Source organism: Pseudomonas agarici, assembly GCF_900109755.1.
Lineage (GTDB): Bacteria > Pseudomonadota > Gammaproteobacteria > Pseudomonadales > Pseudomonadaceae > Aquipseudomonas > Aquipseudomonas agarici.
Genome location: NZ_FOAR01000002.1, coordinates 57,672 through 115,342, shown reverse-complemented (window position 1 = coordinate 115,342; position 57,671 = coordinate 57,672). Strand labels below are relative to the sequence as shown.

At 53.8% G+C, this 57,671-nt stretch carries 50 protein-coding genes (1 of these 50 only partly in view); 19 read left to right on the top strand and 31 right to left on the bottom strand.

The genetic code is table 11. The features are described from left to right. The 7 genes from BMX68_RS02175 to BMX68_RS02145 form a co-directional block, all read right to left on the bottom strand. On the bottom strand, positions 1-163 hold the beginning of the coding sequence (locus tag BMX68_RS02175) for an enoyl-CoA hydratase/isomerase family protein (RefSeq protein ID WP_143063221.1). The gene continues 623 nt to the left of window position 1, outside the view; only the first 163 of its 786 coding nucleotides appear in the window; its start codon is at positions 161-163; its stop codon lies beyond the left edge, outside the window. Between the two features lie 3 nt (positions 164-166). Next, positions 167-664, bottom strand: coding sequence for an acyl-CoA thioesterase (locus BMX68_RS02170; RefSeq protein WP_017134272.1), 498 nt, complete (start codon positions 662-664; stop codon positions 167-169). 5 nt (positions 665-669) lie between these two features. After that, positions 670-1,446: a citryl-CoA lyase gene (locus tag BMX68_RS02165; protein WP_060783865.1), complete on the bottom strand. Its 777-nt coding sequence runs from the start codon at positions 1,444-1,446 to the stop codon at positions 670-672. Between the two features lie 31 nt (positions 1,447-1,477). After that, a complete protein-coding gene (locus BMX68_RS02160; RefSeq protein ID WP_143063220.1) occupies positions 1,478-3,091 on the bottom strand; it encodes an AMP-binding protein in 1,614 nt (537 codons plus the stop codon). Positions 3,092-3,110: 19 nt separating this feature from the next. Then, positions 3,111-4,247, bottom strand: a complete 1,137-nt coding sequence (locus BMX68_RS02155) for an acyl-CoA dehydrogenase family protein (RefSeq protein ID WP_017134274.1) — start codon at positions 4,245-4,247, stop codon at positions 3,111-3,113. 149 nt (positions 4,248-4,396) lie between these two features. Beyond that, complete coding sequence (locus BMX68_RS02150; protein ID WP_208599919.1) at positions 4,397-5,434, bottom strand: LacI family DNA-binding transcriptional regulator; 1,038 nt, start codon at positions 5,432-5,434, stop codon at positions 4,397-4,399. Between the two features lie 151 nt (positions 5,435-5,585). Then, positions 5,586-5,783, bottom strand: a complete 198-nt coding sequence (locus BMX68_RS02145) for a hypothetical protein (protein ID WP_017134276.1) — start codon at positions 5,781-5,783, stop codon at positions 5,586-5,588. A 92-nt stretch (positions 5,784-5,875) separates the two neighbouring features. On the opposite strand from BMX68_RS02145, the gene greB reads away from it, so the two are divergent. The 3 genes from greB to BMX68_RS02130 all read left to right on the top strand — a co-directional run bounded on the left by greB (position 5,876) and on the right by BMX68_RS02130 (position 9,329). Continuing rightward, positions 5,876-6,388, top strand: a complete 513-nt coding sequence (gene greB, locus BMX68_RS02140; protein ID WP_017134277.1) for a transcription elongation factor GreB — start codon at positions 5,876-5,878, stop codon at positions 6,386-6,388. 467 nt (positions 6,389-6,855) lie between these two features. Next, positions 6,856-8,313 carry an amidohydrolase family protein gene (locus BMX68_RS02135; RefSeq protein WP_026013448.1) on the top strand — a complete coding sequence of 486 codons (1,458 nt, stop codon included), beginning with the start codon at positions 6,856-6,858 and terminating at the stop codon, positions 8,311-8,313. Between the two features lie 128 nt (positions 8,314-8,441). Continuing rightward, positions 8,442-9,329 (top strand): LysR family transcriptional regulator, encoded by an 888-nt coding sequence (locus tag BMX68_RS02130; RefSeq protein ID WP_074861817.1) that lies wholly within the window; start codon positions 8,442-8,444, stop codon positions 9,327-9,329. A gap of 377 nt (positions 9,330-9,706) precedes the next feature. On the opposite strand, the gene BMX68_RS02125 is transcribed toward BMX68_RS02130, so the two are convergent. Beyond that, the gene (locus tag BMX68_RS02125) at positions 9,707-10,576 is read right to left on the bottom strand and encodes an intradiol ring-cleavage dioxygenase (protein WP_017134280.1); all 870 of its coding nucleotides are present in this window, start codon (positions 10,574-10,576) and stop codon (positions 9,707-9,709) included. 154 nt (positions 10,577-10,730) lie between these two features. On the opposite strand from BMX68_RS02125, the gene BMX68_RS02120 reads away from it, so the two are divergent. Beyond that, positions 10,731-11,645: a LysR family transcriptional regulator gene (locus tag BMX68_RS02120; protein WP_060783866.1), complete on the top strand. Its 915-nt coding sequence runs from the start codon at positions 10,731-10,733 to the stop codon at positions 11,643-11,645. Between the two features lie 310 nt (positions 11,646-11,955). Here the strand turns inward: BMX68_RS02120 and BMX68_RS02115 are convergent, their stop codons facing one another. The 4 genes from BMX68_RS02115 to BMX68_RS02100 all read right to left on the bottom strand — a co-directional run bounded on the left by BMX68_RS02115 (position 11,956) and on the right by BMX68_RS02100 (position 15,756). Then, on the bottom strand, positions 11,956-12,345 hold the full coding sequence (locus tag BMX68_RS02115) for a nuclear transport factor 2 family protein (protein ID WP_017134281.1): 390 nt from the start codon (positions 12,343-12,345) through the stop codon (positions 11,956-11,958). A 361-nt stretch (positions 12,346-12,706) separates the two neighbouring features. Next, the gene (locus BMX68_RS02110; protein ID WP_074861814.1) at positions 12,707-13,270 is read right to left on the bottom strand and encodes an NADPH-dependent FMN reductase; all 564 of its coding nucleotides are present in this window, start codon (positions 13,268-13,270) and stop codon (positions 12,707-12,709) included. Between the two features lie 75 nt (positions 13,271-13,345). Beyond that, on the bottom strand, positions 13,346-14,470 hold the full coding sequence (locus BMX68_RS02105) for a maleylacetate reductase (protein ID WP_428829787.1): 1,125 nt from the start codon (positions 14,468-14,470) through the stop codon (positions 13,346-13,348). Between the two features lie 89 nt (positions 14,471-14,559). Continuing rightward, entirely contained in the window at positions 14,560-15,756 is a 1,197-nt protein-coding gene (locus BMX68_RS02100; protein ID WP_017134283.1) for an MFS transporter, read from the bottom strand. 148 nt (positions 15,757-15,904) lie between these two features. Here BMX68_RS02100 and BMX68_RS02095 point away from each other — a divergent pair, with 148 nt between their 5' ends. Together BMX68_RS02095 and BMX68_RS02090 are read left to right on the top strand one after the other, a co-directional pair. Then, entirely contained in the window at positions 15,905-16,816 is a 912-nt protein-coding gene (locus BMX68_RS02095) for a LysR family transcriptional regulator (RefSeq protein ID WP_017134284.1), read from the top strand. Positions 16,817-17,052: 236 nt separating this feature from the next. Then, complete coding sequence (locus tag BMX68_RS02090) at positions 17,053-17,868, top strand: alpha/beta fold hydrolase (protein WP_017134285.1); 816 nt, start codon at positions 17,053-17,055, stop codon at positions 17,866-17,868. 21 nt (positions 17,869-17,889) lie between these two features. Here the strand turns inward: BMX68_RS02090 and BMX68_RS02085 are convergent, their stop codons facing one another. After that, positions 17,890-18,777 carry a LysR family transcriptional regulator gene (locus BMX68_RS02085; RefSeq protein ID WP_017134286.1) on the bottom strand — a complete coding sequence of 296 codons (888 nt, stop codon included), beginning with the start codon at positions 18,775-18,777 and terminating at the stop codon, positions 17,890-17,892. 128 nt (positions 18,778-18,905) lie between these two features. After that, positions 18,906-19,823 carry a LysR substrate-binding domain-containing protein gene (locus tag BMX68_RS02080; protein ID WP_017134287.1) on the bottom strand — a complete coding sequence of 306 codons (918 nt, stop codon included), beginning with the start codon at positions 19,821-19,823 and terminating at the stop codon, positions 18,906-18,908. Positions 19,824-20,473: 650 nt separating this feature from the next. Here BMX68_RS02080 and BMX68_RS02075 point away from each other — a divergent pair. The 6 genes from BMX68_RS02075 to BMX68_RS02050 all read left to right on the top strand — a co-directional run bounded on the left by BMX68_RS02075 (position 20,474) and on the right by BMX68_RS02050 (position 28,452). Then, positions 20,474-20,704 (top strand): hypothetical protein, encoded by a 231-nt coding sequence (locus BMX68_RS02075; protein ID WP_060783868.1) that lies wholly within the window; start codon positions 20,474-20,476, stop codon positions 20,702-20,704. 43 nt (positions 20,705-20,747) lie between these two features. Continuing rightward, a complete protein-coding gene (locus BMX68_RS02070) occupies positions 20,748-21,884 on the top strand; it encodes an efflux RND transporter periplasmic adaptor subunit (protein WP_256218753.1) in 1,137 nt (378 codons plus the stop codon). 24 nt (positions 21,885-21,908) lie between these two features. Further along, complete coding sequence (locus tag BMX68_RS02065) at positions 21,909-25,088, top strand: efflux RND transporter permease subunit (RefSeq protein WP_017134290.1); 3,180 nt, start codon at positions 21,909-21,911, stop codon at positions 25,086-25,088. Beyond that, positions 25,081-26,520 (top strand): efflux transporter outer membrane subunit, encoded by a 1,440-nt coding sequence (locus BMX68_RS02060; RefSeq protein ID WP_017134291.1) that lies wholly within the window; start codon positions 25,081-25,083, stop codon positions 26,518-26,520. Before BMX68_RS02065 ends, BMX68_RS02060 begins: the two co-directional genes overlap by 8 nt. Before the next feature lie 456 nt (positions 26,521-26,976). Next, a complete protein-coding gene (locus BMX68_RS02055) occupies positions 26,977-27,492 on the top strand; it encodes a YkgB family protein (RefSeq protein ID WP_074861810.1) in 516 nt (171 codons plus the stop codon). 444 nt (positions 27,493-27,936) lie between these two features. Beyond that, entirely contained in the window at positions 27,937-28,452 is a 516-nt protein-coding gene (locus BMX68_RS02050; RefSeq protein WP_060783870.1) for a YkgB family protein, read from the top strand. 81 nt (positions 28,453-28,533) lie between these two features. On the opposite strand, the gene BMX68_RS02045 is transcribed toward BMX68_RS02050, so the two are convergent. The 4 genes from BMX68_RS02045 to BMX68_RS02030 form a co-directional block, all read right to left on the bottom strand. Next, positions 28,534-29,373, bottom strand: a complete 840-nt coding sequence (locus BMX68_RS02045; protein WP_060783871.1) for an AraC family transcriptional regulator — start codon at positions 29,371-29,373, stop codon at positions 28,534-28,536. A 321-nt stretch (positions 29,374-29,694) separates the two neighbouring features. Further along, positions 29,695-30,828, bottom strand: a complete 1,134-nt coding sequence (locus BMX68_RS02040) for an NAD(P)-dependent alcohol dehydrogenase (protein ID WP_017134294.1) — start codon at positions 30,826-30,828, stop codon at positions 29,695-29,697. Positions 30,829-30,841: 13 nt separating this feature from the next. Beyond that, positions 30,842-32,308, bottom strand: a complete 1,467-nt coding sequence (locus tag BMX68_RS02035; RefSeq protein ID WP_026013451.1) for a benzaldehyde dehydrogenase — start codon at positions 32,306-32,308, stop codon at positions 30,842-30,844. Positions 32,309-32,669: 361 nt separating this feature from the next. Further along, entirely contained in the window at positions 32,670-33,200 is a 531-nt protein-coding gene (locus tag BMX68_RS02030) for a 4-hydroxylaminobenzoate lyase (RefSeq protein ID WP_017134296.1), read from the bottom strand. 182 nt (positions 33,201-33,382) lie between these two features. Between BMX68_RS02030 and BMX68_RS02025 the strand changes: the two genes are divergently transcribed. Further along, a complete protein-coding gene (locus tag BMX68_RS02025; protein ID WP_017134297.1) occupies positions 33,383-34,372 on the top strand; it encodes a LysR family transcriptional regulator in 990 nt (329 codons plus the stop codon). 145 nt (positions 34,373-34,517) lie between these two features. Here the strand turns inward: BMX68_RS02025 and BMX68_RS02020 are convergent, their stop codons facing one another. The 13 genes from BMX68_RS02020 to BMX68_RS01960 all read right to left on the bottom strand — a co-directional run bounded on the left by BMX68_RS02020 (position 34,518) and on the right by BMX68_RS01960 (position 50,810). After that, on the bottom strand, positions 34,518-34,871 hold the full coding sequence (locus BMX68_RS02020) for a copper-binding protein (protein ID WP_017134298.1): 354 nt from the start codon (positions 34,869-34,871) through the stop codon (positions 34,518-34,520). After that, entirely contained in the window at positions 34,868-38,026 is a 3,159-nt protein-coding gene (locus tag BMX68_RS02015) for an efflux RND transporter permease subunit (protein WP_017134299.1), read from the bottom strand. Before BMX68_RS02015 ends, BMX68_RS02020 begins: the two co-directional genes overlap by 4 nt. After that, positions 38,023-39,507: an efflux RND transporter periplasmic adaptor subunit gene (locus tag BMX68_RS02010; RefSeq protein WP_026013452.1), complete on the bottom strand. Its 1,485-nt coding sequence runs from the start codon at positions 39,505-39,507 to the stop codon at positions 38,023-38,025. Before BMX68_RS02010 ends, BMX68_RS02015 begins: the two co-directional genes overlap by 4 nt. Continuing rightward, the gene (locus tag BMX68_RS02005; protein WP_017134301.1) at positions 39,504-40,760 is read right to left on the bottom strand and encodes a TolC family protein; all 1,257 of its coding nucleotides are present in this window, start codon (positions 40,758-40,760) and stop codon (positions 39,504-39,506) included. Before BMX68_RS02005 ends, BMX68_RS02010 begins: the two co-directional genes overlap by 4 nt. Before the next feature lie 98 nt (positions 40,761-40,858). Then, positions 40,859-41,200 (bottom strand): hypothetical protein, encoded by a 342-nt coding sequence (locus BMX68_RS26205; RefSeq protein WP_026013453.1) that lies wholly within the window; start codon positions 41,198-41,200, stop codon positions 40,859-40,861. A 161-nt stretch (positions 41,201-41,361) separates the two neighbouring features. Next, positions 41,362-43,125, bottom strand: a complete 1,764-nt coding sequence (cptA, locus tag BMX68_RS01995; RefSeq protein ID WP_017134303.1) for a phosphoethanolamine transferase CptA — start codon at positions 43,123-43,125, stop codon at positions 41,362-41,364. Positions 43,126-43,238: 113 nt separating this feature from the next. Beyond that, positions 43,239-43,985, bottom strand: coding sequence for a nucleoside/nucleotide kinase family protein (locus BMX68_RS01990; RefSeq protein ID WP_017134304.1), 747 nt, complete (start codon positions 43,983-43,985; stop codon positions 43,239-43,241). Positions 43,986-43,991: 6 nt separating this feature from the next. Then, positions 43,992-44,798, bottom strand: a complete 807-nt coding sequence (locus BMX68_RS26200) for a nucleoside/nucleotide kinase family protein (protein WP_244159597.1) — start codon at positions 44,796-44,798, stop codon at positions 43,992-43,994. A gap of 39 nt (positions 44,799-44,837) precedes the next feature. Continuing rightward, on the bottom strand, positions 44,838-46,562 hold the full coding sequence (locus tag BMX68_RS01980) for an ABC transporter ATP-binding protein (protein WP_017134306.1): 1,725 nt from the start codon (positions 46,560-46,562) through the stop codon (positions 44,838-44,840). A gap of 109 nt (positions 46,563-46,671) precedes the next feature. Next, the gene (spt, locus tag BMX68_RS01975) at positions 46,672-47,865 is read right to left on the bottom strand and encodes a serine palmitoyltransferase (RefSeq protein WP_017134307.1); all 1,194 of its coding nucleotides are present in this window, start codon (positions 47,863-47,865) and stop codon (positions 46,672-46,674) included. Further along, entirely contained in the window at positions 47,852-48,112 is a 261-nt protein-coding gene (locus BMX68_RS01970; RefSeq protein WP_017134308.1) for an acyl carrier protein, read from the bottom strand. Before BMX68_RS01970 ends, spt begins: the two co-directional genes overlap by 14 nt. A 35-nt stretch (positions 48,113-48,147) precedes the next feature. Continuing rightward, complete coding sequence (locus BMX68_RS01965) at positions 48,148-49,059, bottom strand: NAD-dependent epimerase/dehydratase family protein (protein WP_026013455.1); 912 nt, start codon at positions 49,057-49,059, stop codon at positions 48,148-48,150. Then, positions 49,059-50,810 carry a fatty acyl-AMP ligase gene (locus tag BMX68_RS01960; protein ID WP_017134310.1) on the bottom strand — a complete coding sequence of 584 codons (1,752 nt, stop codon included), beginning with the start codon at positions 50,808-50,810 and terminating at the stop codon, positions 49,059-49,061. The genes BMX68_RS01965 and BMX68_RS01960 overlap by 1 nt, the downstream gene beginning before the upstream one ends. Positions 50,811-51,387: 577 nt before the next feature. Here BMX68_RS01960 and BMX68_RS01955 point away from each other — a divergent pair. From BMX68_RS01955 to BMX68_RS01930, 6 genes are all read left to right on the top strand, one after another. After that, positions 51,388-52,521 carry a hypothetical protein gene (locus BMX68_RS01955; protein WP_039792960.1) on the top strand — a complete coding sequence of 378 codons (1,134 nt, stop codon included), beginning with the start codon at positions 51,388-51,390 and terminating at the stop codon, positions 52,519-52,521. Beyond that, positions 52,505-53,317, top strand: a complete 813-nt coding sequence (locus BMX68_RS01950) for a nucleotidyltransferase family protein (protein WP_026013457.1) — start codon at positions 52,505-52,507, stop codon at positions 53,315-53,317. Before BMX68_RS01955 ends, BMX68_RS01950 begins: the two co-directional genes overlap by 17 nt. Before the next feature lie 127 nt (positions 53,318-53,444). Then, positions 53,445-54,518 (top strand): LPS export ABC transporter permease LptF, encoded by a 1,074-nt coding sequence (gene lptF, locus BMX68_RS01945; RefSeq protein WP_017134313.1) that lies wholly within the window; start codon positions 53,445-53,447, stop codon positions 54,516-54,518. Next, a complete protein-coding gene (gene lptG / locus BMX68_RS01940) occupies positions 54,515-55,597 on the top strand; it encodes an LPS export ABC transporter permease LptG (RefSeq protein WP_017134314.1) in 1,083 nt (360 codons plus the stop codon). The genes lptF and lptG overlap by 4 nt, the downstream gene beginning before the upstream one ends. Before the next feature lie 72 nt (positions 55,598-55,669). Continuing rightward, the gene (locus BMX68_RS01935; protein WP_017134315.1) at positions 55,670-56,659 is read left to right on the top strand and encodes a diacylglycerol/lipid kinase family protein; all 990 of its coding nucleotides are present in this window, start codon (positions 55,670-55,672) and stop codon (positions 56,657-56,659) included. Further along, positions 56,652-57,617, top strand: coding sequence for a hypothetical protein (locus tag BMX68_RS01930; protein WP_017134316.1), 966 nt, complete (start codon positions 56,652-56,654; stop codon positions 57,615-57,617). Before BMX68_RS01935 ends, BMX68_RS01930 begins: the two co-directional genes overlap by 8 nt. The last annotated feature ends 54 nt before the right edge of the window (positions 57,618-57,671 follow it).

Below are 57,671 nucleotides of genomic sequence, written 5' to 3'. Positions count from 1 at the left end.
TCACAATGGCACGCGCAGCCGCGGCGCCACTTAGCTCAAGCGCGTCGAACACTTCGCCGACAAGCTGGCGGGACAGTGCATTGCGCCGTTCCGGGTCGTTCAGGGTGATGACGGCAATGCCGTCGCGCATCTCGAATAGGATCTTTGTAAAATTTCCAGACATTTTTCACCTCGCCGGTGCAGTAGAGACTGACGCGGAGCTCACGCTCGCCGCCCTCTTAAGCAAATGAGTTCGAATCGCCTCCGAAATCGCTGTCGGCTCGCGACGCTCAACGTCGATGAGCACGCAGACCGCTCGTGCAGACGCGCAACACTGAGAGCCAACGAACAATCCTTGCGCCAGCTCAAATGACGTGCGCCCGACTCTGATGGTGCTAGAACCGATCTCGACAACTCCCGGAAAATAGACCTCGTTCAAAAAGTCAATCGACAGATGTGCTATCACCACGATCTTGCCAGCCATCGACGCTTTTAAGGCTTCGTCGGCTAGGATTTCCATTCGAGCCGCTTCGAATAGCGTCGATATCACCGCGTTGTTCACGTGGTGGAACTGATCGGTATCTGCGTTGCGCAGCTTCTCTTGCGTCCAGAAAGCACACTCTTCACGTGCCAGAGCAGGGTTGGGTCCAGCACGGTTCGATGTTGATACAGCGCCAGTTGACATGTCGCTTACCCCTCTTGCAGATGTACCGTCGCCTCATGCTCGGTGCGCAGATAGAGCGTCTCGGCCATGGGTTGGCGCATCTCCTCCAGCACATGCCCGACCAATCCAACGGCTCGTGCCGCGACCGCCAAACCACGACAGATTTTCCACGGGATACCCATCTCCGAGGCGACAGCCCCCATGGCTCCGGTCACATTCAAGGGAAGCGGACGACCGGCCTGATGTGTTGCTTGCTCGGCGATCGCACTCATCAGTGCAACGTAGGGCCCGTCATACCCGGTTTCTTTCGCAACCTGGAACAACGCGACACTGCGCGGGTCGATCGGCTTGTGAAATGGATGTCCGATACCCGGGATAATTTCCTTGCGCGAACGATAACCCGCAACGATCTCGGCGGCCTTTGCCTGCGGATCCGCTAGGGTGGTATTGGCGGGAATTGTTTCCTGCAACAATTTCGCGGCGTTGTCGAGCGAGCCGACAAACACTGACCCCAGCCCCAGCAGCCCAGCAGCCACCGCCGCCTGAACGGCCTCCGGCGCACCGCAATAGGTAAATCGCGTGGCCAAGGACGAAGGCGTGATTCCATGCTCGACCAGAATGACCATCATTGCGTTGAACATCCGCAACTCACGTTGTTCAGGCAGCCGGCCGAACAGTTGTAAGAAAGTCATCTGCCCAAAATCGATCTTCCCCACTATTTCCTCGCACAGATCAAGCCCGTGAATAACCACTTTTGACGGGGTTGCCCAGGCGATATCCGACCTCACTTGAGACTCTTTCATTATTTAGCTACCTATTGTTGTGATACCGCAATTAAACGGACAGTTCGCTGGCTGCCATCTCGCGTAATTTAGTCTTTAAAATCTTTACGCCATTCGGGCCAGGTTTCTCCGGAAACTCATCTACAAAAACAATACGTTTCGGCACTTTGTAGTTGGCGATCCCTGCCTTGCAGTAAGTAAGCAACTCTGTTTCAGACAACTGCGCGTCGATTGATCTGACGAAAGCCACGGCCACATCGCCCGTGCCTGGCTTTTTCACGGAAACCACCTGTGCACCGATAACACTCTCGTGCTGAATCAGAAACCGCTCGATTTCCGAAGGATCGACCAGATAGCCGCCGAGGCGCATGCCGTCATTGAGCCTTGCCAGGTAAATGAAACCATCGACCGTGCGTCGCACCAGGTCTCCGGTCTTGAACCAACCATCTGGGGTGAACGCGTCGGCAGTTGCGGTATCGTTATTCAAATAACCAGTCATAATGTTGTAACCGGTTATCTGCAATTCACCTTGGTTGCCTTCGGCAACTTCCAGACCACTGTCACTGTCCACAACACGTATGCGAATCTCTGTAGATACCGGTGAGCCGCCACCCAGTGCGCGAACTTGCGGATCGTCATGTGGATAACGTGTCGCCGCAATGGCGAGACACTCCGACATACCATATAGGCCGGTGAGCAACAGATTTAAGTCTTGTTCGGCTTTTTTGCAGATCTTTTGTCCAAGGCCTGCAAACTCGGTGAAACCGCCGCGCCGCCATGAACTGAGCGAATAGTCGGTGGTATCGAAAATTCGCTCAAACAGTCCATCTGAACCGAAACTGTGTGTGACGCCATACCGCTCGATCGCTTGTGCGGCCTCCTCGCCTTTGAACACCGGCATCAAGACACAGGCCGCACCTGCCGCGAGTGCCGCGAGTGCTTGCACAAACCCGAGGACACCATACAACGGCAACGCGCAAAGCATCACATCGCCGGGGCGAACTTCCAGCGCACGCGCGACGTTCAATGCGTGTTTCGCGATACCCATCTGCGTGTGCAGCGCCAGTTTCGGATGCCCAGTGGTTCCCGATGTGCTGAACGTAATCAGTGGTAACTGAGTCGACGCTATTGACTCGAAGGAATTCACTACTGCCTCATAGTTAATAAGGCCAGCATTTATATCAACGCTAAGAATATGCTCAAGGGTTGAGTTGTTCGACTTGAGCGAAGCCGCAGCACCTTGATAGTCATAGTCAAGAAACGCCGTGGCGATCACCAATCCTTTGGCGCGGCTCAGTTCAATTACGTGATTCGCTTCGGCAACCTTGTAACGGGTACTGATCGGTACAACGATCACACCCATTGAAGCCGCTGCGAAAAACAATTGTAACCACGCGGGGCTGTCCGGCAGCCAAACAGCAAGGACGTCACCTGCGGCAAAACCCAGAGATATAAGATAACTTGCCGAACTAGCTGCTCCAGCGCTGAGCTCGGCTCGGCTCAAGGACAACCCGCCGAAATGGCAGGCAGGTAGCCCGGGATGATGCGCCAACAGCTCTGTAAACGCCTGAATCGGCAAATCGGTAGTGGAGATAGTGTCGTGAGCGAACGGGCTCAAAGTTCTCGGCAAGACCGGCTCAATCACAGCAGAAGTCTTTTTCAACATGATGGCCTTCCACAGAGTCTTATACGCAAAGCGCATATCGCGCAATTTGCAGGCGTTGCATTTCCGAGGTTCCTTCGCCGATACGGAAAGCCCGTGCGTCACGATAAAAACGCTCGATCGGAAGCTCGCACATGTAGCCCATGCCACCGAATATCTGTAAGGCGCGGTCCGCGACACGGCAGCCCATTTCGCTCGCATACAACTTAGCCCGAGCGGTCGCGATCCTGGCCTGAGGCACATCGGCCTCCACCAGCTCCGCGGCCCGTTGAATAAGCAATCGTGCCGCTTCGATCTCGACATCGTTGTCCGCGATCATCAATTGGATCGCTTGATGATTGGCAATCGCGGTGCCGGAAGCCGTGCGTTCATTTGCATACTCGCAAGACATGGCGTGGGCGCGCGCCGCAAGGCTGGTCGAGCGGCATGCGGAAAGAATCCGGTCGTGGTTGATCGACTCCATCATGACCAAGAAGCCATCCCCCGGCTCGCCGAGCACATCGGCATCCGGCACAAAACAATCTTCCAACGAGAAGCCGTTGAGATGGTAACCACGCCAGCCCATTTTCTTGTATCGAGTCATGCCGACAACGCCTGGGTTGCGTCTCTCGACAATAAACGTCGTTAACTTGCTCTTGAGGGAAGCTTCGGGATCGGTGACGGCAAGGACGATGATGTAATCCGAGGTTTCCGCATGCGAAATAAAGTGTTTGCTGCCGGTGAGCAACCAGCCCCCCTCGGTCTTGGTGGCACGCGTGCGCAGATTGCTCAAATCGGAGCCGGCGTTCGGTTCGGTCAAAGCGTAGGTCAGGATCTTTTTACCCGACAGCAGATCGGGAAGAAGTCGATCCTGCTGTTGTGCGTTGCATCGCCCAAGCGACAGTGGGAGATGACCAAATACCTCGCTTAACGGCACAGACGTGTAAGTCATCTCCTCCAAGATCGCCAGCTTGGCGGCAGCGTTAAGACCTGGACCACCAATCGACTCAGGAAGGTTGAAGCCATACAGCCCCAGCGCCGCGACTTCAGAGCGCAACTGAGCGAGCAATGCTTCGTCGACGTCGTCGGCGATCTCGATTGCCTCCTCCAGCGGCACTAAGCGCGAGCGCACGAAACGGCGTGTCGTTGCGCGGAGCATTTCGATGTCTTCACTGTCCATTATTATTCTCCGAGGTGTTTTGACGAAAACGATTTCGGATGAATATAGATATGCATTACTGGAATTGCAAGAGCATAGATCCATAATTTCGAAAACGTTTTCGATTTATCATGAACACCACGTGTCCAAGCGCCCGCGTGACGATAAAATCAGTCGTTGACAGTGATCAGCGGCAAGCCGTGGGAAGAACGCAGAATCAGCTCCGGCGTCCAGACTTCCTGCAGTTGCTCGGGCGACTGACCATTCATCAGCGCCAGCAGTAGTTCGACCATGCGCTGCCCGGCGGCAACGGTCGGTGCGGAAAAAGTGGTCAGCGGGGGGGTCAGGTAGGGGCCGAGCGGATGATCGTCACAGCCGATGATTCCGATGTCATGCCCTGGACGCCGGCCGGTTTCGAGAACCGCCTGGATCGCCCCAGCAGCCATCAGATCGTGCCCGCACATGATCGCCGTCGGTGGGTTGTTCAGCGCCAGCAATTGACGTGCACCGCTCATCCCCCCCTCTTTACTCATAGGTGCCTCAACCACCAACGCAGGATCGAAGGGAATCCGCGCAGCCTCGAGTGCCGCGCGACAACCGTCTTGCAAATGTCGGCTCATCATCAACTCCGCCGGCGGGCTCAGCAGGCCGATTCGTTGATGCCCCATGGCAATAAAGCGCGCGGTACCATCGCGCCCGGCAATCGTGCGATCAATGTCCACGTAGGGAAAAGGCTCGCCCGTTTCACTTCTGCCCAAGGTGGCAAAGGGCACCTTGCGCTCTTGAAGGTAGCGGATTCGCGGGTCGTCGCAGCAAGTCCTGCCGAACATCACCGCATCGACACGATGACGTTCGACCAGACGGCGAAAACTTTCAAGTTCACCCTCAGGGGTTCGCCCAGAGACGATGACCAACTGAAACGGCGTCTTCTCCAAAGCCTGATCGATGCCCATGAGCAGGTCGAGAAAGAATGGATGAGCGAAATGAGTTTGCGGCGGCGACAACACGAAGCCAATCGTCTCGGACGTCTGCGTGCGCAATCGTCGACCGGCCGGGTCGACCACAAAACCAAACTTCTGGGCCGCTTCAAGCACCCGTTTGCGCGTAGCCTCCCCCACGTCCGGGCGGTTGTTGAGGGCTTTTGAAACAGTGGATACCGCTATCCCCAGATGACGGGCAAGCCCTGCAATGTTGATTCGCTGTTCCAATGGAAGCTCCGCCGTGGTTCCGCATTTTTGCGAAGGGTTACTCTACCATCGCTGTGCATGGCGTAGTCGATGGCTGACCCGAAGCGAGCACAAGCCAACGGTCAACGCGCGGTCTCTGGTTCCGGCATCAGCCACATGAACATTGGATTTTTTAAGCGACCAATTCGCGGGGTGGATAGTCTTTGGTTGCTCTTGCATCGCTCGCCTGGATGGGAGAAATTTCATGGACGAGCGCCTCGACCGGCATGTCCGGGTCTTTCTGGGCGACTGTCCAGCAGATGTCGCTGATGCCATCCAAGGATGGCTGGCCGAGCGTGTTAGCGAGCCTGATCTCGAACTGGATAAGCACCTCGGTTTTCTCAAGAGTGCGGAGGAAATGCTGTTAAGCCACAATGCACAGCACCGGATGGGTACACATAACTTTTCAAAAAGGAGGCGGCATTGCCCACAAACATCATTACTCGCGGTGGCCACGACACCCTTAAGGCAGAGCTCGATCACTTGTGGCGAGTCTACCGACCCGAGATCACCCAAAAAGTAACATGGGCGGCATCCCTCGGCGACCGAAGTGAAAACGCGGATTACCAGTACAACAAAAAGCTGCTACGCGAAATAGATCGAAGGGTCAGGTATCTGCGCAAGCGATTGGAAGATGTCAGAGTCGTCGATTACTCCCCCGAGCAGGAGGGAAAGGTGTTTTTCGGCGCCTGGGTTGAAGTAGAAAATGACGATGGCGAGATCAAGAAATTCCGGATCGTAGGCTACGACGAAATCTACGGGCGCAACGACTACATCTCGATAGACTCGCCCATGGCCCGAGCCCTGCTGAAGAAAGAACGAGGTGATGAGGTCGTGGTACAAACACCCAACGGTGCGGCTACCTGGTACGTCAGCAGCGTTACTTATGAGAACTCGCCCGATATAGCTGGCACCCCGCTTCCCACAAACACTTGAAATCATCGGCTCATTCGCCAGACCTTGAACGGCAGCAACGCCTGGTCGGCCACCTGCCGGTCGGTCTCCGTCGCCGCGATCTGATGAGCATTCTCGTCTGAATGGGCATCGGCAATCATTATGCCACTATCATTGGCGCAATCAGAGAATTGCATAAATGCAGGCCTGGACCACTTAATCTGGTGCTTAAATATAGCTGCGCAGACTAGTGGTCGGTACGGTTAGTTTGTTAGCTCAAGTTCCGATGCCACACGTCAATGACCAAAGCGTCGTGACGAGTCATAGCCAGCTATGACGAGGAATAACAACGCAAGCCAGGAGCTGGTATCGCCGAAATTGACTAATAGAACTCACTATACAGGACACTAGGTGAAAGGTCCGATCCTAATGGTTGTCGTGCCTTTCGATCTCGGTTTGTCGACGCGTGTTTTGCCCAAAAAAATTAACAAAAAATAAGGGATTTCTTAATGAGCCTTACCCGAAGAGATTTTTCGAAAATTTTAGGTGCGAGTGCGATTGCGAGCGTTGCCAGTCCTCTAATGCTTAACAGCTCATTCGCAATGTCAAACCCCAAAAATAATAATCCTGAGATAAAGCGTGGAATATACCTAATAAAAAATGCAGCTATAATTACAGTTGATCCGCATATCGGAACCTTACCCATGGCGGATATTATAATAAGAAATGGTATTATCGATCGTATTGGAAAAAACCTTAGTGACGTGGACGCAGAAATTATCGATGCGACCAATATGATTGTTATGCCTGGTTTTGTGAATGCGCATTATCATATGTGGAGCGCGATCGGAAGAAGTTTCACAGCCAAGAAAGAAGGATTCTCTTACTATCCAGCAAAATTTGCAACGTCCGCACTTTATACGCCAGACGATTTTTATAATAGTGTTATGCTGGCATCTGCTGAGCTCGTAAATGGAGGAACAACTACCGTCCATAATTGGTCACACAACACGCGATCGCCAGAACACGCGGACGCGGAGCTGCGTGCACACCAAGAATCCTTTATGCGTGCACGGTATTCATATGGTCATGTCGATCGACTGGCAGCGGATAAAATAAACCCTTACAATGATATAGATAGAGTTCAGCGGCAATGGTTTGGAATAAATGATAAATTTGAAGGAATGGTACACTTAGGATTGAATTTACGAGGCACATTGCAAAGTGACGAAGCGACATTTTACAAGGAAATGGAGTACGCAAAAAAAGTACGATTACCGGTTGCTATTCATGCGCCACAAGAGGGACCTAACAGTGCTGATGCGGTAGAGTACGAAAAGCGCCAATATCTCGGGCCAGACTTCCTAATCGCACACTACATATCCGCGAGAGATGAAGACCTTGCGGCCATGGCCAGAACCAAAACCCCAATTACAATAGCTACCCACTCCGAGCTCAGATTGAGTAGTACCGGTGACGCGCGAGCCGTAATAATGAAAATGCGAGAGTCAGGTCTCTGCATATCCCTTTCTTCCGATGCAACATCTATCGCACCGCCTGACATGTTCGAAATGATGCGCTTTACATGGAATCTGGGGGTTCCCTGGACACATACGCCAAGCGCAAATTTCAGTCCAATTGGCATACCGGAAGTCATTAAAATGGCGACACTCAATGGTGCCATCGCATTAGGACTGGGCGAAATAACAGGCTCTATAAGCGAGGGAAAAAGAGCCGACATTATCATGATCCGAGCTGATGATTTAAATATCGCTCCCGTAAGCGATATCGAAACCGCAGTAGTGCAAAGCGCTACCAGCAACAACGTTGATACAGTTTTTATTGATGGAAAGATAATTAAGCGTAGTGGACGGCTAATTGCCTATAATGAGACGAGTATAATCGCTAAAGCGCAGAGTTCGGCAAAAAGAATACATGCCGCTGCCGGTGATCTACTAGAGCCTTAGCTTTAAATCGAGTTGTTCTTGTTTCGCAGAGGTTTTTTGGCTCACGCCATGGATGATAAAAACGCTATGCTATACATTCAAAAATGCTCTAATATCTAAATCCATATACATTATGGATGTGGAGTGGGATGAGTAGCTTATCGCACAGATTGGGCTGGAATGACCTGAAGCTCGTCATGGCGGTCGCCGAGACAGGGAGTTTATCCGGGGCCGCAACGAGGCTATGTGTCAATGCATCAACAGTATTTCGGCGCCTACGGCAGCTTGAGACTCAGCTTTCTACTCCTCTATTTCAACGCCACAGAACACGCTATGAACTAACCGCAGCCGGCATAGCAGTCGTTGAGCTCGCCCATCGGATTGATGAGGACATCGATAGCGTAGTGCAAAGCCTGTCGGAGGATAATACTCAACCTACTGGCGAGCTTCGGTTGACTACGAATGACACATTGCTGTTTCATGTGTTAATGCCAATGTTAATAGCATTCAAGAAACAGCAGCCAAAAATCAGAATAAAGATAACCATCGATAACAACGCATTAAATTTGGCGACATCCGATTCTGACGTGGCATTACGTGCGACAGATGCACCACCAGAGAATCTTGCCGGCCGATGCCTAGGAAGGACTAATTGGGATCTATACGGTCGATCAATGGACTACACTAATCGCATCCTGCCTCGGGGAGCAGAAATACTTCAGTGCGATTGGGTCACTTTATGTGACAATCTTTCGTCATTATCCCCAGCTAAATTTATAAAAAAAAATATTCCAACAGAACGAGTAGTTTTTTCTGTAAACTCTGTATTGTCACTTGCTGATGCTATTGAGGCAGGCTTTGGAATTGGCTACCTTCCGTGCTTCGTTGGAGATGCGAGGGACTCGTTAGTGAAGCTTGAAGGTCCATTATTAAATTTTGGACATGATCTTTGGTTTCTCTTCCATCCTCATATGCGAAGGTCGGCTATAGTGCGGGAATTTATTAATTTTGCCACTAGAGAGCTCAAGATATACTGAAATCTTTTAGTTCGCCACCCTGCTATCGTCCAGCGAAGATAACCGTTGTAAAATTTCCTGGTGACGGAAGAGTGCTTCCTTTCACAACAACGTCTCTTGAATAACCGCCATCATAAAAATTTATATTTATATATTTTTGTCGGACGCAAAGCCCAATCACTTTAAACCTGCCAATAGATCTATGCTTAAATCCAAACCATTGGTTGACACACTTAAAAATATTAACAACTAGCAATCGCACCATTGCAAATCAATTAACAACGAATGACTCCTATCTTGAATCCCAGCCTTACTTGCACGAAGGCTGGTTTTTTTGAAAAAATAGTCACGCGCAGATTTGTACAGTTAGCGCCCCACGAGCCTGATAGATAATATTATTAATCAGGAGCTATAGCATTAAGTACGAAATCAAAATCCAAAGTGTAGTAAGGTTCAGTGCAACTTAGGCCGTCGGGCGTCGTTCCGCTCACGTGATAATTCCACTCAGCGATCAATGAGGAACGCACACCGAAGACAGCATCAGAATCGAGGTATTCGCCATTCTCTTGAAAAACATGCGTGACCAAACGTTCGTAACCATCAGCAGAAATCATAAAATGCAAATGGGCGGGCCTCCAAGGATGACGATTCAACGCCTTGATTAGCGTTCCCACCGGCCCGTCGCTCGGAATAGGGTATGCCTTTGGCACGATAGTCTTAAATCGATAGGCTCCCTGGGCATCAGCACGCAGGACAGCACGACCTTGATATTCGGTCAATTGTTCGTATTGCACGTCGTAAAATCCGAGATCGTCAGCCTGCCAGACCTCTATTTCGGCGTAAGGCACCGGCTCGCCATCCAGGCCTCGAATCGTGCCACTGACCCACCAAGGAATTCCTTGCATGCCATTGCTGATGTCCGCGCCTAACTCATACCGTGGTGCGTCGCTGACATGGAAGGGGCCGAACACAGTCGCCTCAGTACAGCCCTGAGGTTTTCTATGGTTTTGCGCGACAATTAACGTCGAAAGCCCAAGCGTATCAGACAGCAGGATAAATTCTTGGCGGGCAGTAGAACATATTTTTCCAGTAGCGGTTAAGAACTCAATACCCTTGAGCCACTCATCTTCGGTCAGCTTGACATCTCTGGCAAATGCATGCAGATGCTGAACTAAGCTCGTCATTATTTGATGAAGACGAGGGTCTTCGGTGTCAGCATTACGAGCGAGCACCGCTTGAGTAATGGTTTGCTCGTCAAGGTTTCGCATAGATCATTTCCTCTTGTACGTTTTTTGTAGATTGTAGTACAGATAAAGAACATTCAGATACACTATAATGCCACTCAGCGATGTACGACAGCTCAAAAAAGAAATTGTTAATTTCGCATTTGAAATAATTTATTAGTCGTGAGGCACAAGCTTTATGGATCGACTTACCGAGCTAGAACTGCTTGTTTACACAGCCGAATTGGGAACATTAAGCAAAGCTGCCGGATTACTTGAGATTTCTACTGCGTCTGCCACTCGCCATCTAGCAGCATTAGAGCAACGCCTAAACGTTAGACTAATTGAGCGTAACACCCGACGACTATCACTTACTCCAGCGGGACACGAATTTGTCGGCCATTGCAAAAACATACTCAGTCAGCTCCGTGAAGCAGAGACATCAATAACAACCTCACTGGTGGAGCCTAGCGGGACCTTGACTATTACCGCATCTATTTCCTTTTCGATGCTCCATATTGCGCCTATTTTGCCGGCTTTTAAAAAGCTCTACCCACAAATCAAGATCAAAATCCTCGGTGAAAATCGCTATGATGATATTATTGATAATGGCATTGACTTAGCTATCAGAACCCGAGAATTCGAGCCTGACTCTAATATCACCATACGCCGCCTGGCCCAGACCCGCCGGGTCCTAGCGGCCTCTCCGGAATACTTACGCCATCGAGGAACGCCCAAGCACGTAGAGGATCTATGTAATCATGACATAATGATATACAACCACGCACACCAACATCGAATTCTAAATTTTTCAAACAACGGAAAAAACAGATCAATTAAAATCGATCCGCTTTTGGAAACAAATGATGGGCAAATTGCACGCGCTGCTGCAATTGCAGGGGCGGGTATTCTGGTACAACCAAAATATATTGTACATGACGACCTGATTGCCGGACGTCTAATACCGGTATTAGATGAATGGCGACTTCCCGATCTAACGATTAATATGGCATTTCAGGAGCGGCGCTACCTGCCTGCCAGAACTAGAATTTTTATCGATTTCATGATAAGTGTATTTGAAAAAGAAAAATACGAACTATACTGGATGCGCTAATCAACCGGGCAAATCTCCATATCTTAATCACGTCTATCCTAGTCAAATAAGGCCTTTTGAAAAAATTGATTTTCCTCCTTGAGGCGACAACACTTCTCATAAGAGTATTGCTTTAAAAAGGGCGCAGACACACGCCCTTCTACTGCTTTAACATAACCATGCTCTGGCATATGGTGTTGGCTTTGCATCCTACGGTTTAAGCGAGTACCAATAAAGACGAATATTAAAATACTGTCCTTTATCTTATATAGATAATAACCAATGTAAACCCGTAGAAAAAATTACCTTCTCGCCCCTCTGCTCATGGTATCTAAGAAATTTGGATAACGGGTGTTGGTTGATAAGCAAGCAGCTTCCATCCTTGCGATTCGTTTATCCACACTGCCAGCATCTTATTTCTTAGCTGCTTCTTTTTACCATCTACGGTAATTTCTGCATTCATCTCACCGCGCACTAATGCAGTATTATCTATTATAATAATAGAATCAATCGGATGCTCTATATGATGGTAAATATAAAACCCAGCCTCGCACTTTCTTAAGTAACTGGACAAACTGTCTACCGACCCCGATGAGTGAGCATAGGAAAGCTCGGAATGCATAAGTTTAGAAAGCCCTACAAAGTCTCTCGCAACCATAGCTCGGTAGCGTTTATTTTCAAGCTCACGAATAATAGAATCAATTTTACTCATGTCACTCATATACACTCCTTAAACGTCAGATAGAGAATTTATCTAGGAAAACAAACCACCCGCACCGTATTAAAATAATGCACCGACACTAAGATTAAAAAACCTTACAATAAAGCCACAACAACGACCGGTGTCTATCCGCTAACACCTGATTAAATTAGCAACCACCATTAACGACATCTAAACCAGGACAGGAAGCCATCGACACTCCGCACGTAACAACTTAATAACAACGTCCCAGATCACGACACTTTCAGGCCAAGGGGTTAAGCAACTTACAAAAAATCCAACTTAAATAAAACCATCGCACCACATCAAAACCACCTTCAAAAACTTAACCCCCGACTTCTATGCAACAATAGATACAGCCTCAATGTTTTAAGATACGCTCGACGTGCTTAATAAAATCGTCAACTATACTCTGTAAAAAAGGTTTAGTTTTTTCATTGAGCTCCCCTTTATCATCGAAAAAAGTACTCGCATTACCCAAATAAGCCTCAGGTTGTTGCATGCATAATATATCGAGGAAAACAAAACATTGACGAAGATGCTGATTAGCTCCGAATCCGCCGATAGCACCTGGCGAAGTGCTAATTATCGCTGCTGGTTTTGCGCGACCCCATGAGCTTTTACCGTATGGCCGCGATCCAACATCGATAGCGTTTTTTAGAACCCCCGGGATCGATCGATTATATTCCGGGGTTACAAATAGATAACCATCTGCACTCTGCAACTCCTGTCGAAATACAGTATAGGCCTTAGGCGGTGTATCATCGTCAATATCTTGATTATAAAGCGGCAAATCACCTATCTCTACAATTTTGATGTGCAGTCTACCAGACGCCATCTCAATGAGTGCATTGGCAACTTTTCGATTAATAGAGTCTTTTCTTAGACTCCCCACTACTACTGCGATTGAAGGAATTTGTTTCATATTATATAAATCTCTGCTTTTGGGATAGAATTAACGCATGGAAAACAGTAATAAAAATATTTAAATGCTTATTTTTCAGGCCTGAGGTGGGTTACCCTCGAATGCGTTACGAAGTAGATAACCGATTGCTTTTATTTCAAGACGGCGGGGATTTGGATATTGATTACTCATAACCAGCTCGCAAGCGAGTGGCAGATCTGATTCACGCATGCCGATATCTCGTAACGCTGTGGGAGCACCGTTACTCAATGCCAGATCGTACATTCCTCGAGGGGCGCTTTTTGTACCAAGAGCGTGTGCGATCTTATCCATGGCTTCTGGCGCGGCAATCTCATTATAAGCCAGAGCATGAGGAAGAATCACAGAGTGCACATCCGCATGGGATAAATTGAAACTCCCGCCCAGTGTATGGCACAGTTTATGGTGCAGGGCCATACTGACTTTACCGAGGACGCTCCCGCATAACCAGGCACCGTAAAGTGCATCGGAGCGTGCTGTGCGCATTTCGTCGATATCGCAGATACCGTCACCGTGCCGGCGTAAAATAGGAATCGCGCGAGCAAGGGCTGCTATGCCAGCCTCCGCCATTAAGTTGGTCACGGGACTACGGTTTTCTCCATATAGCCCTTCAGCGCCATGCGCAAGTGCATTTAAAGCACTGGTAATACTGATATTTACAGGTAGATCAAGTGTCAAATCGGGATCATACAAAACTGTACGGGGCATGACTCTAGGATCTGTTCCAGTTCTCTTAAGCCCTCCCTCGGTTAAACCGTATATTGTCGTCATCTCTGAACCGGCATAGGTTGTCGGAATCGCTAGAGTTGGTAAATTTAACTCCAATGCAATCGCTTTACCTAGACCAATAGTTGATCCTCCTCCTATGGCAACGACCCCATCAGCCGCACAACTTTTTGCCAATTCGCATGCGGCACGAGCTACTTCTATCGGGACATGCATCGTCGCCCGATCAAAAATTCCAGCTATCCGCTCGGAACCAATTGCCGACCTGACTAATTCGGCGAGCGCATGTTGGCCAGGAGTGCAAAGAACCAACACGCGGTCCAATCCCAGTGCACCCGCCTCCGCACCGAGCTTGCTCATGCTGCCCGCGCCAAAAACGACACGCTGTGCTTGATTTACATAGGCGAAATTTGTCAGCGATGTCTTTTCGCCGCTATGCTTATCAGCAGTATCCACGATGCATCCTCCTCATTCTTATTTAGGGTCGACTTGGCTTGTTAACGGTATAGATAAGATAGATATTGTGATAAGACCAGGTTAAACACTCAACTGCATAGTTTTCCATGATTTTTTTGCGATAAACATGCTGCAAACAGAGCACTCGCACCGTAAAATACCGCACATAGACAAAGTGCCAACGAAAAACCCATTTGATTGGAAAGTGACCCGAGAGCGAATGGCGCCAGAGCCGAAACACCACGACCTACGTTGAAGCAAAACCCCGCACCGGTTGTTCTCAACCGCGTGGGATAAAGCGAGGAAAAATATGACCCGTAAAGGCCTGGAAATACCAGAAAAAAAGCGTAAGTCATTCCTAATACCATTAATGTCGAACGATCCTGCGCGAAGGCGAAAAACGGAAGAACTCCAGCTGTCGCCAGCAGCGACAGCACTACCATTAAACGTTTACCATAACGATCTGCAAAAAAACCAAAGATGAGATAACCCAAGAAAGTTGCAGCATTTAGTATTACCAAATACATAGCCATTGATTTCAGGTCAAATCCTCGCTCCGACGTCAGGTAGGTCGGTAGCCAAGACGTTACACCCCAATATGCCAGTAGTGAAAATGAGGCAGATACCGTTGCAAAGATCGTCTGGTAAAAAAGACTCCCTTTAAATATCTCAAATGGCCCAGCCAGTACCTCCCTCCCCATGTCGATATCACGTTCCGCTAACCATTGTGGAGATTCTGGTAGAAAAAAATAGACATAGGCAATGGAGATAAACGTCGAGCCTCCACAAATTAAAAAAAGCATCCTCCAACCATGCTCCGGTAAAATTAATGCCGCGAGTATGGCGGCAACGCCAGAGCCCAGAGGAAACGAACTTAAAACCAACGAAGTGGCTCGTGCCTGATGTTCCTTGGGCCAGGTTTCGGCGATATAGGCCGACACAATGCTCCAAACCCCACCAAGGCCAAGCCCTGCGGCGAATCGAAGCGCCATCATTTGTTCCCATGAGTTCAGCAAAGCCATGATACAGGTGCATATTCCGAAAAGCGCAAGCGATGACAGCAACGCCGGCCGCCGGCCAAATTTGTCCGATATCCACCCCACCGTTACACTACTTACGCCAATACCTAACAGAGTAGCGGTGACCAGCAACCCTGCGTCGGCCCTCGACATGCCCGTCTCAGCCATTATTGCAGGCAGCGCGATAGCGAGTATGACGATCTCCAGGGCGTCGAACATATAGCTTAGAAAGCCCCCCACGAGGGCATGGTGCCTAGCTTGGATCATTGATGCCTCCGGTATTTTTATATTGATTCATGTGCACAATGACGAGCGAGACGGTCTTCTGCGGCGTGCAGCGTGATGGTATTCTTCCATTGCATTAAAAAATAGCCGACATATTGGCAAACACCTTCCTACTCAATGGAAAGCTGGCATGGACCGTTTTCACGAAATTGATCTTTTTGTACACATTGCCGAAGCCTCAAGCATCAGTCGTGCAGCCGATCAACTAGACCTGCCGGTATCCAGTGCGAGCCGCCAACTGAGCATGCTTGAAAAACGTCTTGGCGTGCGCTTGGTGCAACGCACCACTCGATCGCTTGCCTTGACTGAGGTAGGCATGGAGTTTTATCGTCGTTGCAAGGACATCTTATCGGACTTGCAGGAAGCAGAAGCAGTTGCGAAAGATTCGGTCGACAATCCCCATGGAACATTAAGGGTAACCGCCTCCCTTTCATTCTGCCTGCTACATATCGAGCCGCTACTGAGTGAATTCTACAAGCGATACCCAGATATCAATGTAGATGTCATTGCAGACAACCAATATCTGAACGTTGTAGAAAATAGTGTCGATCTGGCAATTCGTACTCGGGAGTTTGAAGCTGATAATAATTTGACCGTTAGGAAGCTGGCTGTCACCAAGCGAGTGCTCGCTGCTTCGCAAGCCTACCTGGGAACCTACGGCACTCCTGTTTCGCCTACGGATCTGGCGAATCATAAAATGCTTATTTACAGTTATGCAAACAACCCCAATGAACTACCTTTTGAAAAAGATGGTAAATCATTGATAGTGCCTGTCACCCCGGCATTACGCACCAATGACGGCCAAATTGCGATAAAAGCCGCACTGCACGGTATGGGAATCATCGCCCAACCTAAATATACGATATACAACTATCTTGAAAGTGGCGAGCTAGTTACATTATTAAACGACTGGCAACTACCGCGCCTTACTATGAATATCGCGTATCAGACACGCCGCTATCTACCAACCAAGGTCAGGGTGTTTATCGACACCCTCACAGAACACTTCTCTAAAAATAACTTCGAACAGCGCTGGAACTAAATTCAAGTACCTGTTGCTCTTATTTTCCTGGGAAAAATCCAATCAGATCTCCTGGGAATCAGATATACCGGTTGTGCCTTCAACCCGCATTATTATCGTTCCAGATCCGGATCAGCATATTCCACTTTTGCGGCTATTCAGACACTCTTTCCAAAGTTAGCATTCAATTATCGTTTTTTACCACTTGCATTGTGGGTATTTACACACATTGCGGTCATTTCCCGGAGCAATTGAATATGCCTTGTTTTCACACACAAGACGGAGTCGCACTGCACTATAATGACTGGGGCCAAGGCCGTCCGGTTGTTCTCATTCATGGTTGGCCACTAACCAGCGAGAGCTGGGATTACCAGGCTAACAGACTCGTAGATCAAGGTTTGCGTGTCATAAGCTATGACCGCCGTGGCTTTGGCCGATCGGATCGCCCCTGGAACGGCTACGACTTCCAGACCTTCAGCGATGACTTGCGTGGCCTTATCCAGCACTTGAAGCTACAGAACGCAGTGCTTGTTGGCTATTCCATGGGCAGCGGTGAAGTCGCTCGCTACCTGGGTCGCTTTGGTGCCGAGGGAATCTGCGGCGCAGTACTGCTCGCAGGTGTCACACCGCAATTGGCGCAGTCCGCCAATAATCCATTAGGAATGGAGCGTGCGGCGTTTGACGGCTTAAAGCAGGCACTCTGCGATGATCGAATCGGCTGTCTGGATGGCTATGCGCACGCTACTTTTTCAGAAGTCGCCATGCAGCAGTGGTATCTGCATATGACGTATCAGGCGAGCTCCAGAGCAGTGATTGATAGCGCCGAGGCTTGGTATAGCACGGACTTCCATGAAGATCTGAAAAAATTCAGCGTACCTACGCTGATCATTCACGGAGACAGCGATCAAAGCGCGCCGGTCGCGGTTACCGGACGTAAAGCCGCACAATTGATACCGCACGCACGCTATGTAGAGTACAAAAATGAAGGCCACTATTTACCATTCGAGTGTAGAGAACGAGTGACGGAGGACCTGCTTGCGTTCCTGAAATCATTGCCGGGCACGGAGTGCTGAACAGCGTTTCTTGAGCACAGGCTATACCAGCTGATGCTCCGGAAATTGGTTACTCAGATACTCAATGAACGCGGTGACCTTACTGCTCGCCAGACGCCGCGATGAGTGTAATACCCAAAGCTCGATGGGCCTGTTGAGTACATTGCCCCAGATTTTGAGCGCGCTCTGATCTATGCCGTTCTGGCCCAACAGCGACCGTGGCAGCAATCCCACGCCAGCTCCGGCCAGCACGGCATCTCGCACAGGAATGAGCGATGACATAAGTAAGCGCTGCTGTGGGTTCAACGTAATCTGACGATCATCGCGCATGAAGGTCCATTGTCCGCTATCAAACCCACTTGTCAGCATAACAGCGGGCACGTCGATCGGCTCGCCCAAGCCTTTGCCTTCGGGAACAGGCATCGACGCAGGAGCAACCACCAGCATCTCATCTCGAGCAAAGCAGCGGCCGACCAGTAATTCATCGGGTTTTGGATTTACCCGAATAGCGATGTCGTAATGGTCCTCGACCAACTTCACATTGCGGTCTTCGGCGAAGATTTCCAACACCACATTGGGATACGCCTTCGCAAAGCCCGCGGCAATCCGGCCGATCATCGTATGTGCAAATAACACGGGCACGCTGATACGTAGCCGCCCGCTGGGAATCGAGAGCCCAGTAGCCACAAAATCCCCCACATCGAGAATTTCTGTGATCAGATGGTGTGTGCGCTCGTAAAGCGCGCGGCCTTCATCAGTCAGTCGCAGTGATCTCGCCCCACGCTGGAACAAACGTACTCCCAGGCTTTCCTCTAAGTACATCACCCGGCGCGATAATGTGGTCTTGGGGCGGCCACTACTTCGGCTGGCCTTTCCAAAGCCTCCCAGTGCGGCGACAAGATTGAAGTCGGTCAGCGCTTCCAAATCCATGATAACGATCCAAAATTGAAATTAACTATCTATTTTTACGACACCTAATTGCGCAGCCTGAAGCTCAAACCTGAGTGAATGAGCACAGTCCAGCAACAAGCCGAGAGGAAATCCGTTGGGCCCCACCCCTACTCAAGCGCCCACAGTGGATCGCTAGCCATTAAGGTGGTTGCCCAGTCGGCAAAAGCCCGTACCCTCGCCGACAAATCTCGGGTAGCGGGATAGACCAGCGAGATCGGCATGCTCGCCATTTGCCAATCAGCCAATACCTCAACCAGGCTGCCCTTTTGCAAATGCGCATCAGCTTCGGCCCTTGGCAGAAATGCCACGCCCAGCCCAGCCACCGCGGCTGCAGCCGTGGCACCGCCATTGTTGAAATACATCGTCGGTGGGTGATCGAGCGTGAAATGCTCTTCTCCACGAGTGAGTATCGGCAGATGCCGCCTATTGGTCGCCGGGAATTTGAAGCCTAGATGCCTATGCTCGGGAAGATCCGTAGGGGCATCAAGCGCGGGGGCTCCAGCCAGGTAGGAGGGAGAGGCGCAGAAGCAGAAGCGCATCATTCCGATTGGACGACGGATTAGATTCTGATCCAAGATAAGCCCGACACGAATGGCGCAATCCACGCCCTCCTCGACGAGGTCCACGATACGCTCACCGCAACTAATCTCTAAATGGATCTGCGGGAATCTGGCGGCGAAATCCGGTAATGAAGGAGCTATCAACAAAATGCCTACCGGCGAAGGCATTTCGATCTTGACATGCCCGAGAATGGCATTACGACTTCGCGAAACAGACGCTTCTAGCTCATTTACATCCTCCACCACCGTGCGAGCACGACGGTAGTAGGCAGCACCTTCCGCGGTGGTAGAAACCTTGCGAGTCGTGCGATGCAGCAGCTTTATGCCCAGCAGGCTCTCCAGTGCCTGAACCTGGCCCGAGATCGTCGTCTTGGCCAAATTCAACGACTCCGCTGCGCGACTGAAACTACCTACTTCGACGATACGGCAGAACGCTCGCATCGCCTCCAACCGGTCAAATGCCATTGTACGGGTTTCCGTAAAAACAAAACGTATAGACCTAGTTTATCGAAGGACGGTTTTTTTCTATAGTAGTCCCATGCCAGGGCATCGTGTCGAGCTCTGAGCCCCAGGGGCACCATAGGCATCACTGCCACCCATTCGCCCCACGCCATAAGACTAATAAGGGTCTCGACACAGCAACCTCTCGGTCGGAGCGGCACGCCCTGTTTGTAGGACTGCTAAACATGGCTCGGATCAACGGTTGCGCCTACGGCGTAGCATGCTGCATGCGAAAGATATGCTAAACGAAGGTGAACCTCCTTCGTTAACTCTTTGGAGGAGGCGGCATTTTCAACACGCACCAGCGAGGTTCGACTTTTGGGCAGAGAAGCATGTATCGGACTAAAGGTAAAAAGCAATAGGGGCACAATACAAGAAATAATAACTTGGCCAGATAACGTTACGTTAATATTGCGAAAGCTAGTATAGAGAGCCACTTCGATGTCAGATTTTTTATGTCGACGAAGTGACAGAGGCTATCAAGTCCGGGGCGCTTCAGAGGAGATGGTTATTTTATCTTCCCGCTGATTTTTGCCTATTAGCTCTGCCTGCTGCCAAACCTCAAACTGAATTTAATTTAGCACCTCACTGTGCGCACCATTTGAGAAAACACCATGAAAAACACCATCAAATTCTTCGCAATACTTATTTCTATTCTACCTATTTTCGCCCATGCTTCTGACGGCGCGGATGCACTTCAGCGGTTTCATGAAAAAAACACAGCGACCTTTGCCCAACAGACAGAGATTGAAAAGCACAAACAGAAAGAGTCCCAGATAGCGGAACAAGAAGAAAAACAGGCTGCCAATGCCAATCATCCGACCGATAAGCAATCTGCAAATTGAAAACTTGCCCTCTCCATCGATATACATTAGTAAGGATGATCCTGTGCGCGCCCGTTTAGTCACCGTTACCGGAATTATCACCACTGTATTGTTGATCAGTGGTTGCAATAAAGAACCCAGCCAGGCATCAGCCGCCAGCGCTCCCGCTGTCGAGGTGACCGGCGTTACCGTTAAAACCATCAAAACCTGGGACAGCTTCAATGGCCGGGTCAGTGCCAAGGAAACGGTGGCGATCCTCCCCCGTATCGGCGGCTACATCACCAAGGTGGCCTACAAGGAGGGTAGCGAGGTCAAAAAAGGAGATCTGCTCTTCGTTATCGACCAGCGTCCCTATCGCACCGCGCTGGACAGCGCACGCGCTCAGTTAGAGCGGGCCCGTGCGTCGCTGGCGTTCGCCAGCCAGCAAGACCAGCGTTCGCAACAGCTGATCAAGAGCAACGCCGTATCGAAGGAGGAGGCGGAACAGAGGCGGTCGGCCCATGATCAGAGCCTTGCCGAGGTACACACCGCCGAATCGGCAGTGGCCGCCGCTGCACTGAACCTGGAGTTCACCGAGGTCCGCTCACCGATCGACGGGCGCACCAGTCGAGCCCAGTTGACGCTCGGTAATCTGGCCGTTGCCGATCAGTCCGTTCTGACCTCTGTCGTTTCGCAGGATCCGATCTACGTCTACTTCGACCCGGACGAGCACAGTTTCCTGAGTTACCAGAAGACGCTGAAAACCTCCGGCAACGCCTCCGTGCGCATCGGCCTGGCAGGCGATGAGAACTTCCCCTACGTTGGCCAATTGAGCTTCGTCGACAACCAAGTGAACGCAACTACGGGTACCGTTCGTGCACGCGCAACCGTGAACAACGCCGACCGTCTCCTCACTCCAGGGCTTTTTGCCAAAGTTCAAATGTCAGTGGGCGAACCAGCGCCGGCCACACTCATACCGGATCGGGCGATATTGACCGATCAGGACAAGAAATATGTTTATGTTTTGGGCGCCGACAACAAAGCCGAGAAACGTTATGTCGACACAGGAACACTGCTCGACAAACAACGCGTCATCATTTCCGGAATTGAACGCGATGACAAGATCATCGTATCTGGCCTGCAAAACATCCATGCCAGTGGGACTCCAGTCACCCCCACGGGCAACAGCGAACGTCAAGTTTCCAATACCGTGAGAAACTAAAAGTCATCATCAAAGGCTCCTATCATGGACTTTTCCAAGTTTTTCATCGACAGACCAATCTTCGCGATTGTTCTGTCGATTATTATTTTCGCGGCGGGCCTAGTTGCAATGCCGCTGCTGCCGGTGGGCGAATATCCGGAAGTTGTGCCACCCACAGTCGTGGTAAAAGCCACCTACCCTGGCGCAAACCCCAAGGAAATCGCCGAGTCAGTCGCCGTCCCGCTGGAAGAGGCGATTACTGGCGTCGAAGACATGATTTACCTGAAGTCGGTCGCCAGTTCCAACGGCACGCTCCAGGTGGTCGCCACCTTCAACTCCAAAGTTGATCCGGATACCGCCGCCGTGCGCGTGCAGAACCGGGTGAGCCAGGCACTCTCGCGCTTGCCCGAATCGGTTCGCCAATACGGCATCACCACCCAGAAGCAATCGCCGACGCCGTTGATGTTCGTCGACATGTTCTCGACCAACGACAAGTTCGACGCCCTGTACCTGCGCAACTATCTGCGTCTGCATGTGAAAGATGAGTTGTCACGTATTCCCGGGATTGGCGACATCATCCTGTATGGAGCGGGCGACTATGCCATGCGCATCTGGCTCGATCCCGACAAGCTTGCCTCGCGCGGTATCACCGCTCAGGACGCAATCGCCGCGATTCGCCAGCAGAACGTACAAGTGTCGGCGGGTCAACTAGGGGCAGAGCCTTCGCCGCAGGACAACGAATTCCTCATTTCGATCAACGTTCAGGGTCGACTGAAAACCGAGCAGGAATTTGGCGATATCATTATCAAGGCCGGTGGCGACGGGCAAGTCACGCGCCTCTCGCAAGTAGCGCGAGTGCAACTGGACTCCAGCGACTATACGTTGCGGGTATTTCGCGGCAAAAACCAGGAAGTCGCTATCGGCTTCTTCCTCACTCCTGGCGCCAATGCCATTGAGGTGGCCAACGCGGTCTACGCCAAACTCGATAGCCTGTCCAAGGACTTCCCTGAAGGCGTGAAGTACGTCAGCGTCTGGGATCCCACGGTTTTTGTCCGGGAGTCGATCAGCGCCGTTCAACACACGCTGTTCGAGGCGATGGTGCTTATCGTCTTGGTGGTGGTGCTGTTCCTGCAGACCTGGCGGGCCTCGATCATTCCATTGATCGCCGTGCCTGTATCGATCGTCGGCACCTTCGCATTTCTCTACATACTGGGTTACTCCGTCAATACCCTGACCTTGTTCGGCCTGGTCCTGGCAATCGGGATCGTGGTGGACGACGCTATCGTGGTAGTGGAAAACGTCGAACGCAACATCGAACTGGGCCTGAGTCCGCTGCAGGCGGCGCATCAGGCCATGCGTGAAGTCTCGGGGCCTATCCTGGCAATCGGGCTGGTGTTGTGCGCCGTATTCATTCCCATGGCATTCATGAGCGGCGTCACGGGACAGTTCTACAAGCAGTTCGCTGTCACCATTGCGATTTCGACTGTCATCTCGACGATCAACTCGCTGACCCTGTCGCCGGCACTGGCCGCCAAGCTGCTGCGTCATCATCACGCCCCGCCTGATCGCCTGACTCGTTGGATGAATGCGGCACTGGGCTGGTTGTTGCGCCCATTCAACCGATTCTTCAATCGCAATTCGGAGCGCTACGAGGGCACCATCGCTCGGCTCCTGCCACGGCGCGGGGTTGTCTTCGTGGTCTATGCCGCGTTGTTGGGCGCCACCGCTACTCTGTTTAATGTAATTCCCAGCGGCTTTATTCCCAACCAGGACAAGCTCTACCTCTTCGCGGGCGCAACACTGCCACCGGGAGCCTCACTGGCTCGATCCGATGCAGTTGCGCGTGAAATGTCAGCGATTGCCTCGAGCATCGACGGCGTGGCCTATGCCAACTCCTATGTCGGCTCGAATGCGCTGCAGAACACCACGACCCCCAACCTGGTAACCTCCTACGTACTGCTCAAGCCGTTTTCGGAGCGCACACGCAGTGCGGCGGAAATCAACGCCGAGCTCAACCGCAAGTTCGCGGCGATCAAGGACGGCTCCGCCTATGCGCTGTTGCCGCCGCCCATCCAAGGCCTGGGTAACGGTTCCGGTTATTCGTTGTTCCTGACCGATCGAGGCGGCTTGGGTTACGCGGCCTTGCAGCAGGCCCTGAACAAATTCCAGGCGGCAGTGGCCAGCACTCCGGGCATGACGTTCCCGGTAAGCTCCTACCAGTCCGACATTCCGCAGCTGGAGGTGAAGCTGGACCGCACCAAGGCGCAAGCCCAAGGTGTGGAACTGACGGCTATCTTCGATACATTGCAAACATATCTGGGCTCGGTTTATGTCAATGACTTCAACATACTGGGGCGTGTCTACCGAGTCGTCGCTCAGGCAGACTCGCGCTTCAGACAGAGTCCGACGGATATTGGCAATCTGCGTGTGCGCAACGTACACGGCGAGATGGTGCCGATCAGCGCAATGGTAGACATCGTGCCGACCTTCGGCCCGGACCCGGTCATGCGCTACAACGGTTACCCGGCGGCCGACCTGATTGGCGATGCCGATCCGAGAGTCATGTCTTCGGGCGAAGTCATCAAGAAACTGCAAGACATCGCGGCGCGCACGCTACCCCGTGGGATTGAGCTGGAGTGGACTGACCTGAGTTATCAACAGGTGACCCAGAGTAACACCGCAGCCATCGTCTTCCCGATCGCCGTCATGCTGGCGTTCCTGGTACTGGCCGCACTGTACGAGAGCTGGACATTGCCATTGGCGGTGATTCTTATCGTGCCCATCTGCATGTTTGCCGCCTTGACAGGGGTATGGCTGACCGGCGGAGACAATAATGTGTTCGTGCAGGTAGGCCTGGTGGTGCTCATGGGACTGGCTTGCAAAAACGCCATTTTGATCGTGGAGTTCGCACGCGAACTCGAGATGCAAGGCAAAGGTACTATCGAAGCGGCCCTGGAAGCATGCCGTCTGCGCCTGCGTCCTATTGTCATGACCTCGGTGGCGTTCATCGCCGGTGCGGTGCCGCTGCTGGTCGGAATGGGCGCGGGGAGCGAAGTACGTCACGCCACCGGCGTTACTGTTTTCGCCGGGATGCTCGGCGTGACGATCTTCGGTCTGTTCCTGACGCCGGTGTTCTACGTGGCGCTAAGGAAACTCGGTGCCACCGTCCCCAACCACACCTCGAGCCTAGCCCCACACGCTGCGGAGGACTTGCACCATGGTTAAGGTAAAAAGCTGGTCCATGCCTGTATTGATGGCCATCTTGCAGGGCTGCACGGTCGGGCCCGATTTTCATCGGCCCCAGACGCCCGACATGCCTGAGACATTCACCCAGGCCAATGTCGCGCCCGCAGCTCAATCACAAGCGAACGCCGCTGATTATGAGTTCTGGAACCGATTCGAAGATCCACAGCTCACGTCTCTGGTGAAAACCGCACTGGCCGCCAACTATGACTTGCGCACGGCTCTGGCCAATTACGACGCAGCGAACGCGCTGCTGCGCCTGGCCAGATTCGATCAGATCCCGACAGTCACCCTGTCGGCGCAAGCCGGTCACCAACGGCTGAGCACCGATGAAGCAAACGGAGCTTCACGTAGCGATGATGTGTATGCAAACAAGGCCTCGTTGAATTGGGAGCTGGACTTCGTCGGCCGGATACGGCGCTCGGTGGAGTCTCAGAAATCCGAAACGGCGGCGCGAGCCAGCGACCTGCAAGCCATGCAGGTCGCCGTGGTCAGCCAGGTCGCGTCAACTTACATCGACCTACGTGCTGCCCAGAAGATACTCAGGCTTTCAAAAACCAATGCCGACAGCCAGCGGGAAACGCTGGATATCGTGCAGGGTCGGCTGGATGCGGGACGTGGTTCGACCTACGATCTCTCCCGAGCTCAGGCCCAGCTCGATACAACGCTGTCGCGCATCCCGCAACTCGAAGCCCGCGTTGCGGTAGACAGGCACCGACTGGCCGTACTGGCGGGACTCACACCCACCGCTCTGGATGCGCAATTGCAGAAAGATACCGGTATGCCGGTAGTGCCGGATGTCATCGAACCGGGTACGCCAGCGGACATCATCCGACGGCGGCCGGATGTCGCCTCCGCCGAGTATCAGCTCCATGCAGCGACTGCGCGAGTGGGCGTTGCCACGGCTGACCTTTTCCCGAGGGTCAGTCTGGGCGCGGCATTTGGCACCTACGCGTTCAGTGGCGACGGACTTTACTCCAGCAGTGGCGAGTCCAATCTGGCTTTGCTGGGCATTGACTGGTCGTTCCTGGATGTGGGGCGGGTCAAGAGCCGCATCGCCGCTGCCGACGCCCAAGCAGCTGCCCGGCTGGCGGGGTATCAGCAAACGGTACTCAGAGCACTGGAAGACGTCGACAATGCACTGGTCCGCTTCGCCAGAAACAAGGATGAAAATGCACGGCTGGTAAGTGCTTCGAATGGCTGGGAAAAAGCCGCGGGGATTTCCAGCGCCAGGTATCAAGCTGGAGCTATCGAGTTGTTCGAGTTGCTGGACGCACAACGCTCGCTTTACAACGCCCAGATCTCAGAAGCTGACAGCCAGGCAAGAAGTACCACCAGCGCGGTAGATTTGTTTGTCTCCCTTGCGGGTGGATGGCCGCAATACGTCCCTCAGCAATCCAACCAGCCGAAGTGACCGGCTCGAGTAACGCTGGGGCAATCCCAGCGTTACTCGTTTTCACCCCTCCTCCCCGCACGACCTATGACCGGCCTCGTATCGATCCTCAGGAACCAACGCTGAATGTTCAGCTAGCGGCCTGTGTGGTGAGCTCAGCAAGTCAATTTCGGCGCCACCAGCTCCTGGGCACCTTTCACCGCACCTCTTTCTCCCAGACTCCTTACTCAATTACCAAGTGCTGAGGTCATTCATGCACCGCCCGAGCGTAAGCGGGCCGAAAAAAAACCTCGTTCGAGACGATCTGCAGCAAATACTGCACGCTCTGAGCACATCGATTTCCACTTAAAGGTAACAATCTCTACACCCCAACGCGCTAACCCCGTGGGATTTAAACGACATGCGAACAGCCAGAAACCAGCGACCCCAGGCTGACGTCATGCCCAATCCGTTACCCGTTATTTGGAAATCAATTTCATGAAAACTCTGGCTGCTGCAAATTACAAAGCGAACGGCGAAACTCAGAAACACTCACTGGGCGCCACCACCATGAACCTAGGAATCTTTGGCGTTTATTTCGCTCTTGCCGTGATCTACTTCTGGTTCGGTGGGATGAAATTCACCAACTACGAAGCACAAGGCTTAGTTCCATTGGTTGGCAATAGTCCGCTGCTGGGCTGGGTCTACAAGATTTTCAGTGTCAACATGTTCTCCAATTTGCTGGGTATTTTGGAAGTATCCATTGGTGCCCTGATACTGGGCCGTTTCTTATCTCCTAAGCTCTCCCTCTTGGGAGGCGCCCTGTCCGCCGGTTTGTTTGTGACCACCGTGAGCTTTATGTTTTCAACTCCGGGCGTGTTCGAACCAGGACTTGGTTTTCCAGCCATCACCATTGCCCCAGGCCAATTTCTGCTCAAGGACATTGGACTGCTGGCCGCCTCGATTTTCGTAGCCGGGCATTCTCTGGTTGAGCTTGAATCCCGCGCCAACTGATCAACGACCACTTCAATGGCCCGAGTGCACATCGCACTCGGGCCATTGTTTGTGCAAGGCTTATAAACCGCCATCCCGCAGAAGAAATCTTCAACCCTGCCCCAAGTGCCCTCAGCGCCTTAGTCCACTCATGGAGCTGATTGTCGTTTTCTGTGAAAAATACCTTCCATAAACTCAACTTCCCAGCCTGCGGGGCAAATTACCAAACCCCGAGGTCACTCGCACATTGCCCGAGCATGGACAAGTTCAAAAAACCTCGTTCGAGACGATCTGCAGCAAATACTGCACGTTCGGAGCACATCGATTTCCACTTAAAGGTAATAATTTCTGCACCCCAACGTACTAACCCGGTGGGATTTTGAACGACATGCGAACAGCCAGAAACCAGCGACCCCAGGCTGACGCCATGCCCAATCCGTTACCCGTTATTTGGAAATCAATTTCATGAAAACTCTGGCTGCTGCAAATTACAAAGCGAACGGCGAAACTCAGAAACACTCACTGGGCGCCACCACCATGAACCTAGGAATCTTTGGCGTTTATTTCGCCCTTGCCGTGATCTACTTCTGGTTCGGCGGAATGAAATTCACCAACTACGAAGCGCAAGGCTTAGTTCCATTGGTTGGCAATAGTCCGCTGCTGGGCTGGGTCTACAAGATTTTCAGTGTGAACATGTTCTCTTACCTGCTGGGTGTTTTGGAAGTATCCATTGGTGCTCTGATACTGGGTCGCTTCTTATCTCCTAAGCTCTCCCTCTTGGGAGGCGCCCTGTCCGCCGGCTTGTTTGTGACCACTGTGAGCTTTATGTTTTCAACTCCGGGCGTGTTCGAACCAGGGCTTGGCTTTCCAGCCATCACCATTGCTCCAGGCCAATTTCTGCTCAAGGACATTGGACTGCTGGCCGCCTCGGTTTTCGTGGCCGGGCATTCTCTGGTTGAGCTTGAATCCCGCTCCAACTGATCAATGACCACTTCAATGACCCGAGTGCGGATCGCACTCGGGTCATTGTTTGTGCAAGGCTTATCAACCGCCATACAGTTTTCAACCCTGTCCTCCATGTGCTGTCAGCGCTTTAGTCCACTCACGGGGGCTGACTCCGGTTTTTCTGCGAAATGCACGTGCCAGAGCCGACGGGCTGTCATAACCCACATCTTCGGCGATCAAATTGATGGCTCGACCTTCTCGCAATAGTTTCTGAGCCAGACTGACACGCCAGCTCAATAAATACTCTGCCGGGGTTTGTCCTATCACGGTTCGAAAATGCGCCGCATAAGCGGAACGTGACATGTTAGATTCATCCGCCATCTCCGCAATTGACCAAGGGTGGTCGGGAGCGTCATGGACACGCAGCAAAGAGTGCGCAAGCCGAGGATCGGCCAATCCTGCCATCAAACCAGTATGCAATTGATTCTGGTCCAGCAGATGCCGAAATAACAATATAATCAGCAACTCGAACAGTCGATTGATCACCGCCTCTTTACCACAGTGGCCATCGGCTGCCTCCGCGAACATCCACGTCAGCGTGGTGGCCAGCAACGGTAATTTGTCCAAAGGCAAAATCAACACGTCCGGTAGGGAGGCTGACAGCGGGTTGTCGATACCGCCTTCAAAATCCATCGACGCGCAGAGGAGCCGAGCACCGTCGGACTCCTGGGCAAACAAGCGGTGTCGGCATGGCCGTGGCAGGAATATCAAGCTGGGTTGGGTAAGTACCCTATCGCGGTTATCAACACCCTGCATTGTCACCGTACCTGCCTGCAACAGGTGGATATGGCCACGCTGATCAACGTCACCGTAGGTTTGAACCCCACAAAGCTGATCGTTGTAAAACAGGTTCGCGCGAACGCCAAATCGAGACAGCAACGTAGACAGACGATCCATAATCATTCCTCAACCGATGAAATCTTGCTGCCCATTGTCGGTCGAGTATTTAAAAAACACCATTGGGGCGGCGGCGAGCACCTGATCCTTTCATTTATTATCGGTGATGAGTCCCGGCGCCAGGGCTCGGAATGCCTATATGCGCCGAGCGCTCGCCCATATAGACCGGGGCTGCGAGGATAATGACAGCGCAGTTTTCGAGCAGCCCCTACCGCGCATCCAGACCGTTTACGGGAACCGGATGCGCTTCGATTGCCTTGATCACGACGTTCGTGCGCTGAGCGGCTGGCGCTTGCCTAGTGGTGTGTGTGGTTAGTTCTATTAGTCAATTTCGGCGATCTGTAGGATGGGTTTGAGTGTGATGCCTTTTGTGCTGTCCTCGGCGGCTTGGTTGATCTGTTCGAATGAATAGAACTTGACCAATCGGTCGAATGGAAACCGTCCTTGTTGATACAGCTCAACTAGTTGAGGAATGAATATTTGAGGCACACTGTCTCCCTCCACGATACCCCGGATGGTGCGCCCGCCCAATATCAGACTGTTAATATCGAAGCTCGCCTTGGTCCCAAGCTTTGGCGCTCCGACGATACCTAATGTACCCATCCCGCCAAGCGCCTCGATGCTGGCTTCAAGGACTTCCGGTCGGCCAGTGGACTCCAGCGCGAAATCGGCACCGCCACCTGTTATTTCTCGCACAGAGTCGATGAGCTCAACTTCCCGGCTGTTTATGGTATGGGTTGCACCTAGTTCGATGGCGAGCTCCAGCCGGGAAGGCACCACATCGACTGCGATGATGGTGGTGGCGCCGGCAATGCGCGCGGCCATGACCGCGCTCAATCCCACGGCTCCAGCGCCATAGGAGACGAAGCTGCTGCCGGGACGCACCTTCAGCGAATTGATGACGGCACCTGCACCTGTCTGGATACCGCAGCCCAAGGGGCCTAGCAATGCCAGCGGTGCCTCGACCGGTACTTTGATCGCATTTCTCTCGCGGGCCAGCGCGTAGGTTGAGAACGAAGATTGTGTGAAAAAATGATCATGCAGCGGTTCGCCGTCCTCACTTTGCAAGGCAATGTCCCCGTCCGGACCGGCACCGCCAAAGTTATGCTCGTAGAAGCTCTTGCAATACGTTTCATGGCCACTGACGCAAGGCGCACAATGGCCACAAGCACCGTAGGTCAATACCACGTGGTCACCGACCTTCAGGTTCTTGACGTTGGGTCCTATCGCTTCGACGACACCTGAGCCCTCGTGGCCGAGCACTGCCGGCAACGGCACCGGGTAGTGCTGATCACGCACGATCAGGTCTGTGTGGCACATGCCTACGGCGACTACCTTCACCAATACCTCGTCACTTCGAGGCGCACGGAGGTAGGCCGTTTCAATGGTGAAGGGCTGGCCTGGAGTTCGGGCCACCGCGACGGTGACCGCACGTCGATCTGCGGCTATATGCATAATGACTTTCTCCTCAGATGGGATAATCAGGTGCTTCGCCCTGGATGGTGAGCCATTGCCACTGAGTAAACTCTTCCCAGTTGGCCGGGCCTCCAATACTCGTTCCGTTACCCGAAGCGCCGACGCCACCGAACGGGTTGACCACTTCGTCGTTGACGGTCTGATCGTTGATATGCAACAAGCCCGTGCGCAAGCGTTGGCCAAGCTTGAGTGCCCGTCCGACGTTATTCGATATGACTGCCATCGACAGACCGTATTCGGTGTCGTTGGCTAACTTGATCGCTTGCTCATCGGTATCGAAAGGCGTCACCACCGCCACCGGCCCGAAGATTTCTTCGCGGAACGCAGGGTTGTCCGAACTCACGTTGCCAAGTACGGTGGGTGACAAGAACAGGCCCTCATAATGACCACCTACCTGCACGGTTGCACCGGCTTGACGAGCCGCTTCGATGATACGTAGCGCATTGTCGCGTTGGTGTTCATTGATCAGCGGGCCTATCTGCACATCCGCCCCAGTCGGGTCGCCGACACGCAGGCTACGCGCCTTGGCGGTCAGCTTATCGAGGAACTGCTCGTAAATGCCGCGCTGCACCAGCACACGCCCGGTGGCCATGCAGATTTGGCCCTGGTGCAGGTAGACCCCCCAGGCTGCATTGGTGACGGCCAGATCCAGATCGGCATCGTCGAGCACGATCAACGAGTTCTTGCCTCCCAACTCCAAAGATACTTTCTTCAGGTTGCGTCCAGCCGCTTCGCCCACCTTGCGACCGGCTGCGGTGGAACCCGTGAACTGGATCATTGCGATGTTCGGGTCGCTGGTCATGGCTGCACCGGTAGCGCCATCACCGGGAAGAACTTGCAGCACGCCGGCCGGTAGCCCCGCCAGTTCGAACAGGCGAGCGATCACGAAACCACCGCATACCGCGGTGCGCGGATCGGGCTTGAGTATCACGGCGTTGCCTAGTGCCAGCGCCGGAGCAACCGCACGCATAGCCAGGTAAAGCGGAAAGTTGAACGGTGAGATGACCCCGACCACGCCCAAGGGGCGCCGACGCGCCAAGCTCAATCGACCGGGTTGCGACGGGAGTACTTCTCCTGTGCTGCGCGACGGCAGCGACGCCGATTCGTGCAGCGACTTGGTCGCCAACGCGACCTCCGAACCGGCTTTTAACTGGATTGAACCACTTTCGCGTACTACCCAATCGATGATTGCCGCTGCATGTTCTTCTGCAAGGCTTGCAGCTTTACGCATCACCTGCGCGCGCTCGTCATAAGGCAGGGCAGCCCACGTCTCTTGGGCACAGGCTGCTATCGCCGCCTGTCGGGCGATAAGCGCAGCGTCGGCCAGTGCGATCTGGCCCAATTGTTTGCCGGTCGCCGGTTCTGTGACAGCAACGGTATTGTCGCCCTTACGCCATTGCCCATCGAACAAGCAACCATTCCAAATGTTAGTAGGCAAAAACTGTTGAGATTGAGTCATTGTACCTCCTATTTACGAATGAGCCAGATCACCGACTAACAATGACGAAAATTGCAATCTGTCGCGCAAAAGCAGTCAGAAACGGTCCAAATGATCATAGCTTGCTTTTTAATATAGACTTGTTAGTTAAAGCTGCAAATCTCATAAAAGATCACCCGTAACAAGGAGATCTTTACCTTAATCCTCGACTTTCAGGGTCTGTACGAAATATTTTCGAACGCAGATCAGGCAAGGCGAAAGCAGGAGAATAAGCGCAGTTGACGAGTTGTCAATAAGCATTGCGAGCCTGCCTTTCAACGCCGCATGGACGAACACAGATACATGTCGTACAGAGCCTGGAGCAATATGCGCCCCGCATCTACTAGCCTTGAGCTTCGATCTCATAGGAGATTCGACCTGCTGGCAGGAAAAAAAAGGCAATCACTGCACCGCCTTTCACTTCGGGATAGTGATGGCTTCCCGGGGCGGGTGCAGTCCAACCAGCCCCCTGCCAGCCCCGAGGCCCCGCGAGCACCGCTCCCTGATCAAGAGGAATGACCATATTCAACTCGCCATACGGATGGAGGTGGTAATCCCCGCGAAATGTGCGCTCTGAATTGTTTAATTCATAACCTTTGCTGTCCATATAAACCGTAGTAATACTAAAGTAAAACGTCTCTGCACAAGGTTCGCACAACCGGCTACGACGATAATTTGGGCCACTAATTTCTGTATCGGCTGCCCAGCCTTGTGAAACTCCTTTTATCACAAGATCAGCTATTGCCTGGTAAGTTTCACTATCGGGCCCGTATGTTTCGTTCAACCATTTATCAAGGTCAGCACCTGCGGTTTTATCCTTTACTTTTGAAAGAAATTCAATGCAGATGCTGATCAACTGTTCGCGTTCTTTCATTTGCAGACACTTCCCGTTGACTTTCTAAAACTCTCCCACAATTGCATCTGGACAAAAAATGATCATTCTGCAGTGTCATAATGCATGATATTCATCTATGCTAAATCTCGATACATTCTTGCAAAAGACTGATCTATGAACGCAAATTTTTCCTCAACGCCCTCTCATCCGGAATGGCTGTCATGGTTGCTTTTAACAAGCTGGATTTGAATTTAATTAGGGTATTCAATGCCGTGATGGAAGAAGGAAGTGTCCTTCGAGCCAGCCAACGACTGCATTTGAGCCAGTCCGCAGTCAGTCATGCATTATCGAGGTTGCGTGAAGTACTGGACCAGGAAATTTTCGTGCGTACCGGCAGGGGAATGACCCCGACAAGCTATGCCATGGAAATTATCGGCCCACTACGCCACGCACTGCACAGTATGAATGATGTGCTCACCCGCGCAGCGTCTCCATTTGAACCGCAACATGTGCAATGCTCTTTCACAATTGCCGCCAATGACTATATTTGCGCGACGCTCATTCCGCAACTTAACCGACAACTAACAGATGCAGCTCCGCGTATCGATTTGATCATTACACCTGCGACCCGATTGGACCTGGCGGAGCAAATCGATTTAGGACGTATCGACGTAGCCATCGGTACGTTCAGTAGAGTTCCTGAACGCTTGCGCACAGCACCTGTGTTATTTCAGAAAGAAGTGTTCATCTGCAGCAGCAGCCACCCCATCGGCTCGGCCCCCTTAAGACTTCAGGATGTGGTCGAGTATTCGCTGGCTGTTGTGTCCCTGGAGGGCTACGGCGACGGCGCTTTGAACGGATATATACTGGAAAGAGGATTAGCCAGACAGGCACAAATGTATGATCGCCAGGCATTGGAGTTAGCATTGGCAGAATCGGGGTTATCAGTACGAAAACAAGTAATAGTTCCACATTTTCTGGCGTTACCGATGCTACTGGAGCAAGGTGAACTACTTGCGATTGTGCCAGAACCATTGGCCAGGACATTTGCTCGAACGCTAGGATTAATGATCAAACCCCTGCCCTACCCAGTTGCACGACAACAAGTGGATATGGCTTGGCATGGTAGCAATGATGATAACCCCGCACAACGTTGGCTACGCGGCCAGATCTATGCAGCCGCCAATGAAATATCTCGACCCTCTAATTAAGCAAAACCCTTTACCTGTGCTGGTAACTGAGGCGTACTGCCCAGTGCAGCACTTTCCTTTGCACTGGTTTAAATTGAGCGCCAGGAAACAAGTTATTTCCTGTAGACAACCGGCCCGACAGTCGAACCGGTTATCCGCCTCGGCGTTATTTCATTTTTTCAATAGATTCAATCTTTGCCGTGCCATCGACACGGTCGAAGGTGAACGCAACGTGATCGCCTGAGCTAAGCCCGACTATCTGATTCGCTGTCGTAGAAAATGCCATGGTCATGGCGGGCCACTTGATAGCCGGGATGGCTTCATGTGCGATGGTTACCGTGTGCTTCTCTGCGTCAATCGCCTTGATGATTCCTTGTGTCTTGGTTGCGCTCATCGCCTTGGCCGCAGGGCTCATGTTCATGTCTTGCATCGACTCTCCCCCCCTATTCATCTCTTCTGCGTAGGCGTTAAAGGAGAGCGCAGCTACGGTGGCTACAACTGCCATCAGAGTCAGTTTCATAGGATTTTTCCTTCATCGTTGGTGGGTACAGCGCAAAGATGGCGGCGTCGCATCAAGCGATAAGCCGCCGGTATGACAAAGAGGGAAAGCAAAGGAGCGGTGACCATCCCACCGACCATCGGCGCAGCGATGCGACTCATCACTTCACTGCCAGTACCGCTGCCCAACAGAATGGGTAACAAACCGGCGATGATGACTGCCACGGTCATGGCCTTAGGGCGAACACGTTGTACAGCCCCCTCCCGAATCGCCGCCACCAGCCCGCGCTCAGAACCATCGCCAGCGGTTTGGCTTTCGGCCCAGGCATTCTTCAAATACAGCAGCATGATCACGCCGAACTCGGCAGACACCCCGGCCAGGGCAATAAAGCCCACCCCGGTCGCCACCGACAGGTTGAAACCCAAGAGGTAAATGAACCACGCGCCCCCAGACAGCGCAAAAGGCAAGGTGGCCATGATCAACAACGCCTCATCGAAACGCGTGAAGGTGAGGTAAAGCAGCACGAAGATAATCAACAGCGTGGCGGGCACGACCAGTTTGAGGCGTGCATTGGCTCGCTCCAAAAACTCGAATTGTCCCGAGTACGCCAAGCTCATCCCCGGCTGCAACTTGACCTGCTTATTCACTGCCAGTCGTAGATCAGCCACAACGGAGGCGATGTCCCGACCACGCGCGTCGATATACACCCAACCCGAAGGACGAGCGTTCTCGCTCTTGAGCATTGGCGGGCCGTCGCTAACCTTCACCTTCGCTACCGTACCCAGGGTGATCTGCGTGCCCATCGAAGTGTTGATCGGCAGTTGTTCCAAAGCGCCGGGCGAGTCACGCCATTCACGTGGATAACGGACGCTGATAGGGAAGCGCGCGAGACCTTCGATGGTTTCTCCCACGTTTTGACCGCCAATGGCACTGGCCACAATGGCTTGCACATCAGCAATGTTCATTCCGTAGCGAGCCGCAGCCGTGCGATCGATGTCTACGTCAATGTAACGGCCACCGGTCAGCCGTTCGGCCAAAGCCGAGCTGACACCCGGCACCCCTTTGGCGACTTTCTCGACGGCCTGCGTGACCGCGTCAATTTCCATCAGGTTGGTGCCAGCGACTTTCACCCCGATAGGGCTCTTGATACCGGTGGCCAACATATCGATACGGTTGCGAATCGGTGGAATCCAGATATTGGTCAGACCCGGTACGCGGACAATCCGATCAAGCTCTTCTACGAGCTTTTCCTGAGTCATGCCAGGACGCCATTGGTCATGCGGCTTGAATTGGATGGTGGTTTCAAACATCTCCAACGGTGCCGGGTCCGTAGCAGTTTCAGCCCGACCGGCTTTGCCAAATACGTGTTCAACCTCAGGGACGGTTTTGATCAACCTATCGGTCTGCTGCAGCAGCTGTGAGGCTTTCTGTGCCGATAGCCCCGGCAGCGCCGAAGGCATATAGAGCAGATCGCCCTCGTCCAGACGTGGAAGAAATTCACCACCGAGATGGGAAATAGGCCACAGGGCACTGACAAAAACGAGTAGCGCGACCAGCATCGTGGCTTTCGGCCAACGCAATACTGCGTCCAAAGCGGGCTCATAAATACGGATCAACCAGCGATTTAACGGGTTGTGTTTTTCTTCAGGGATCCGCCCGCGAATCCAGTAACCCATCAGCACCGGTACCAAGGTCACGGACAACCCCGCCGCAGCGGCCATGGCATAGGTTTTAGTGAATGCCAACGGACCGAACAAGCGCCCCTCCTGCGCCTCGAGTGTGAACACCGGAATGAAAGACAAGGTGATGATCAACAAGCAGAAGAACAACGCCGGGCCGACCTCGGTCGCCGCGTCAGTCATCACGCGCCAGTGCTCCTCGCCCTGCAGTTCCTGCCCAGGGTGGTCCGTATGCCAAGCCTCGATCTTTTTGTGCGCATTCTCGATCATCACCACCGCAGCATCGACCATGGCGCCAATGGCGATGGCAATCCCCCCCAGCGACATGATGTTGGCGTTAATCCCTTGGTGGCGCATGACGATGAAAGCAATCAGCACCCCCACGGGCAAGGAGATGATCGCCACCAACGATGAGCGCAGGTGCCAGAGGAAAATCCCGCAAACCAGCGCAACCACGATGAATTCTTCAATCAACTTATGGCTGAGGTTTTCCACCGCGCGATCAATCAGTTTGCTGCGGTCATAGGTGGTGACGATTTCCACTCCCTTAGGCAGACTACTTTTGAGCTCTTCGAGTTTGCTTTTGACCGCCGCAATGGTCGCTCGCGCATTTTTGCCGCTGCGCAAAATCACCACGCCGCCAACGGCCTCGCCTTCGCCGTCGAGCTCGGAGATGCCGCGCCGCATTTCCGGGCCCAGATGAATCGTGGCCACATCTCCCAAGGTGACGGGCACATTACCTATGCCGAGCTTGAGTGGAATGGCTCGAAAGTCATTGAGCGTCTTCAAGTAGCCGGAGGCACGCACGATGAATTCCGTCTCGGCCAATTCGAGTACAGCGCCACCGGTCTCTTGATTCGCCTTGCCGATGGCATCGGTCACCTCGGCCTGGGTGATGCCCAAGCTAGCCATCTTCAGCGGATCGAGTTGAACTTGATATTGCTTGACCATGCCCCCCACGGTGGCTACTTCCGCAACGTTGGGTAAGGTCTTGAGTTCGAATTTGAAGAACCAGTCCTGCAAGGCGCGCAACTGTGCCAGGTCATGCTCGCCACTACGATCGACCAAGGCGTATTGGTAAATCCACCCCACCCCGGTCGCATCCGGGCCGAGGGCTGGCTTGGCGCTCGCCGGCAAGCGGCTTTGTATTTGACTCAGATATTCCAGGACCCGCGAGCGAGCCCAATACAGGTCGGTGCCATCTTCAAATAACACGTAAACAAAGCTGTCGCCGAAAAAGGAATACCCACGAACCGTCTTAGCCCCGGGGACCGAGAGCATGGTGGTAGCCAACGGGTAGGTCACCTGGTTCTCAACGATCTGCGGCGCCTGGCCTGGATAAGGGGTACGGATGATGACTTGCACATCCGACAGATCCGGCAGTGCATCAATAGGCGTAGTTTGAACCGACCAGATCCCCCATGCCGTGATGAACAGCGTGGCCAGCAGCACCAGGAAGCGGTTGCCCACCGACCAGCGAATCAGCGCGGCAATCATGGCTGGCCTCCCGTTTTTTCCAATGTCTCGACATGCAGGCCATCATCATTCTGGCTCACTGAGAATCGAACCTTATCGCCGGCTTTGATACCCACCATCAGCGCCGGATTGGCCAGTGGGAAGCTCATGGTCATACCCGGCATACCCAGGGTGTTGAACGGGCCGTGGGCAATTTTGACCTGGGCATTATCGATTTCCAGAACCTGGCCTTGCGCCTCATGCAAGACCGCGGACGCCGTGCTTGGCGTGGACATATCCAACGGGGTTGCAACGATGCCTTTGAGACTGGCTTCCGAGTCGAGCAGGAACTGCCCCGAGGACACTACCTTCTGTCCTTCCTCCAGGCCTTTCAATATGGCGGTTTTGCCGTCGTTGTCCTGTCCTATCTGCACTTCTACCGGACGGTAACGACCGCCATCCTGCGCAAGCATCACCAGGGCTCTGCGCCCCGTGCGGATAACCGCTTCGCTAGGCACCCATAAGACACTCTGCTGCGTGGAGCGGCTGATACTCACTTGTGCGGTCAAACCAGGCCTGAGATGCCCGTCTGGATTGGGCAGCTCGATGCGCACGCGAAGGGTGCGGCTGTCAGGGTTGGTGTTGGGAAGAATCGTGCTGACGGTCCCTTTGATCGTCGTCCCGGGAAATGCCGGGAAATGCGCCTGCACTGCTTGGCCGATTAACAGCGATCCCGCCTCGGCTTCCGGGACGGCCACCTCCATCCAGACCTTGCTCAAACCGTTGATACGGGCCAATGTCTGGCCTGCGGCAATCGTCATGCCTTCGCGCACGTTCAGCTCTTGCAGCACGCCACCCATAGGGCTGCTGATGGTCAGGGTCGGTTGGACTTTGCCACTGCGCTCGACCTGGGCAATCAATCCGGTCGGCATGCCGGTCAGCCGCAGTCGTTGGCGAGCCGCGCCCAGCAAAGCCGAATCGCCGTTTTGCTTGAGCGCCAGAAACTCTTCCTGCGCACCTGCCCATTCCGGTACCAGAATATCCACCAATGCGGCATTGGCATTGAGTACATCGCCAGGCGCTCGGGCATAAACGCGCTCGACAAAACCCGCAGTCCGGGATTGAACGACGGCGACATCCCGCTCGTTAAATGCCAGGACGCCGACCACGTCCACGCTTGAAGCGAATACGCCTTTGCTGACAGTGGCAAACCGCACACCGAAGTTTTGCGTCAAGCTTGGATCAATGCGAACCGATGCACTGTCGCCGCCGCCATCGGCGTATTGGGGAACCAGTTGCATATCCATGAAAGGCGACTTGCCCGGATGATCAAATTTTTGCTGCGGGTACATCGGGTCATACCAGTACAGTGCCTTGCGATCCGTTGAGCCTTTTGGCTCCGGTTGAGTCGAGGCTCCTGGCATTCCCGCCATTTGCGCTTTAGGTATCCAGTATCCGCCCGCGATGCCGAAGGCAGCCGAGATCCCCATCAGTAAGGCCACTTTCCACATGTTAGAACTCATTGAGCAGACTCCCCATAGGCTAAGTAGAGGCGAGCACTGGCTAACGCACGTTGCTCCTCAACATCGATTTGCTTGAGGCGGGCTTCGATCAGCTCGCGGCGGGCAGTGACCACTGAACCTAAATCGGCCTTTCCGGCGCGATAACCGGCCATGCTGAGGTCGACCTTTTCCCTGGCCAGAGGCACCAGGCTTTCCTGACTGCGGCGAACCGCGCGATTCTGGCGTTCATAGTTGGCAAGCTCGTCCTCCAGCTCCTGATTGTGCTCGCGCAAAGCGGCTTCACGCTCGGCCTCGATCTGATTGAGCTCGGCGTACTTCGCGGCAATCTTCGGGTTTTGGCGTGTGCCCGGAAACAGCGGAAGGTCAAAGGAAAACTGCACGCTGACCATGTCGCCGAACTCGCGTCCGCGATGCTGGTAGTCAACTTCCCAACTCCAGTCCGAATGCTTCTCTGACTCGGCTTCACGAACTTTGGCCTGCGCCTCTCGGGTCATGGGTACATAGGCCGCCAACCTGGGATGGTTGTGCAAGTGGCGGGTGTAGCCTGCGGTATCAGGAGACCAATTTGGCAAGCCACCTACCGGCTTGTCGTTGCCCGCGGCGCCAATCCAACGTTTGAGCGCCGCTCGGGCCTGGTCTCTCTGCCGGATCAATTCGTCCTGCTCCTCCTCCAACTGAGCCGCTTCTTGCTTAGGTGTTACCGCATCGGACGGCTGCGCGCGGCCGCTGGCGATCTCGGCCCGGACGGTATCGCCGAGTAGGCGGTTCTCTTTGTAGAATTCCTGAAACAGCGCGTCCTTGCGCTCAACGGAGTAACTGTTGATCCAGGCCATGGCCGTGGACAGGCGCACATTCAGGCGCTCTATTCGACGCTCTGCCGTCGCACGATCGACGCTCGCATCAGCGACTTCAATACGCGCTTTGCGCTTGTAGCTGTTGGGCACCTCCTGCTTGATCCCCGCCATTCGCATGGTCATGAAATCATCGTCGATACTGCCTCGATTCGGCCCGCCGACGGGAAAATTTTGCACCCCCAGAATCAGCTTGGGATCAGGTAGCTCGCCGGCGGGAATAGCGGCACTGCTAGCTGCTTGGATTTTTGAGTCTTGCGCGTTCAGCGACGGCGCCGTGTTTTCGGCCAGCCGTAGCGCTTCATCGAGTGTCAGTGGCGCAGCCAAGCTCGGCAAAGCCAATAGGCTTGCCGCAATGCCGACCACTAAAGGCCAGCCCGTGCGATAGCACTTGGAGTTCATGCTTACGATTCCTCTGGTCATCCATTGCGCGTGCTCAAAGCACAGGCACAACAAGGCCACTCCGTGAATGCGGAATGAAGCTCAACGTGGGATAGGAATCAAACGCGCGGCGGGCGCCACACCCCGGACGGGGTCGGTACAGGCGAAAAATCGCCGGAGAAGGAGGTGACAACGGCATGGGACAAGGTAACAGGCATCTTAATGACCGAGACTTGCAGCATGCTCCCGGTCTTGCACTCTTGACCTGATTTACACGGCTTACCGTGCTCTGAGGGGCTCTTGGTATCCTGACAGCAATCGGGGATCATGCCCTCCACCATCGCCATGCCGCTAGCTTCCATCGGGCACGGTTGCGCCGATGCCTGAACGCCCGCCATCCCGCTGAGGGGAAGCGCCAAGCTAATCATGAAGATGATGCAAAACCGCAGATAACGCTTCATGGGCAAGAGTGTAGTCGCTGAGAGTGGCTCTCACAATGGGAGGATTGTACTCAGCAGCCTGCCAAAGCCGCTGACTGAGCTGATATCACCGCATCTGAATTAAGCTGGCATTATCGTGCGGCCAGCTTTGTCAGTTATTTTCAAGTATGACAGCGCCCTACTTACGGCTTACCGCCCTGCTGTGCTATTTGGGCAGCTGAACCTTGCTGCGGATCGGAAGGCAGCAGACTGAAATCGCGCAGGCTCGATGGATTATGAGGATTGCCAATCAACAATCGCGTCGGTTTGAATCCAGCGTTCACGACACTTTTTGTAGGGTCGAATTCACCGAATCGCAACCCTGCAAGATCCGCCCAACTGTGAATGAAGTGCGATGTGCTGTAAGGGCGCGCCAGGTATTCAGGAGGCTCCATCGTCGTACCTTGTGCTGACTTCCAACTTGGCGACTTCCACACAATAAAGGGCACGGTGTACATCGGCCGCGTGGGCGCGGCTTCATTACGCCCCAAGACATCCGGAGCGACAGGGTCGTAGACAGACTCGCCGTGATCGGACAAATAGAGCAGAAAGCCGTTGGGATCGGTATCACTGAATCGCTTGATCAGTGACGACACCACATAGTCGTTGTAACGCACCGCGTTGTCATAGGCGTTGTAGAACGCCAACTGGCTTTGCGTAACGTTGGCCGGCACGCCGGTGCGATCCTTGAAATAGTCATACGACTCGGGATAACGATACTTGTAGCTCATATGCGTACCGAGCAGGTGCACCACAATCAGTTTTCGCGGAGCATCGTCCTCCAATACCTTCGAGAAGGGTTCGAGTACATCCTCATCGTATTGGCTGGTCTGGTTCTGGTCGCGATTGTTGTTCAGGTACCGCTGCTCATCAGCCTGTTTCGAGAACAGCGTTAGCATCGTGTTGCGCTTGGTCATGGTCTGCTGATTGGTGATCCAGAACGTCTTATAGCCCGCCTGCTTCATCATGCTGACCACCGTGGGCGTGCTCAGAAACAGATTCGGATGTTCCTGATCGGCAAATGTCAGCACCTGTTCCAGCGTTTCGATGGTATAGGGACGGGGCGTAATGACGTGATCGAAGACCTGCAGTTGATCACGCAGTTGATCCAGGTTTGGCGTGGTCTGCCGGGCGTAACCGTACAGGCTCATGCGCTGGCTGTTAGTCGATTCCCCGATGACCAGCACCAGTGTCGAGCGTTGTCCGGCATGGCTATCGGAAAGGTTCAGCAAGGGTGGTATCTGCGCCTGCACGGCGAGCATCTTCGACATTTCAGCCAGTTGCTGACGGTACTGGTGGTACCCCACGACCATTTGCCACAGCGCCGCAGCCTCGATGTTTTCTTCGAACTTGGAGATCGCCAGGCTGAGCGTCGGGCGTTTACGCAACTGATTGACTGCGTTGAACCCAGCCCCCACCACAATGAACAACGCACAACACGTCACAATCGCCCTGCGAGACAGATACGCGGGGCGCACGCGCGTCCAGAGCACCAGCCCACCCAAGGTATAAGCCGCGACCACGCTAACAATCGACCAGGAGAAATAGTGCCCCAGGTACTCGGATGACTCCTGCATATTCGAATCGAACATGATGGAAATCACGCTTTGGGAAAACTCCTGACCATAGATCTGAAAATAAAGCAGGCCCGAGAGCGAAGACGCCCACAGGACAACGCCGATCAGCCCCGCCAATACCCGCGCTTTGGCCGGAAAAAGGATCAATGGAATCAACCACAGCACCGTGACCATTGAGGCCTGAAGCATTCCTTTCCAACCTGCCACACCCGCATGAACGATCAGCAGTTGCGTCACCCCGGAAAAGTACCAGAAGAAAATGAAACTCCAGAGCAGGCCCGGCCAGTTCGTCGGCTGACGGGTTGAAAAAGCAGACTGCATCGCGTTCATGAAACCCTCTTTGTATTCAAACAATGTCCACCAGCATCCACACCCGCGGTCAGAACCGGATCAAGTCGCCGTTGCGCAAAAAAATAGCGGCGCATGCCGCCCATATAGCCCCATCAACCTGCAGGCGAACGATTAGGCCTCAGCGTTTGCCTAATCAATTCCAAACAGTTGCTCTGAACTTCCGAGAGAGGCAGGCTCGCGTCGACATCAACGATTCGCGCGCCGTTGAAAAGCAGCAACGGGGTCACATCCACTTTTCTCTTGATCAGCGCCGGGTTGTGATCAGGCTTACGGGCCAACGCAGTTTCAACGTCGATGTTCAAGCGAATCACCAGCGTAGGCCTGTGAAGAGCCATGCGCTGATACAAGGCAAGCTCCTCAACGGCCAGCCATGCCGTCAGGTAACCACTTGGTCGAGCGGCACTGAGCCCCGGCCCATCGTAGAAACCAGGCACCTCTATCTGTGGATAGCGATCACAGATGACCAGCCCGACCTTTTTACGCTTATTGAGCATCTGTTTGAATCGGCGCACACGCAGCCTTGAAAAGACATAGATGGTCAGCGCCGTGAAGAAGCCCGGAATACGCTCTCCCACAGTACGTGCTTGCCGCGCCTTGGATGTCAGATGGCGCTCCAACAGCGGGCCTATCAATGGCCAGGCACCAATCTTCAGTCCGATCGTGCCGGAGCCAAGGCCAAGATACGAATAGCTGGCTCCCTCGGCTTTCAAGGCATTGCACAAATAGGATGCGAGAGTGGTTTTGCCCGCGCCGTCGGAACCGATGACGGCAATCAAGGGAGCCTCTGCCTCGGCGCGCTCCCCGGAAAAGCGGCAAAACGTAGGATCATTGCCAGGCATACTCACTTAACCATTTTCTAAATGAAGAGACACGGCTGCCTTGGCCTGTGCGACGACTTCTTCCAGCGCCAGGCGGCTATCCAGATCCACGATAGGCGCACCTTGGTATTCGAGCTGTGGAACACTCGCGACCTTGAGCGCGAGAGACTCGTAACGATGATCCGGTTTGCGTGCAAATGCCGTTTCCAGGTCAACGTTCAAGCGAATGACCAGATCCGGTCGGTAGCTGACCATGTAGGCGTATAGCAGTCGTTCACACCCAGCCAAAAAGCGCACAAATCCGTTGCGATGTTTGACCTTCAGAAGACCTGGGCCATCGATCTTCATGCTCGCCACCGCAATCTGCGGGAAGCGATCAGCCACCACAGCGATGCCACGGCGGCGAAGTACCATCATCTTTCGATATCGCCTCCAGCGCCGCACCGACAATAAAAAAATGACAAGGGCAACGAGCGTGCTTGGCCCTCTCCCACTGCCAGGAAATGAGGAGTGATCACGAGCCGAATTCGCCGCGAGCAAACGACCGATAACAGGCCCCACCCACGGCCATTTCACCAGCGCCTCACCCAATGATTTGGATTGAATACCCAGGTGACAGCTCTGTACATCCCGCGACTCTTTCAGCCACGCGAGAACAGCAGCGGACACCGTGGATTTGCCAGCGCCATCGCATCCCACGAAGGCAATCAGCGGTGCCAGTCCGCCCGGCAAAACACCTGAAAGAGGCGCTTGAGGACGTACAACTTCAGCTTGAATATCCTGCTCCGTCTCCTCGCCAGCCACCGTCTGTTGGTTATGGGTTGCGCTGTTCATTGAAGGGTTTCCATCTCGCTCATCGGGGGCAGTACGAGGTTACGCGTTGCTACTGAATGTCTCGTTGGTCTCAGCGGTAAAATCGTAGAGGCGCGTTACCTGCCCGTCCCTTACCTGCATGACCTGGTCAGCCAGTTCAATCAGGCGAGGGCGATGAGAAACGGCGATGATGGTGATCTCAGGCGTCAGCGCCTTAAGGGATGTGCAGATATCGAACTCGGAGTCAGGATCAAGTGCACTGGTCGCCTCATCGAGAATCAGCAGGCGTGGACGATGAGCCAGGGCACGGGCAATCACAATGCGCTGACGTTGCCCGCCAGAGAGTTTGCCGCCACGCTCACCGACCACCGAATCCATGCCATCGGCCAGGCTTTGTACGAATTCCCATGCTCCAGCCTGGCGCAACGCCCGTTCGGCATCCGCACGCGTCAGCGTAGGCTCTCCCAACGTGACGTTGGCAAAAACGCTGTCATGCAGCAGAAGCGTTTCCTGCGTTACATATCCAATCATACGGCGCCACTTACGGCGATCGAGGTCATTCAGGATGGCGCCGTCAACACGTATTTGTCCTGCCTGAGGGCTCAGTAAAACGCACAACAGATCGAGTATGGTCGTCTTACCTTCACCGGACGGTCCCACCAACGTGGTCATCATGCCGACTTCAAACGAAAAAGAAGCCTTTTTAAGAACAGTGCGCTGCTCGTAGGTAAACGATACGTTGTCAAAATCAATGCGTTGTTCGAGTGTCGGCTCACCGCTCCCGCCTTGAGGCTCTACCTGGGACGCCGCCGTTTCTACCGCCTGACGTAATGCCCAGAACGCACTCTCCTGTCCCGCCATGCGGTGATATCGCTGTTGCGCCTTGTGCATCAGGCCAAGCACGCGCACCACCATAAAGATCAGTACCATCACCGATGACAACGGTAACTGCCAGATCACCAACCCCGCATAGAGTCCCGCAGCCGCCAGGATGGCTAACAACGGTTCCTGCAGGGCACGCAATGTTTCCCGGCTGGTCACCTCGTTTTCCATGGCTGCATTGAGCTCGGTGGCTTGGTGTCGTAGCAGAGAATCGGCGATGTCTTCTCGTGCCATAGCCTTCAACGGTTTAACCGATCCGAGCGTGTCGGTGAGGTTCACCAATAGATCTTTCATCAGGCGAGTCTGGCTTCTACCCGCGCGCCGCGATGTTTTGACCAATCCTCGAAGACCAATGAGAATGGCCAATCCCACAATCAAGCACACCAGCGCCGCCTGCCATGACACGACCAGCGCGATGGCAGCGTAGGCCGCCGCCTGGATCGATAGGGCGACCATATTAGCGGCGTGCTCATACGCCGTGGATGCGCGATAGGCCTCCGTCGCAACTGCGTTGGCCAGCGCCCCGCCTGGTTGATGCAAATAATATTCCCAGCGACTTCCCAAGGTGGCATTGATCAGATCCACCCGCAGGTCGGTGGCCACACGCGCAACGGTATACCCCACTTGGCGGTTGGCTAAAAGGATCAAAAAGCTGCTGACCGCCATGCCGACGACAATGATGATCAATAACGACGGTATTGTCGGTTCGACCCCCACACTCCTCAACGCATTGACAACCTGCACGCCAAATTTTGAATGAGCGTTGTCGCCCAACATCACCGAAACCAATGGCAGCATGGTGGTCAGGCTGATGCTCTCAACCAGCCCGGCAACCACCAGACTCAGCAACATCAAGCTGGTACGTCCCGGGTAGGATCGACCAAACGCAAAGATAATTCGCATAACACTCACAAATAATTACAGGCTTGGCGCCTTCGATATTCTTGTCGCACAACAACCCGGTTGTTCAGCTCATAGGCACTCTCGCTATTGGCCAACAACCTCACAACCGTCAACTGACCAGGCCGGCCAAGGAGCGCAGCATCGCGAAAGCATGGATAATCCGGTCGATCTGCTCAGGGGTGTGGGCAGCGCTGACGCTGCATCGAACCAGTGTAACGCCTGCCGGGGTCGCAGGTGGCAACACCAAATTGACGTAAACACCCTGCTCGATCAACGCGCGCCAAAACAGCAGGCCTTGTTCTTTGGTACCCACCATCACGGGAACCACCGGGCTGACATTCGGCCCCAACGAATAACCCAACTCCGCCAGCCCACGGTACAGGCGATTGGCGTTGTTCCAAAGCTGGTCTCGCAACTCGGGACGTGTGGCGATCGAACGCAGCGTCGAGCGCACCGACGCAATGACCGAAGGCGAAGGTGATGCGGTAAAGATGTAGGGACGGCTGGCATAACGCAGTATTTCCATGCCACTACTCTTGCCGGCAGCGAAACCGCCAATCGCCGCCAGGCTTTTGCTAAAAGTGCCCAACAAGATGTCGACCTCGCTCTCGACACCGAGCGCTTCGCACAGGCCTCGACCATTGGCGCCCATGACGCCGAAGGAGTGTGCTTCGTCAACGAGCAGATGACCGCCGAGCCTACCTTTGACCTCAACGATTTCTCTGAGCGGTGCGGTATCTCCCAGCATGCTGTAGATACCTTCGACAATGATCAGCGCATTTTTGGCGCGCTCGCCCAGGCGACGCAGCCGTCGCTCAAGATCCTTGGCATCGTTATGCTGAAATCGGATGATTTCGGCACCGCCCAGCGCACACGCGTCATAGATACTGGCATGGCAATCAGCATCCAGCAGCACCACCTCTCCTGGCGCGGCTAACGAGCCGATCACTCCCAGGTTCGCTACATATCCCGTGGAGAATACGATGACCGAAGGGCGATCGAGAAAGGCTGCAAGCTCAGCCTCTAGCGCCATATGGCCACCGTAACTGCCGTTGGCCATTCGCGACCCTGTCGTGCCGGTGCCTTCTGTTGTCAATGCTTGTTGAGCGGCCTCAATGGCGTCAGGGTCAAACGTCAACCCCAAGTAATTGTTGGTTCCTGCGAGGATGACGTTTTGATCGCCTATGCGCCCCTCGGTAGGCGAATACACCGCATCAATACAGGTACCAAATGGACTGGGGGTCATACCTTGAAGACTGGAACGTTCGGCAGCCAGACGGCTGAAACGATCATACAACCCCATGACTTTTCTCCACATAAGCCACAAGCGAACTGGCCAGCTGTTGTGGGGTCCTGACGTCCATCAATATATTAATGGGAATGGACAGATCGTACTCGTCTTCCAGTCTCATCAGCAGGTCCATCATCTTGACGGACTCCAACCCCAAGTCGTTGACCATGTCACTCTCCGGGCCTACCTTTTCCGAGGCCGGAACCATTTCTCGAAGGCATACCAGGACATTTTTCAGAATCGTGTCTTGCGTAAACATGGCCAACCTCTTAAGCGTTCAAATTGACGCGTTTTTTAGAACAGCCGGTCTTTCAGCGCGCGACGCAGCTTGATCTGGGGCACCCAGCCAATGGCATTGGTAATGTCGGCATTGCTGCAGGTCCAATCGTCGTGAACCAGCTCTTTGACCTTGCTGGTCGTAAGCATCGGCTCACCTGGAATCAGGTAGGACAAGGCGAGGTTCAGCCGCGCCAGACCATTCAGCGCAGCCCTGGGAATGGGCATCTGCCGAACAGGCGCCTTGCGGATATCGGCCCCAATGCACGCCAAGGCCTTCCAGCTATATCCACCCAATGTACCGTCACCGATCTCATACGTCGCGGCTTTCGCCACAGGACTAGTGATCCATTGCAATACGGCTGCGGTGAGATCAAACACATGAACAAAACTCAGATGCGAGTCGCTTGCGCTCAATCTGATCAACAGTCCACGCAACAACCAGGAAAACAAAGGTTGCAGCTCTCGATCGCCCGAGCCATACACTGCGGTCGGCCTGAAAATACCGACATTGATCTTTCCGGCCGCATGAAGGACTTCCCGCTCCGCGTTAAACTTGGAGTTGGAGTACCAGGAAAGCTCGGGATGGCGTGCCGCCAGGGACGACATATGCAGAAATCGCTCGCAGTCCCCACCGTCACGCGCAGCTTCCATGACTCGACGGCTACCGTCGACATTGGTGAGATGAAAGCCATATTCATCTCGCCCTCTGACAGCACCCGCGCAGTGGACAACCGTGCGAGCCCCCGTCACCAGCTCAGTCAGTGATCGTGAGTTTTCCAACGAACCTCGCACCCAATAAATACCATTGCGCAAGCCCGACCGCGTCCGGCTCAAGGCACGCACATTGAAACCCTGGGCGACTAGCATGCGTCCGATCTGCCCACCGATGAACCCGCTCCCTCCGGTCAGGGCCACCGTATGTGCCATCATGCTGAACCCGCGACAGCGAGGGTTTTCTGGCACGCCGCTAACTGACTGAGAAAGCGTTTACGAGCTTCGGCCCTGGCTGGCTTACCCGATGAGGTCCGAGGAATGCTATGCGGTGGAACGAGCTCGATTGTGGGCGAAAGTCCGAACTCGCTATGGATCTTGGCAAACAAGGTGTGCACAAGTCGTTCGCGCAGCTCTTTTGCGAGGATCCGACACTGCACCTGCACAACCACCGTTGTCTCCCCGTCTTTCTGCACAATAAAAACGATAGCGTCACCCGGCCTGACTTCCGGCTCGGACTCAGCGACGAGTTCGATATCCTGAGGCCAGATGTTTCTGCCCCGGATGATGATCAGGTCTTTCTTGCGCCCCGTAACATACAAGTCACCGTCAAACAGATAGCCCAGATCACCGGTGTCCAATCGTTGGACGGTTTCCAACTGCCGTTTCGACTCCTGATCCTCGAAGTACCCAGCCATCAGGCTCGGACCGGAAATGACAATTCGACCAATACAGCGCTCGGCTAGTGCATGACCCGCCTCATCGAGCACCTGTAGTTGATGACCCGGCAACGGGCGACCGCAATTAACAAATGTGCTGACGGCCGTGGATCGCCCAGTGGCTTTAACGGCCCTTCCTTCAAGCTCCAGGATGTCTCGATCCACTCGATCAACCTGCCCACCCGTGCCGGGAGCCGCGAAGCTGACGGCTAGCGTATTTTCGGCCAATCCATAACACGGCATGAACGCACTGGCTTTAAAACCCGCAGGAGCGAAATGCTCGGCGAAGCGGTTAAGCGTGGAAATCGCAATGGGTTCCGCACCGACACCCGCCACTCGCCACCACGAAAGATCCAGGCTCTCGACCTCGGCAGTACTGCAACGACGCACACACAAGTCGTAGCCAAAAGGTGGCGCGACAGACACCGTACCTCTGTTACGGCTCATCAGATTCAACCATTGCTTGGGGCGCATGGCGAAATCTTGCGTCTGCAAATAGTCAACCGATAGCTGTGTGGCAACCGGGGTCAGGACAAAACCCACCAAGCCCATGTCGTGGTAGTACGGCAGCCAGGAAATACAACGATCTTTGGGTTGCAGCCTGATGCCATCCAGGCTGATGCCTCGAAGATTAGCCATAACCGAACGCTGCGTTACGACCACGCCACGAGGAAAACGGGTACTGCCCGAGGTGTACTGCAGGTAAGCAATATCATCCGGTTGCGCGGGCACGAGCTCGACGTCGAACATGGGGAGCGCTTCGACCAAATCAAAGTCGCCGGAAAATTTCAGAGCGCCAGCATCAATGGCCTCATTCACAAACGGCAACCACTCCCGGCCGCCGATAATTGCAGAAGGAGAACAACTGGCCAGCAACCCTCGCAGCTTTTCAACGTAGGTATGATGGTGCCCTACACCCGTTGGGATGGGCAGCGGCACCGGGATCAGACCTGCATACTGGCAGGCAAAAAAAGCTTCAACAAAGCAAGGTGTCGTGTCCGCGATAAGGGCTACACGATCCCCCTTCTTCAGGCCAATACCCAGTAGCCGCTTGGCCGCCGCAACGGCTCGAACCTGCAATTGCCGGTACTCGACAACGGCCACCAGATGGCAACGTCGATCGTAGAAATTCATACCTGTTTGCCCGAGCGCCGCATAGTCAAGCGCCTCGGCCAGCGAAGCAAAATCCGCCAGGCGTTGAGGAAGCGAATGCACAGCGCTTGTCTCTGACAAATAGAGAACGGTCATAGGTCTGAGCCCTTTATCAGGTGCACCACTAAATCTCGCACGAGGTTTGAGGCCACGACAGGCATGGCAGAAAACTTGGGCACGACGCAATTAGCGATCAATTAAAAACAGCATCCACTCGTCGATAAATCGATATCGACGCTTGAACACCTCTCATTTTACGCTTAGGTGCCGCTGCCATTACTCTAAAAGGCATACTACCGACCAGCAGTGACTGATAAAGACTGTCATTTAAGACCCACCGTCAACTATAAAACTCAGATACAAAGAACCCGGCTAAAGACGTTCAACCTACCATTTTACGATGTGTCTCTAGCTGAGGCATTCCATGTTCAGACGCGGCACACCCACCACTCCAGGTGCCCAGAGCTAACGGAAAACGGCCCTTTCTTGAGGAAACTCATTCTTTCTTCAGGCTCTATGGTTAATCCGTTTTGTTGTGTTATATATAGCCGTAACAAAATATTTCTGCAACAGCTAAATGCTCTTTTTGAAGCAATCGATCTCAGTGGCACGACGCCTTGTGAATCGACTAACGACCTATTGATTTGGAAAACAAATAATAGCTATGAGCAAAATGACCTCCTTGATCAGCGCAGCCGCGGTTCAAGATCAGCACGATCTTGATATCTTTATTTCGCTGCCTGGCAAGCTGTACAACAATGACCCTTGTTGGATTGAGCCGCTGCACCTCGAACGACGCGAACATCTGTCAAAAAAAAACCCGACCTCTGAACACATCACCTGGCAAGCTTGGATCGCAACACGCGGAGGCGTGCCTGTGGGTCGTATCCTCGCTCAGATCGATACCTTGCACCAAGAACTTCACGGTATGGACACCGGCCATTTCGGTATGCTGGATGCAATTGACGATCCTGAGGTATTTCGCACTCTAGTGACCACCGCCGAAGCATGGTTGCGCGCGCGCGGGGTTAAGCAGATAACCGGCCCGTTCAGCATGAATATCAACCAAGAGAGCGGCTTGCTGGTTGATGGGTTTGATACGCCTCCCTCGGCCTTCATGAACCATCACCCCCCTTACTACCAACCGCACCTGGATGACCTCGGTTACCGCGAAGCCATCGATCTGCTGGCTTACTGGATGCGTACCGACGAGCTGAATTTTCCCGCGCCGCTTCAGGAGATGATGAATCGCGAACGCTCGCGGATTCGCATCAGAGTGCTAGACCGGTCGAAATTCGCCGAAGAGATGCAAACGCTGCGCGATATTTTCAACGACGCCTGGGCCAAGAACTGGGGGTTTGTGCCGTTCACTAAAAGAGATTTCGGGGACATGGGCGAACAGATGAAATTTCTGGTGCCAAGCGATCTCATCTACATCGCTGAGATCGACAATGAACCCTGCGCGTTTATCGTGGCCATGCCGAACATCAATGAAGCAATCGCCCCCCTCAAGGGCAAGCTTTTGCCTTTTGGCTGGCTTCGGTTGCTTTGGACATTGAAGGTCAGAGGGACTCGAACAGCGCGAGTACCCTTGATGGGCGTCAGGCAACGTTATCAGTTTACCAGGCAGGGACCGGTACTGGCGTTACTGCTGATTGAGGCACTCAAAGCCCCCTTTATCAGACACAAACTCGATGCCTTGGAAATGTCGTGGATTCTTGAAACGAACACGGGTATGCGCACGATTCTTGAACGCATTGGTGCAACCGCCTACAAACGGTATCGACTCTATGAAAAACGCATCTGAGCCAGTGCGCTTTTCAGCGCTTGTATTGGCGGGTGATCGGCAACCCAATGACCCTGTGGCGGCACTGGGCGGCCTGGGGTGCAAGGCACTCACGAAAGTTCAAGGCATTCCGATGCTACACCGCGTATTGGCTGCCCTGAGAGCAAGTGATCGCGTGACCGATATTACCTTGGTCGGTCCTTCGCGCCGGGCTTTAGATAACGATCAGCGCCTGCATACGTTATTGGGACGCGGAGAAATTTTCGCCCTGGAACCGGCTCTCACACCTAGCGCCAGCACGCTACTGGGGTTACGGCACGTCAAAACCCGTCCGGTCTTCGTCACGACCGCCGACCATGCTCTTCTGCGCCCGGAAATCGTTGATTATTTCCTTGATCGTTCGCGCAACAGCGGTTGCGATGTCTGTGTCGCGGTCACGCCGCTGGGAACGGTAATGACGATGTTTCCAGGACATCGTCGCACCGCCATCAAACTCAAGGGCGGCCCCTATTGTGGCAGCAACATGTTTGCATTCATGACACCGCAAAGCGAGAAGCTCGCTGCATTCTGGCGATCTGTCGAAGAGCAGCGCAAAAATCCGAGAAAAGTGATCGCAAGTGCCTTGGGGTTGATCGCCACCTTGAAATATCTCATGGGAACACTATCGCTCGAACAGGCCATGCAGCGAATCTCATCGACGGTCGGATTGAAGATCGGTGCCGTTGTCATGCCGTTTGCCGAAGCCGCCGTGGATATCGACTCCATTAGCGATCACGCACTCGTGGAACGTTTTTTATTGGACAGAGCGTTGACCTGAGAGCCCCTGAATCGACCTTCAGGCCAACGCCTCGTGCGCCATGACATCGGACACGTTCGACTCCATGGCACACGAGACACGGTACACAACATCAACTTAGAGCAACGCCTGACCACAAGGCCCCTACATGCTTTTGATCGAGCGCTACATCATTGCCGAAATTCGTCGCCCTGTATCGATCATGGTGGGCATTCTGACGTTTGTATTTGCCAGCTACTCAGCGCAACGCTACCTGACACAAGCGGCCAATGGCACCCTGGCGCTGCAATCGGTGATCGACATTGTGATCTACAAGGTCATCATCGCCCTCGAAATGCTGGTGCCGGTTGCCTTGTACGCCTCGGTAGCCATCGCCATGGGCAGGCTGTACCACGACTCGGAGATCACCGCCATTCGGGCTTCTGGCGCGAGCCCTTTACGTCTGTATCGCGCCATCGCGCTGATCTCTATTCCGATCGCCATCGCCGTGACAATACTGTCGGTCTACGGTCGCCCCTGGGCGTATACCCAGGCCTATCGGCTGGAGCAGGAGTCCAAGACTGATCTGGACGTGAACCATCTGCAGTCTCAACGGTTCAACCTCAACCCCGACAACGGTCGAATGATTCTCGCCGAACAAGTTGACCATGATTCAGGCAATCTGAAAAACGCGCTCATCTACGACCCCGGTGAAGGGAAGACGCGGATCTTTCGCTCCCATCTGGCGAGGGTGGTCGACGCGAATCCGGATAACCCGGTAATCGCGATGACGACCGGGACATCCTACACATTGCAGCATGCCGGCACGAAGGACATCACGCTCCGTTTCAACACCATGGACCTGCACCTGAATCCTATAGAACCGGAGCCGGACAACAAGCGCAAAGCAACGTCGACGGCGTTGTTGAGCGCCTCTCCCCTGGCAAAGGACAAAGCAGAATTGCAGTGGCGTCAGACGCGCGGCGTCACTGCATTTCTCCTCGCACTACTCGCTGTTCCCTTAAGCCGTAGCGCGCCGCGCAAAGGACGCTTCTCAACCTTGCTCCCCATCAGCATTCTGTTCATCATCATCTTTTATGCCGGCAACATCTGTCGGACGCTGGTGGCCAATGCGACTATCGCGTTGGCCCCCGGCGTCTGGCTGGTGCCGCTGCTTATGGCATTGGGGGTTCTTGCATTCATAGCCCGAGACCTGTCTCTGTTGCGACGGCGCTCGAAATGAAAATAGCGAGCTGGTACCTCATTCGTAATGTCCTCATCGGGTTCGTCGCAGCGGCAGCGCTGCTACTTCCCTTGTTCACCACTTTTGACCTGATCAACGAGCTCGACGATGTGACGTCCGGTGGTTATCGATGGAACCAGGCGCTCCTGGTTGTACTGATGACATTACCCAGACGCGCTGTTGATCTGAGCCCCTTCATTGCGTTGCTGGGAGGCATCGTCGGATTAGGCCAACTGGCGACCACGCAAGAACTGACGGCGATGCGCACGGCCGGCATCTCCATTGTGCGTATTGCGGCCACCACCGTTGTCGCGGGTTTGATTCTCGTCGTCATGATGGGAGCGCTGGATGAATGGGCGGCATCGCCACTGCAGCAGCGCGGAGTACTCCTCAGAAACGAGGCCTTGGCCATCTCAGGCGAGTCCGCAGGCCAAGACGGCAGTATCTGGGCACGGCGAGGCGATGAGGTGGCGCGGATCGGCACGATGTCGCGACACAACACGCCACTTCGTATCGAGATCTTCCGCTACGCCCCAGACATGAGTCTTAAATCTTACGTGTTTGCCGACAGTGCGAACATCCGCCCGGACGGCACCTGGCTGCTCAAGAACGCCCAGATCAAGGAATGGAAACAGACCGATGAAAGCACCAGCCAACAGGAGTACCTCGTGTGGCAGTCGGTGTTTTCAGAACAACGCCTGAGAGAGTTGACCCTGCCCACCGATAGCTTCTCCATCAGGCAGCTTTATCACTACATTCAGTTCCTGGCCGGCTCTGACCAGACGACGGCCGAGTATGAGATGGCAATGTGGCAAAAACTCGGCCGCCCCGTTCTGACCCTGGCAATGATCCTTTTTGCGGTGCCCTTTACCTTCGTTCAACAACGCTCTCCCGGACTAGGCGGACGTCTTGCGATCGGTGCCCTACTGGGCCTGCTGATCTACGTGAGTAATCAGATCATCGCCAATCTTGGCTTGTTGTTCGCCGGCAACGTCATGCTGACCACGCTATTGCCGGCGTTCGTTCTGCTGGGCATTGCCATGATGCTCATACACCGATTCGACCGGGTGAGCCGATGAAAACTCAAGCAGTACCTTCGGTAAATCGGGACGTGTGTTTCGTGCCATCCATCACTCAGGCAGATGATTCGAATGATTGACCCGATAACGTTCCCAAAGCACGTTGGCGTGCTGTTCAATCCCAAGAGCGGGCATGTCAGTCGAAATCTCAAAACGCTGCGCGAACTCGTCTTACAGGTCCCGCAATCAACGGTGATCGAAGCTTCAAGCCCTGCCGAAATAGCGCAGGCGTTGGACATTTTCGACTTGGGGGTGAACGATCTGCTGGTGGTCATTGGCGGAGACGGCAGTCTTCAGGCCGCGCTTACCGCCTCGCTCAGGCGTTCCGTGGAGTTGGCACCCTGCGTTCTGGCACTACCTGCAGGCACCACCAACATGAGCGCGATCGATCTGGGAATGACCATGAAACCGGCTGCCGCGCTCAGAGCGCTGATCAACTGGCTCGCGGGAAATGCACCGCCGCCCCTGATCAGCACTCGATCAGTCCTGCAAGTCTGTGATGCCAGTTGCGCTCCTGCGCAATTCGGTTTGTTTTTTGGCGCCGGGGCGATCCTCAATGGCGTCAGATACTTCCACTCAAAAGTGCGCCCCAAGGGCGTCCGTGGGGCTTTGGGCCCTGCCCTTGCCTTCATCCGCATGCTGCTCTCGTTGTTTCGACGCAATGAGCCAGATGCCGCTCTGGCCACTCAAGCGGGTCTGCAATTGCAGCATCAGTATCTGTATTCCCCTTGGCTACTGATCCTCGCCACCACCCTGGATAAGCTTTTACTCAAGAGCACGCCCTACTGGGGAGTTGAGCATGCACCGATGCATTTCACCGCGATCGCCCATCGTGCACCGCGTCTTCTTTCATCCCTGCCCTTCCTCTTGCGTGGCAAATCCAATGCTGCCATGCAAGACAGTGACGCTTATGTCAGCCAGAATCTGACTCACGCCGCTATTCATGATTTGAGCGAATACCTGTTAGACGGGGAGGTCTTTGCGACCCAAAGCCCGTTACGTCTGTCAGCAGATGTCAGCGCTCGGTTCATCCTCTTTGATGTCGAGCCAAGTCATGCATAGCACACAGTTGATCGAGCCCGCGCCGGCATTGCTGCAAAGCGTAAGCCAGGAGAGCTCGCGCCCGGTAGCATCGGATCTGCAGACGATTACGCAAACGTTACACGCACGATTCGGCACGGCCATGGTGGCGCTGCTGTTCTATGGTTCATGTCTTCGTGGGGGTAATCTGCGAGATGGCCTGGTCGATCTCTATGTGCTTGTGGATGATTACGCCAGCGCACACATGGGTCTGGCGTCCAGATTAGCCAGTAGGTGTCTGGCGCCCACCGTCTTCCTGCTCAAGTCTCCCGCACCAGGGGGCGGGTTCTTGCGCGCAAAGTGCGCGCTGATAACCCTGAAAGATTTTGAAAAAGGAACATCGACCTGGTTTCAAAGCTATCTGTGGAGTAGGTTTTCACAACCCTCAAGGCTGGTGTATTACCATGACGACATTGTCAGATCACGCATCCATCATGCGTTGAGCCAGGCTGTGATTCGAATGGTGTCCGAAGTCGTCCCCGTTGTGCACTCAACCATTTCAAGCACTGAACTCTGGGAGCAGGCCTTGTCGCTAACCTATGCGACCGAATTGCGACCCGAGAAACTGAGTCGATCGAAAGAGATCGTCGGAGCCAACGCCGAGTATTTTATTCAAATGACACGCGGGGCCGTTGCGTCGATACCTGATCTGAGCTTGGTCGAGGATGGAAGGGAAGTGCTCGTGTACCGAGGCGATGCATCGGCAAGACACGCTTCCCGCTGGAAATGGAAAGTCAGACGCCTACAAGGTCGCACGCTGAATATTTTGCGACTGATCAAAGCCTTGTTCACATTTGAAGGGGCGGTCGACTACGCCCTCTGGAAGCTTGAAAGACATCTGGGCGAACCGGTCAAAATCAGCCCCTATCTACACCGTTATCCGCTGATTTTCTGCTGGCCTTTATTGTGGCGGTTGCTGCGTAGTCGCCGTCTTCGCTGAACACCACAATGAAGTTACGCCGAGGCTCAGATGTTTAATCTTTGATAAACACGC

Excerpts from the sequence above, each read along its gene's own strand:
- BMX68_RS02170 (WP_017134272.1), bottom strand. The coding sequence starts at position 664 with ATGTCAACTGGCGCTGTATCAACATCGAACCGTGCTGGACCCAACCCT.
- BMX68_RS02165 (WP_060783865.1), bottom strand. The coding sequence starts at position 1,446 with ATGAAAGAGTCTCAAGTGAGGTCGGATATCGCCTGGGCAACCCCGTCA.
- BMX68_RS02160 (WP_143063220.1), bottom strand. The coding sequence starts at position 3,091 with ATGTTGAAAAAGACTTCTGCTGTGATTGAGCCGGTCTTGCCGAGAACT.
- BMX68_RS02155 (WP_017134274.1), bottom strand. The coding sequence starts at position 4,247 with ATGGACAGTGAAGACATCGAAATGCTCCGCGCAACGACACGCCGTTTC.
- BMX68_RS02135 (WP_026013448.1), top strand. The coding sequence starts at position 6,856 with ATGAGCCTTACCCGAAGAGATTTTTCGAAAATTTTAGGTGCGAGTGCG.
- BMX68_RS02130 (WP_074861817.1), top strand. The coding sequence starts at position 8,442 with ATGAGTAGCTTATCGCACAGATTGGGCTGGAATGACCTGAAGCTCGTC.
- BMX68_RS02125 (WP_017134280.1), bottom strand. The coding sequence starts at position 10,576 with ATGCGAAACCTTGACGAGCAAACCATTACTCAAGCGGTGCTCGCTCGT.
- BMX68_RS02120 (WP_060783866.1), top strand. The coding sequence starts at position 10,731 with ATGGATCGACTTACCGAGCTAGAACTGCTTGTTTACACAGCCGAATTG.
- BMX68_RS02115 (WP_017134281.1), bottom strand. The coding sequence starts at position 12,345 with ATGAGTGACATGAGTAAAATTGATTCTATTATTCGTGAGCTTGAAAAT.
- BMX68_RS02110 (WP_074861814.1), bottom strand. The coding sequence starts at position 13,270 with ATGAAACAAATTCCTTCAATCGCAGTAGTAGTGGGGAGTCTAAGAAAA.
- BMX68_RS02100 (WP_017134283.1), bottom strand. The coding sequence starts at position 15,756 with ATGATCCAAGCTAGGCACCATGCCCTCGTGGGGGGCTTTCTAAGCTAT.
- BMX68_RS02095 (WP_017134284.1), top strand. The coding sequence starts at position 15,905 with ATGGACCGTTTTCACGAAATTGATCTTTTTGTACACATTGCCGAAGCC.
- BMX68_RS02090 (WP_017134285.1), top strand. The coding sequence starts at position 17,053 with ATGCCTTGTTTTCACACACAAGACGGAGTCGCACTGCACTATAATGAC.
- BMX68_RS02085 (WP_017134286.1), bottom strand. The coding sequence starts at position 18,777 with ATGGATTTGGAAGCGCTGACCGACTTCAATCTTGTCGCCGCACTGGGA.
- BMX68_RS02080 (WP_017134287.1), bottom strand. The coding sequence starts at position 19,823 with ATGGCATTTGACCGGTTGGAGGCGATGCGAGCGTTCTGCCGTATCGTC.
- BMX68_RS02075 (WP_060783868.1), top strand. The coding sequence starts at position 20,474 with ATGAAAAACACCATCAAATTCTTCGCAATACTTATTTCTATTCTACCT.
- BMX68_RS02065 (WP_017134290.1), top strand. The coding sequence starts at position 21,909 with ATGGACTTTTCCAAGTTTTTCATCGACAGACCAATCTTCGCGATTGTT.
- BMX68_RS02060 (WP_017134291.1), top strand. The coding sequence starts at position 25,081 with ATGGTTAAGGTAAAAAGCTGGTCCATGCCTGTATTGATGGCCATCTTG.
- BMX68_RS02055 (WP_074861810.1), top strand. The coding sequence starts at position 26,977 with ATGAAAACTCTGGCTGCTGCAAATTACAAAGCGAACGGCGAAACTCAG.
- BMX68_RS02050 (WP_060783870.1), top strand. The coding sequence starts at position 27,937 with ATGAAAACTCTGGCTGCTGCAAATTACAAAGCGAACGGCGAAACTCAG.
- BMX68_RS02045 (WP_060783871.1), bottom strand. The coding sequence starts at position 29,373 with ATGGATCGTCTGTCTACGTTGCTGTCTCGATTTGGCGTTCGCGCGAAC.
- BMX68_RS02040 (WP_017134294.1), bottom strand. The coding sequence starts at position 30,828 with ATGCATATAGCCGCAGATCGACGTGCGGTCACCGTCGCGGTGGCCCGA.
- BMX68_RS02035 (WP_026013451.1), bottom strand. The coding sequence starts at position 32,308 with ATGACTCAATCTCAACAGTTTTTGCCTACTAACATTTGGAATGGTTGC.
- BMX68_RS02030 (WP_017134296.1), bottom strand. The coding sequence starts at position 33,200 with ATGAAAGAACGCGAACAGTTGATCAGCATCTGCATTGAATTTCTTTCA.
- BMX68_RS02025 (WP_017134297.1), top strand. The coding sequence starts at position 33,383 with ATGGTTGCTTTTAACAAGCTGGATTTGAATTTAATTAGGGTATTCAAT.
- BMX68_RS02020 (WP_017134298.1), bottom strand. The coding sequence starts at position 34,871 with ATGAAACTGACTCTGATGGCAGTTGTAGCCACCGTAGCTGCGCTCTCC.
- BMX68_RS02015 (WP_017134299.1), bottom strand. The coding sequence starts at position 38,026 with ATGATTGCCGCGCTGATTCGCTGGTCGGTGGGCAACCGCTTCCTGGTG.
- BMX68_RS02010 (WP_026013452.1), bottom strand. The coding sequence starts at position 39,507 with ATGAGTTCTAACATGTGGAAAGTGGCCTTACTGATGGGGATCTCGGCT.
- BMX68_RS02005 (WP_017134301.1), bottom strand. The coding sequence starts at position 40,760 with ATGAACTCCAAGTGCTATCGCACGGGCTGGCCTTTAGTGGTCGGCATT.
- BMX68_RS26205 (WP_026013453.1), bottom strand. The coding sequence starts at position 41,200 with ATGAAGCGTTATCTGCGGTTTTGCATCATCTTCATGATTAGCTTGGCG.
- cptA (WP_017134303.1), bottom strand. The coding sequence starts at position 43,125 with ATGAACGCGATGCAGTCTGCTTTTTCAACCCGTCAGCCGACGAACTGG.
- BMX68_RS01990 (WP_017134304.1), bottom strand. The coding sequence starts at position 43,985 with ATGCCTGGCAATGATCCTACGTTTTGCCGCTTTTCCGGGGAGCGCGCC.
- BMX68_RS26200 (WP_244159597.1), bottom strand. The coding sequence starts at position 44,798 with ATGAACAGCGCAACCCATAACCAACAGACGGTGGCTGGCGAGGAGACG.
- BMX68_RS01980 (WP_017134306.1), bottom strand. The coding sequence starts at position 46,562 with ATGCGAATTATCTTTGCGTTTGGTCGATCCTACCCGGGACGTACCAGC.
- spt (WP_017134307.1), bottom strand. The coding sequence starts at position 47,865 with ATGGGGTTGTATGATCGTTTCAGCCGTCTGGCTGCCGAACGTTCCAGT.
- BMX68_RS01970 (WP_017134308.1), bottom strand. The coding sequence starts at position 48,112 with ATGTTTACGCAAGACACGATTCTGAAAAATGTCCTGGTATGCCTTCGA.
- BMX68_RS01965 (WP_026013455.1), bottom strand. The coding sequence starts at position 49,059 with ATGGCACATACGGTGGCCCTGACCGGAGGGAGCGGGTTCATCGGTGGG.
- BMX68_RS01960 (WP_017134310.1), bottom strand. The coding sequence starts at position 50,810 with ATGACCGTTCTCTATTTGTCAGAGACAAGCGCTGTGCATTCGCTTCCT.
- BMX68_RS01955 (WP_039792960.1), top strand. The coding sequence starts at position 51,388 with ATGACCTCCTTGATCAGCGCAGCCGCGGTTCAAGATCAGCACGATCTT.
- BMX68_RS01950 (WP_026013457.1), top strand. The coding sequence starts at position 52,505 with ATGAAAAACGCATCTGAGCCAGTGCGCTTTTCAGCGCTTGTATTGGCG.
- lptF (WP_017134313.1), top strand. The coding sequence starts at position 53,445 with ATGCTTTTGATCGAGCGCTACATCATTGCCGAAATTCGTCGCCCTGTA.
- lptG (WP_017134314.1), top strand. The coding sequence starts at position 54,515 with ATGAAAATAGCGAGCTGGTACCTCATTCGTAATGTCCTCATCGGGTTC.
- BMX68_RS01935 (WP_017134315.1), top strand. The coding sequence starts at position 55,670 with ATGATTGACCCGATAACGTTCCCAAAGCACGTTGGCGTGCTGTTCAAT.
- BMX68_RS01930 (WP_017134316.1), top strand. The coding sequence starts at position 56,652 with ATGCATAGCACACAGTTGATCGAGCCCGCGCCGGCATTGCTGCAAAGC.